This window comes from Facivitalis istanbulensis, assembly GCF_040560405.1.
Taxonomy (GTDB): Bacteria; Pseudomonadota; Alphaproteobacteria; order Sphingomonadales; family Sphingomonadaceae; genus Sphingomonas; species Sphingomonas istanbulensis.
The window spans coordinates 1-57671 of sequence record NZ_JAVSCQ010000006.1; the positions used below are offsets into that span (position 1 = coordinate 1).

Here is a 57671-nt window from a genome sequence, read left to right on the forward strand (position 1 = left end):
GCGCGTCCCGCGCGGCGGTCGATGCGGGCTATGCGCCCAACGACTATCAGGTCGGGCAGACGGGCAAGATCGTCGCGCCGGACGTCTATGTCGCGATCGGCATTTCGGGGGCGATCCAGCATCTGGCGGGGATGAAGGACTCCAAGGTCATCGTCGCGATCAACAAGGACGAGGACGCGCCGATCTTCCAGGTGGCCGATATCGGCCTGGTCGGCGACCTGTTCACCATCGTCCCCGAACTCACCAGCAAGGTCTGAGCCTCAACCCGCCCCGCATCCCCGGCGCAAAGCCGGGGGGCGGGCGATGGTGGGGCGGCTAGGACCCCGCCGTACCGCTTGCGAGCGTGAACACCACGCCGGGCGCGTCGCGCAGCGTCAGGCTCGGCATGCCGTCCTTCGCCACCGGCACGGCGAGCCGCGCGGCGGTATAGCCGGGCGGAACGGTGACGGCGCCCGCCATGTCGGGCGTCGCGGCGACCCGGTCGATCAGGAACAGGTCGCGCCCTTCCATCTGGCAGGCATTGGCGGTGCAGCGCAGCGCGTCGACATGGGGCAGGCGCACCAGCGTCGCCAGCGGCTGCCAATCCCCCTTCACCGCCCCGCGCACCACGCGGTAGCGGAGCGCGCCGAAGACCGCCGGACCCAGCCGCGCGGGATCGAGCGTCGCCACCGCGACATCGGGCGAGGACAGCCGGACATCGCGCCCACCGTCCAGTATCAGGGTCGCCGCGCCGTCCGCCGTCGCCACCTCGACCCCGTCGGTCGGCATGAAGCGCTGGCCAGGGGCCGCCCGCAGCGCGAAGGTAAGCCGGCTGTCGTCCGGCAGGCCGGTTTCGTCCCGCGTCGCCAGCGCCAGCCCCTGGGTGGCGGATCGGGGCGACAGGCTGCGGGAGGCCAGGCTGGCCGCCGGGCGTGGCGGCGCGCTGGTGACGGGGATCGACAGGCTGCGGCCATCGGTCAACTGGATGCGCGCGTTATTGCCGTCCGGCGCGGGACCATCGGCGGCGGTCGCGACCAGATGGTCGGTATCGCCGTCACGGGTCAGGGCGCCGGGGGTCAGCCGTGCCTCGCCGATCCGCAGCCCGGCGATCTCGTCCAGCCTTTGTCCGGTCAGCGTGACCGAACGGTCGCCTTGCGCCAGCGTGACCGTGTCGACACGGCTCGCGGGGGCGAATGCGCGCATCGTCACGGTCTGCGGCGTGGGGCGGCCCATCTGCTGGACGTCGAGCGTCACATCGCCGGCCCGCGCGCCCTTGAGCGGCAGGGTCAGCGTGATCGCGTCGCCGCCGCGCCGGGTGAAGGCCACGGGCTGCGCATCGCCCTGGCCGGTTCGCATCGACACCGCGGTGACGCAGGCGGCGGCGGGGCCGGTCAGCGTGACCGGATTGTCGCGCCCGACGACCAGGCTTTGCGCCGCATCGGCGGTACGCCACGCCCCGTCATCGGGGAATTGCAGGGTGAAGGCCGGGCCTTCATATGGATCGAAACCCCACAGGCCGCGCAGGCGCCCGGTCACCTTGCCCGACAGCCCGCCGGGCAGGGGCTGCGCCAGCACATAGCCGCCGCGATCGGCGCGGGCGCGAACGGGCACGTCGATCGTCTTGCCATCCGCCAGCGTCAGGCTGGCCACCATGTCACGCGCGAAATCGGTCGAATAGATCAGCGGCGCGCCCTCGACCGGCAGGACCAGCCCGGGGCGTGCGCCGCACAATGCCTGCTCTCCGGTCACGCGCAGGCGCGGCGGATTGCCCTTGTCGATCGCGGGCATGGCGGCGACCAGGACCGATTTCGGCTTGGCGAAGGAGGGCGCGGCATTGAGCAGCAGCGAAAGATGATCGCCGTCGCGCAGCGCCAGCGTCGGCAGATAGCCGAATTGCGGATTGCCGAACGCGCCGAACACGCGTGCGATATCGCGGATGACGCCGATATAGGGGCTGTAATAGCCCAGCCCTGCCTCGCGCGTGTAGCTGAGTTGCAATGCCAGGTCGGTCGGCGCGCCGATCAGCGTGTCAGTCATCGAACTGCTGTGAATATCGGCCAGCACCAGCGCGTCCCGATTTTCGAGCAGGCATGCCGCCTGCAACTCGATCACCCGGGCCAGACAATCCGGGTTGAGCTTGATCGCCAGGCTGCTGGCGAGCGCGGGGGCCAGGGTCCGCAGGAATTCGGGGTGGCTGTTCTCCTGTGCCCGGATCGCCGCGACGAACGCATTGAGCCGCGAGCGGTCGAGCGAGGCCTGGTTCAGATCCTGCACCGCGCGGACGAACTCGCCGGGCCGGTCGCGGACCGCATCGACGATCGTGCCCGACGCGCCGCCGGTCTCGGGCACCAGGAACAGCGCCATCTGCCGCGCGCCATCCGGCACGGTCAGGGTCAGGCGGCGGTCCTTGTTCTTCTGCTTCCATGTCTCGGCGGACTGGACCCAGGATTTGGGCGGCGGATTGGTCGCGCCGCTCAGAAAGGCGGAAAAGAGCAGATAATGCGCGCGCTGATCCTGGGGCAGGTCCGCCTCGATGGTCAGGCGGTCGCCGGTGGCCAGGTTGGGCACCTGCGCGATGGGCAGGGTGGCCTTGCCGCGCGTGACCAGGATGCGCAGCCCCGGCCCCGGCAGGTCGAACGGTGCCGGGTCGGCGGCGACAGGACCGGCGAAGGCCAGCGCGGCGACGGACAGCGCCAGCCGCCAGGGCCGTCGACGCAGCGCGGAGCGGTGGGCAGCAGAGGGGCAGCTGGCAAAGGAGCGGGGAGCGGGAGGCATGTCGGACTTAATGCGCGTTCCTGCGCGGCGATCAAGCATCGTGCGGCGGATCGCGCAAGGCTCCATCGCCCCCGCGATCCGCCTGCCGGGTATCAGGCGTCGGTCGCCGCCAGCTTGTCCTGGGTGCGCTGCTCGAAATCGCTCGAGTCATGGCGTTCACGCAGTTGTTCCGCCGGATCGCCGATTACGCGATTGACCATCCGCCCGCGCCGGACGGGCGCGCGTGCGCCCAGCTCATCGGCCCAGCGGCGCACATGGGTATACTCCCCGACCTGAAGGAACTCGGCCGCATCGTAGAGCTGGCCCTGCACCAACTGTCCGTACCACGGCCAGATCGCCATGTCGGCGATGCTGTAATCCTCGCCCGCGACATAGCGGTGATCGGCGAGTTGCCGGTCCAGCACGTCGAGCTGGCGCTTGGTCTCCATCGCATAGCGGTCGATCGCATATTCGATTTTCATCGGCGCATAGGCATAGAAATGGCCGAAGCCGCCGCCCAGGAAGGGCGCGCTGCCCATCTGCCAGAACAGCCAGGAGAGCACCCGCGCCCGGGCGCCGGGCTCGGTCGGCAGGAACGCCCCGAAACGCTCGGCGAGATGCATCAGGATCGCGCCCGATTCGAAGATCGCCAGCGGTTCGTCCCCGCTCCGGTCGACCAGCGCGGGGATCTTGGAATTGGGATTGATGCCGACAAAACCGCTGCCGAATTGATCGCCCTCGCTGATGCGGATCAGCCAGGCGTCATATTCGGCATCGGCGTTCCCCGCCGCCAGCAATTCCTCCAGCATGATGGTGACCTTCACGCCGTTGGGCGTGCCCATCGAATAAAGCTGCAACGGGTGACGTCCGACCGGCAAGTCCCGGTCGTGCGTCGCGCCCGCAACGGGGCGGTTGATCGCGGCGAAGCGGCCGCCGCTCTCCTTGTCCCAGGTCCAGATGGCGGGCGGGGCATAGGCGTCGTCACGCATGGGCGTCAGGCTCCAAAGGCTTCGACGCCGCAGATGGTGCGAGGCGCATGGAAAAACAACCGCCGACGCATGTCTATCGCACCGGTGGAACGGGCAGGTCGCGGCGGAGATAGAGGATCTCGTGCCGCCCCTCCCGCGGGGTCATGAAAACCGGGCGATAGTCGCGGGCCAGCGCGTGGTCGACCATGGTGTTCGTGGCCATGTTCCAGGGCGAGAGCGGATCGTCCAGCGTGACGATGGTGGGGGGATGCCGGGCGAGGATCGCGGACACCTCGGCCGTTTCATCGATGCCCAACGCCCCGCGCTCGGCGTCATAGGCCAGCGAGGAGGGAAAGGCATAGGCGGTCGGCACGCAGTCGCCCGACAGATGGTAGAGGATCGAGTCGCCGGCAAAGACATAGGGACAGCCGCCCCGATCGGCGGCGGCCATCATCCGCGCCATGCGGCGTATGCCATCGCTTTCCAACGGATCATTGGTGGCGGCGTGATAGGCGAGCAGGGCGGTGCCGATCGCGAAGACCGGGATCACCGCCTTGCGGCCCAGCATGGCAAAGGCGGGGGCGGCGGCCAGCGCGAGCGGCGCGACCAGTGGCAAGGCGTAATGGTCGAAGAACGCGCCGATCATGGCAAAGGCGATCAGGGCAAAGGCCAGCCAGATCCGGGTCAGCGTCAGGGCCGGGCTGCGCGGGCCTTTCCGCCAGGCGATCACCGCACAGACGATCAGTGGCAGCAACTGCCCGCCGATCCCGGCCAGCCGTCCGGCGATCTTGGCGGCCGGATAGCCGCGCCGCAGCGTGATCGAGGCGAAATTGGCGAACCAGAAGGCGTCGAAGGAGGCCGGGCCGTTCCACCAGAAATGGAACACAACCAAAGCGGTGGGCAAGACGCCCATCGCCATCCATAGGAGCGCCGCCGCCATGACGGTCGGCCATGGGGCGCCCGCGCGCCGCAGATACCAGAGATGCGCGAGGCCGAAAAAGGCGCCTTCGACCACCGGCGTATATTTGATCTGGATCGCGATGCCCGCCAGCAGGCACGCCAGGATACCGCTGGTCACGATCGCGCCCACCGCGCGCCGCGCCGCCAGCCGGGGCAGTTCGAGGGTCAGCACCGCGGCGGCGGTCATGGCAAGGTTGTAGAAGACGGGCGACTGGCCGCTGCCGCCGCTGAGCAGCGGCAGCCACAGGATATAGGCCGCCCCCGCCGCCAGCCCCGCTTCGCCATTTCCGGTCATCCGCCGCGCCGCCGACCAGATCAGCCATGCGGTGGCGGCGGTGCAGGCGGTCGCCACCAGTTGATAGGCGAGGATGCCGTCGCCGGGCAGCAGGCGGAAGGCGGAGAACAGCAGGAACAGTCCCGGCGGCTTGCGGTCCCACAGATCGATATAGAGGCGCGCGCCGTGCAGGATGCGGTCGCCGACCAGCAGATAATATTGCTCGTCCACATGCGCGACGACATTGCCGTAATCGCGTGCGCGCACGGCGACCGTGAAGAGCAGCAGCAGAAGGGCGACGGGCCATGCCCGGTCGGACCAGATCATGGCGTGGCGATGGTGGCGAGGCTCGGCAAGGGTCATCATCGCGAAACGTCCTGGTCGCAGGGCCCAAAGCGGCCATGGCGCGAGGCCGCCCGAGCGGCCCGTCGCATCGGCTGCGCTTCCACGGATCGGGGGCCTCCTGCAAACGAAATCTCCATGGTTCCATCATCGAGAAAAAAACTTCGCCAACCATGTCCGGTTGGTGTCGGCTGGTGTCGTCCATTCGATTGGAACCTTCCCTGCGGATCGCCGGCCGGAACCGGGGACACGGGGGATGAAGGTTCCACCCATTTGATGGAATTCGCTTTTCTAGACGGGGTGGAACGATGCTGCTCGATGCGGAAGGTGCGGCTTGGCGGAATGCCCAGGCCTGGACCGATGCGGGATTGACGGAAGTCGCACGCCGCCCGGCCATGGACTGGACGGTCGTCGTGCCGTTCTTCAACGAAGAGTCGGGGCTGGCCGAGACACTGGAAAGCTTGGCGTCGCAGACGGTGCGGTTCCGCCTGGTGCTGGTCGACAATGGCTCGATCGACGACAGCGCCCGGATCGCGCGAGCGGCCTGCGAGCGGCTGGGCCTCGACCATGTGCTGGTGCATCAGGGGATGCCGGGCAAGGTCCATGCGCTGCGCATGGGGTTGGACTATGTCCATACGCGCTATGTCGCGACCTGCGATGCCGATACCTGGTATCCGCCGCGCTATCTGGCCGAGGCGCAGGCGCTGCTGGAGCGGCCCGGCTGCGTCGTGGCCGGGGCCTATTTCATCGCGCCGGGCGACGGAGAGGATGAGCGCCGCCGCGAGTCCGCCAATATCCGTATCGCCGCCCGCCTGCTGCCGCGCCAATGCCATGCCGGGGGGGCGGGGCAGGCGTTTCGAACCGAAGCGCTCAAGGCGGCGGGCGGTTTCGATCCGCGCCACTGGAATTATGTGCTGGAGGATCATGAGGTGATCCACCGCGTGATGCGTCATGGCACGATGCGCTATGACGACGGCCTGTGGTGCGTGCCCTCGGACCGCGAGCGGGACCGCGAGTCGATCCGGTGGACGCTCACCGAGCGAATGCTCTACAGCATCACGGCGCCCTTTGCGGGGGAGTGGTTCTTCTATGATTTCCTCGCGCGGCGATTGCGCGCCCGGCATTTGACGACCGAGCGGATGCGCGAGCGCGCCTATCAGACATTGGCTGGCCAGACACTGGCGGGAGTGGTGGGTGAACCAGCTTATTCTCTGCGCTGACGATTTCGCCTTTTCGACCGAAGACAGCATGGTGATCGCCGCGTTGCTGCGATCGGCCAAGTTGAACGCCACCAGTTGCATGACCGTCCGCCCCAACTGGATGGAGGACAGCGCGATGCTGCGCGACGTGCCGGCAACGGCGCAGATCGGCTTGCATCTGGTGCTGACCGAGGAAGCGCCGATCCATCCCAATGGCTTTACCCGCGACGGGATGATGCCGGGCATCGATCCGCTGACCCGGCTGGCCGCGCGGGACCAGCTCGACGGGTTGGAGATCGCGCGCGAGGTGGAGGCGCAGTTCGACCGGTTCGAGCAGGCGATGGGCCGCCCGCCCGCCTTTGTCGACGGGCATCAGCATGCGCACGCCTTGCCCCACGTGCGCGCGATCGTGCTGGCCACCACGCGCCGCCGCGCGCCCGATGCCTGGGTCCGCACCTGCCAGGATCGGGTGAGGGCGATGCTGGGCCGGCCCTGGCGTGGCAAGGCGATCGGCAGCGCCTTTCACTCGCGGGGCCTGTCGCAGGATGCGGCGGCGTTCGGCCTGCGCTGCAATCGGGGATTCGCCGGGCATTACGGCTTTGACGGACATTTCGGCGCAGCGTTCCCGCGCTTCCTCGACCAGGCCGGACCCCGGCATCTGGTCATGTGCCATCCGGGGGCCGGACAGCGCCCGGGCGATGCGATCGCGGCGGCGCGGGTGAATGAAGCCGCCGTCTTGCGCGGTCTTTCGGTTTCGGACATGGCGGAGGTTCGCGGGTTGGCCTTCGCCGCCTGACCGAGAGGATGTTCATTGCCCGGCGCAGGTCTGGAAAGCCATTTCATCGGCGCGCGGCCTTTGCTGCGCCGATTGCTGGCGGCCCGGCTCGGTTCAGCCGAGGAGGCGGAGGACGCGCTGCAGGATCTGTGGCTGCGGGTGACGGGCCTGAACGATGCGCAGATCGAGCAGCCGGTGCCGTTCCTGTGCCGCATGGCGACCAACCTGGCGACGGATCGGCGGATCGCGGCGGCGCGGCGCGGCGCGCGCGATGGCGCGTGGGAAGAGGTGCAGCCGCAATCGCAGGAATATGCCGATCCCGAGCGCATCGTCGGCGCGCGCAGCGAACTGGTCCGCGCCCAGGCGCTGGTGGCGGCGATGCCCGATCGGATGCGCGAGGCTTTCACCCTGTTCCGCTTCGACGAACTGCCCCAGCGCGTCATCGCCGAACGGATGGGCGTGACGGTGAGCGCGGTCGAGAAGCTGTTGCGCCGCGCCTATCATTATTTGCAGGAAAATCGTCTTGTCGAGGGTGCGGATGGCATGTCTTCGCATCGTCATGACAGTGAAAGGAGCGCGGACCAGTGACGCGTCGGGAACAGGCGATCGAATGGCATATTCGGCAGCGCGACATGACCGCCGCCGAATGGGATGCCTTTGCCTCCTGGCTGGAGGCCGATCCCGCCAATGCGCGCGCCTATGATGCGGTGGCGATGGCCGATGCCGCGCTGACGCCGGGGATGGTCGCGGCGACGCCGGCCGAGGCTCCGGTGGAGCCGCTTGCCACGGACGCCGTGGTGGAGGCGGCGAACGACAATGGCGGCTGGGGCCGCTGGTGGCTGCTGTCCGGCGTTGCGGCGGCGGTCGCATTGGTGGCCGGGCCGATGCTGTGGCATCAGGGACCCGACATCCGGATCGAACAGACCGCGCCGGGCGAGCGCCGCGTGATCGCGCTCAACGACGGCACCCGGATCGAAATGGCGGGCGGGTCGCGGTTGCGCATCGATCGGTCCGACACGCGCGTCGCGACGCTGGAGGACGGACAGGCGCTGTTCCATGTTCGCCACGATCCTGCCGCGCCGTTCGAGCTGCGCTCGGGCGAGGTGACGATCCGCGACCTGGGCACGGTGTTCGACGTTCGTCGTGCGGGCCAGCGGCTCGATGTTTCGGTCGCGGAAGGATCGGTGGCGCTGATGCCGCCGGGCCAGACCGTGGCGCTGGCGGCGGGCGACGGCGCGTCGCTGGACGAGGCGTCGCACAGCCTGCGCCGGATGCGGGTCGATCCGGCGCGGGTCGGCGGATGGCGTGACGGCGCGCTGGACGTGGACGGTGAGACGGTGGCGGCGATTGCCGCGCGACTGCAATCCGCTTATGGAGTGCGGATCGCGGTGGAGGGGCCATTGCGCGCCCGCAATGTCACCGGCTTGATCCAGATGACCGGCGATGCGCAACAGGATGTGCCACGCCTTGCGAAGCTGATCGGAGCGGAGTGGCGCCAAAGCGGTGGGAATTGGGTTTTGCGGGCGCCGAGCGAGGATCGTTGATCGCGGCCTGATGGTGGCGGCCGTGTTCGTCGTGCCGGCGATCCTGTCCCCTCGTCCGGCCATGGCCCAGCCGTCGCGATCCGGGACGCCCCGGCGGATCGTGCTCGCCCCCGCGCCGCTGGATTTCGCGCTGCGCGAACTGGCGCGCCAGGCCGGGATCACCATTATCACCACCGATGAAGGCTTGCGCCGCGTGCGGACCCGCGGCCTTGTGTCGGATGGGCCGCCTGCCCGCGTGCTGGCGACGATATTGCGGGGCACCGGATACCGGGCGGTCGCGATCGATGCGACCAGCTTTCGCATCGTCGGCCAGCCGCGCCGTCCGGCTCCCAGGCCGTCGCCCTCTCTGCATTCCGCCGCTCTCCCCGCGCCGCGGATCGCCGAGGCGGGGCGCGACATCATCGTCACCGCCAGCAAGCAGGGCACCGTGCTGGCGCGCTATCCGGGCAGCATCTCGATCATCGGTCGCGGCGTCACGGTGCCCGCCGGCGGCGCGGACCTGAGCGCGGTCGCCGCGCAGACGCCGATCCTGCAAACCACCGCGCTGGGGCCGGGACGCAACAAGCTGTTCATCCGGGGCATCGCCGACAGCAGCTTCAACGGCGCGACCGAGGCGACCGCCAGCCTGTATCTGGACGAGGTGCAGATCGCCTTTGCCGGACCCGATCCGGGGCTCAAACTCTATGACATCGCGGAGGTCGAGATCGCCGAGGGGCCGCAGGGCGCACTCCACGGATCGGGCGCGATCGGCGGGATCGTCCGGCTGACGTCCAATCCCGTCTCGCTCGACCATACCGGCGGCCGGGTGGAGGCGGGTGCGGCGCTGACCGATCATGGCGGCCCTGGCGGCGACGGGGCGATCGTAGCCAATATGGTTCTCAAGCCGCAGACGCTGGGCCTGCGCGTGGTTGGCTATCATGCGGTCGAGGGCGGCTATATCGACAATCGCCGTACCGGCGCACGGCACATTAATCGCGTATTGACCAGCGGGGTGCGCGGCACGCTGCGCTGGCTGCCGGGCAATGGCTGGGTCGTCGAACTGGGCGGCGGCACACAGGCCATCAATGCCCGCGACGCGCAATATGTCATTGGCGAGAACACGCTGGAAACCCGCGCGGCCATTGCCCAGCCGTCATGGAGCGACATGCGCTTCGGCCGCCTGGTCGTGACGCGCAACTGGGATGACGGGTTGCAGTTCGTGTCGGCCACCGGGCTGGTCGGCGGCGCATCGTTCGAGCGATATGACGCGACCGTCAGGGGGCCGTATCTCTCCTATCAATTGAGCGGCACCAAGTCGCTGTTGACGCATGAGACGCGGCTGTCGCGGCGGTTGGCGCGAGGCGGCTCCTGGGTCGTCGGCGTCAATTTCGCGGCGGACCAGTCGGTCATGGGCCGGTCGCTGACCACCCGGCGGAACGAACGGCCGGTGCTGGGTGTCACCAACGTCACCCGCAGCGGCGCCTTGTTCGCAGAGGCGACGTATCCGCTGACCGAGGCGCTGTGGCTGACGCTGGGCGGGCGCGTGACCGTCGCGCGGGTCGATGGCGAACCATCGATCATCCCGCGCACGACCTATTATATCAAGGGCCGCTCGACCACCCGCGTCGACCCGACCTTCGGCGCGACCTGGCGGGTGGGACGGGGCTGGACGCTGTTCGGGCGCTATCAGTCGGGGTTCCGCACCGGCGGTCTCGCCGTGGCGACGGGGGCAGGGCGGGTCGCGAATTTCGAATCCGATTCGATCGTCATGACGGAAATCGGCCTGCGCCACACACGCAGCGGCCCGACCGGCCTGTCCGCCTCGCTAAGCCTGTCGCGCGCCAACTGGGACGCGATCCAGGCCGATCTCATCAACCGGCAGGGCCAGCCCTTCACCAGCAATATCGGCAATGCGCGGATCGACGCACTGGAGGGCTGGGCCGAATGGACGCCGCGCGCGGACTGGCATGTCACGGGCGCGCTGTTCCTGACCGACAATCGCGTCACCGGACCGATCGCCGAGCATAGCCGTGCGCGCAATCGTCGCCTGCCCGAAACGCCCAGCGTGTCGGCGCGGATCGGGGTAGAGCACGAGCGGCCTCTGGCTCGCGACTGGACGCTGTCGCTGCGTGGCGAGGTGGCGATGGTCGGCCCGTCGGTGCTGGGGGTCGGCGACCTGCTCGATGTGCGGCAGGGCGGCTATGGCGTCGGCAATATCGGCATCACGGCGCGGCATGGCCCCCATGCACTGGCGCTGACGCTCGACAATCTGCTCGACGAGCGCGGCGATCGCTTCGCCTATGGCAATCCCGTCCTGCTCAGCCGCCAGGAGGTCTCGACCCCGATCCGGCCCCGGACGATCGGGATGCGCTGGACCGCCGATTTCTGACCGCCGCGCCGCCGCGTCAGTCGCCCGTCATCGCTTCCTCGACCAGCCCCTCGAACGATGAATCATGGCCGATGAAGCGGCGATTGGTGGCCAGCCATTTCTCCGCCTGGTCGCGGCCCATCGCGCGCAGGTCCTGGAGCACCGACCAGCGCGTATCGACCTTGCTGATGCTGAACCGCCCGGCCAGTTCGGGCGGCGGCGACAGGAGGTGCAGGTTGACTCGCGCGATCGCCTGCATCCTGGGATCGGAGGAGTGTTCGGCGCGCGCGATATCCTGAATCTCGGACAGGGCGCGCAGATCGCGCCGCAGACAGGCGTTGAAGCTGATGTCGCTGACCCGGCGCATGACGTCGCTCACCCCGCTGCCGAGATCGTCGACGGTGAAGGGTGTGATCTGGACGATGATCATGTCGGTCGCGCCGACCGCATCGGTCAGCAGCGGTTCCAGCGCCGGATTGGCGGTGAAGCCGCCGTCCCAATAATATTCGCCGCCGATCTCCACCGCCGAGAACAGGTCGGGCAGGCAGGCCGAGGCCATCAGCGCGTCCAGCGTCACCGCCTCGCCGGTGAACAGGTGCGGGGAGCCCGTCGCGATATGCGTCGCGGCGACGTGCAACGGCACCCGCGTCTGATGGCGAAGCAGGTCCAGGTCGATGCTGTCCTGCACCGCGCGCCGCAGAGCCCGCATGTCGCGCACGCTGGGCAGGAAAGGGGCGACATAGCGGCTGGACAGGTTGGCGATGTCGAGCGAGCGGCGCAGCCAGGGTTCGAAGAACGGCCCGCCCCAGTGACCGAAGTCGAGCGGGGCGAGGGGCGAGGCATTGGCCACGGTGCGCCACAGTCGCTCCATCGTGTCCCGCGCGCCCTCGCAGCCATTGGCGGCATAGCCCGAGACGATCGCCGCGCCGTTCATCGCCCCGGCGCTGGCGCCGCTGACGCCGACCAGATCGACACCCTCTTCCAGCAGGCGTTCGACCACCCCCCATCCATAGGCGCCATGGGCACCGCCGCCCTGAAGCGCGAGGGCGATACGGGGACGGACATTTGGGGTTGCCATGGTGATCTCCCTGCAGACAGACCGGAATGGCCAGGATCGGCCAGCCGCCGACCATCGTCGCGATCAACCCGACCCAGGCGCGCAGCCCCGGCCCCTGGTCGAGCAAGTTGCGCGACCTGGGACGCAGCCACCACAGGATCGCGACGCTGCCCGCCACGAACATCAGCCACAGCGTCAGCAACGCGGCGCGGCGCAACGGGATCCCGATCGGCGCGACGGCGGGCATCGGAAGGGCCATGAACAGCGCGCGTCAAAAGGCGCAGATGCGGGGCACGGCGCTCGACGGCAGCAAGCGATGGCGCGATCACGCGGCGAACGACGCGCTGCTGGGGAAGCATGGGGAGAGAGCAGGGCTATGGCGAGGACGGCGTTGGCCGTCAGCGCCGCGCGTCGATCGGCGGCGAAACGCCATGCCGGCAATGGATCGGCATTCCACGCGCCGATCCATCCGGTCCCTGCTTCGCCCTTTCGCTTCTGCACCATCATCATCGGCGGCGCACCGGGCGCCGGTGATGAGCGGAGCGGATCAGCGGCTGGTGAAGGCCCCGATCCCGGCGATCGCCAGCCTGGAGGCGGGCACCGCGCCTTGCGCGAATTGCAATCGCAGATAGCGGACCGGACGCGCGCTGGTGAAGGGCAGGCGCTGGGTGGAGAGCGCATAGGCGATATTGGAGAATTCGCCCGACCCGGCCGGGGTCCAGGTCTTCCCGTCGAGGCTGGTCTCCGCGACATAGCCGCGCGGCGGGGCGGCGTCGATCATCACCTGGCGCGAGGGCGTCAGGCTGAAGCCCGCGACATCATGGACCTGCCCCATGTCGACCGTGACGCTGGCTGGCTTGTCCGGCGTCGGCGTGGGCTGGACCCAGATGGTCTTGGCGTCGTTGTCGAGCAGCTTCTCCGCACCCGGCGCGCTGGCCGCGACGATGGTCCAGCCCTTGGTGTCGAGGACGGTGGGATCGCTCGATACGATGGCGGGGACGGGGACGGGGGCGACGCTTCGGAACAGCGAAATCTCGCTGATCGCCGGACAGACCGGCGCTTCGACGATGCGCAGGCGGACCCGGCGCGCGGTGATCGGCGCGGGCAGGCGGATGATCCGCTGCGCACCGATGCATTCATGCTCGGCGAGTTGCTGCCACTGGCCATCCATCTCGGCATCGACCGCGAAGCGCGTGACGCGGACACCGAGCGGCAGATATTCGCGGATGCGGATCAGGTCGAAGCGGCGACCCGGCGGCAGGTCGAGCGTCAGGCTGGGCGTCGTCACGCCGTCGGGCGCGGACCAATAGGTGTCGCGATCGCCGTCCAGCACCTTCGCCGCGTCATATCCCTTGCCGCGCACATGGCTGGCGCTCGCCACCGCGCCCCGGGCGAGGTCGGTCGCGAAGCTGGCGCGGATCGCATCGCCGAAGCTCTTCAGGATCTTCACGTCCTGATCGGGGATGCGGCCACGCCGGTCGGGCGGCAGGTTCAGGTTCATGTTGGTGCCGCGCGCGACCGAGGTGTCGAAATAGCCGACCAGATTTTCGGGGCTGCGGACCTTGGAGTCCTCGTCGGCGTGATAGAACCAGCCGGGCCGGATCGAGGTGTTGGTCTCGGCCGGCCACCACAGGGGCCCGCCGCGCACGCCCGAATTGCCTTCCGCCTGGACATAGGGATGGTTGGGCATGGTCGGCCAGCAGGGATCGCCCGCCACGCCGTCCTCATTGCCGACCCATCGGATATCCGCGCCCAGCGGATCGAAGGTGCAGGCCATGGGCTGATGCTGGTGGACCAGCGCGATGATCGACGGCCAGTTATAATATCTGGGCGCGTCGATCTGCCGTGTCTCGCGCGCGCCGCCATAATAGCCGTCACCGCCATTCGCGCCGTCGAACCAGAATTCGAACAGCTCACCATAGCCGGTGCAGAGTTCGACCACCTGGCGACGGAAATATTCCACATAGGAGGGCCGCCCGTAATCGGCGCGGTTGCGGTCCCAGGGCGAAAGATAGATGCCGAAGGCCAATCCGCCGCGCTTGCAGGCGTCCGACATCTCGCGGACGATATCGCCCTTGCCGTCCTTATAGGGCGAATTGCGGATGCAATGCTCGGTCAGCATCGTCGGCCACAGGCAGAAGCCGTCATGATGCTTCGCCGTCAGGATGATGCCCTTCAAATTCCCCGCCTTGGCCGCCGCGACGATCTGGTCGGCGCTGAAATCGGAGGGGTTGAACATCCGCACGTCTTCGTCGCCATACCCCCATTCCTTGTCGGTGAAGGTGTTCATGGCGAAGTGGACGAAGGCATATTGTTCGCGCTGGTGCCAACGCCACTGCCGTGCGGAGGGCACCGCGCCATACGGCCTGGGCGCCGACGCGCCACGTTGCGCCAGCGCGGGGGTGGCGGTCGCGACGAGGCCGGAGGCGAGGACGGCGCGGCGGGAGAATTCGGTCATGATCTGGTCGGCTCCGGAAGGGATCAGGCGGGCATCTGGTCGAAGGACGGCGGCCGGTCCTTTGGATCGCGGCCAAAGGCGGGGTTCGGCCTGGCCCCCATGGCAAAGGTCAGCGTGCCGCCCTTCGCCAGCGTGGCATGGTCGATCCAGCTCTTGCTCCAGGGACGGCCATTCCACGTCACCGACTGGACATAGGGCGTGTCGGGACCGTTGCCGGGCGCATCGACGACCAGCTCCCGGCCCTGGCCGAGCGGCAGCGCCACCCGCTCGAACAACGGACCGCCAAAGACATACGCGCCGCTGATCGGATCGACCGGGTAGAAGCCGAGCGCGGAGAAGAGGAACCACGCGCTCATCTGGCCACAGTCATCGTTGCCGATGATGCCGTCAGGGGCGTTCCTGTACATCTCGGTCAGCAGACGGCGGACCATCCGCTGGGTCTTCCACGGCGCGCCGACATAGGCATAGAGATAGGCCGCGTGCTGGTCCGGCTCATTGCCATGGGCGTACTGGCCGACCAGCCCGGAAATGTCCGGCGGCGCGTTCTTGGGCAGGGTCGAGGGCGCGTTGAACAGGCTGTCCAGCTTCGCCTCGAACCTGGCGTCGCCGCCCATATGGCGGATCAGGCCATAGACATCATGCTGGTTCAGGAAGGTCGCCTGCCAGCCATTGGCCTCGGTATAGTCACGCCACCAGGGCTTGGGCATATGGCCGAGCTGGATGGGGTCATAATCCTTCCACCAGCTGCCGTCGTTGAAGCGCGGGCGGGCGAAGCCGATCGTCGGGTCGATGACGTTGCGCCAGTTGCCCGACCGCTTGCGCAGCCGGTCCGCCTCCGCCGTCTTGCCGACGGCTTTCGCGATGTGCGACGCGGCCCAGTCGTCATAGGCATATTCCTGCGTTCGGCTGACGCTTTCGAACCAGATGTCGGCGGGGACATAGCCCTTGGCATCGTACAGGTCGCGGCCCTTGCTATTGTCCTTGTCGGGTGCGGCGAAGTCGAAGCTGCGGCTGGCGATGCCCGGCCAGGCGGATGCGTAATCGGCGGGAATGCCCTTCACCAGCGCTTCGGCCATGATCGCCGTGCCATGCCAGCCGATCATCACGCCCGTCTCCTTGCCCTGGAGCGGCCAGACCGGCGGGCCATAGATGCTCTCGCGCGTCTGGCGGATCACATCGTCGATCAGCTTCTTCGCCTGGACCGGCTGGGTCAGGATCAGCCAGGGATGAAGCGCGCGGTACGTGTCCCAGGTCGAATAGGTGCTGTAGGCGAACTGCCCGGACGGGAGCCGGTGGACCTTGTCGTCCAGCCCGACATAGCGGCCATCCACGTCCGAAAAGAGCGTCGGCGCGATCAGCGTGTGATACTGGGCCGAGGCCATGATCGCCTGCTGGTCGGGGGTGCCGCCCTGGATGCGTAGGCCGTCCAGCGTCTCTGCCCAGCGGGTCATCGCGGCGCGGCGGGTGCGGTCGAAGTCCCAATGATACGCCTCGGCGGCGAGATTGGCCCTGGCCCCCGCCACATCGACCGCGGAGATGCCGCAGCGGATCAGCAGCGGCGCATCGCCCAGTTCGTCGAAGAACAGGGCGGCCTTGAGGCGCTTGCCCTTGACGGCCAGGCCCGTCGCGGGGGCATCGCCATCGCCGTAGAGCTGGATGCGCGTCGGCGTCTTCGACAGTTGCATGGCAAAGAAGATGCGTCGCCCATCGGCCCAGCGGAACACGCGCCGGGTGCCGGTAATCGTGCCGTCGGGTTCGATGGTCAGCGCGGCGTCGGTGATGAGCGGCTTTTCGCCGGGCTTGTCGAGGACGAGGTGGGACAGGTCGATCAGGACATGGCCCGGCCCCCTGGGATAGGTGTAGCGGTGCCAGCCGGTCCGCTCGGTCACGGTCAGCTCGGCGAGGACACCAGACTCCAGCCTGACGCGGTAATAGCCGGGCTCCGCCTGTTCGTCCGAGTAACGCTGGCGATAGCCGGCATCGGGATCGGACAGCGGCCCCGGCACCAGCTTCAGCGGCTCGCGCGTCGGCACGACCAGCACGTCGAGCATGTCGCCGATGCCGGTGCCCGACAGATGCGTATGGCTGAACCCCATGATCGATCCATCGCCATGGTGATAGCCCGAACAGGTGGCCCAGCGCTCGACATCGGTGTCGGGGCTCAACTGCACCATGCCGAAGGGCAGGACCGCGCCGGGATAGGTATGTCCGTCGCCGCCGGTGCCGACGAACAGGTTCGGGCGAACCGGCGCGGGCGCGGGGGCCGCGCTGGCGATTCCGATGGGCAGGGTCGCAAGGGCGGTTCCGGCGAGAAGCGAACGGCGGCTCAGGATCATGCGAACGTCTCCCGCAGGACTTGCGGCCGGGTGGCCGCGATATGGACGATCAGCTCGCCGAACAGGCCATTGGCCCAGGCGAACCAGTCGCGCGTGAATTTGGCGGGATCGTCGATATCGACCCCTTCGTGAATGAAGCCGGTGCCGCCATGCGACCGCCGGATCATCGCCAGGCTGTCGCGCAGCAGCGCCGGATCGGTCGAGGTCAGCGCACGGGTGATGACCGACATCGGCCAGACCTGATCGGGGCCGGTATGCGGGCCGCCGATGCCGGTGATCGCGCGCCCTTCGAAATACCAGGGATTGGCCGTGCTCCAGCACGCCGCGACGGTGCGCCGCCACAGCGGATCGGCCGCATCGACGCAACGCAGATAGGCGAGGCCCGACAGCGAGGGCACATTGGCGTCGTCCATGAAGACGGCATTGCCATAGCCATCCACCTCATAGGCCCAGACCCGCTCGCCGGTCGGCAGCGTCATCGTGCCGAACTGCTTCAGCGCGGTTTCCACCTCGGCGGCGAGCGCGGTCGCGTCCTGCGCCAGCGCGGCGTCGCCGACCGCGCTCGACAAGGCCGCGAGTTCGCGCAGCGTCGTCATCGCAAACAGGTTGGCGGGCACGAACTGGCCGTAAAGACAGGCATCGTCCGAGGGGCGGAACCCCGAATGGATCATGCCATTGGGGCGCGTGGGCAGGCCGGTGCCGCGATAGAGCGTCTCGGTCGGCTCTGGGGCGGAGCGGCGGAAGCGATAGGGGCCGGGGCCGTCCTTGCGCTGCTGTTCGCGGAACGTCCTGACGATCGCTCGTGCCGAGGCCTTCCACTCCGCGTCGAAGGGGGTGGTGTCACCCGTCTCGCGCCAATAGTCATGCGCCAGCCGGATCGCGTAGCACAGCGAGTCGATCTCCCACTTCCGCTCGGCGACGCCGGGCTTCATCTCGGTATCGTCCTTCAGCGCCCAGCCGAGATTGGTCCTGGCGTTGGGGTCCTGCATGAAGGCGTTGGCGTAAGGGTCGATCAGGATCGATCGCGCCTGCCGCCCGATCAGCCCGCGAAACAGGCGCCCCAGCGCCGGATCACGCGTCACCAGATGCAGATAGGGCCGAAGCTGCGCCGCAGAATCGCGTAGCCACAGACAGGGAATGTCGCCGGTGATGACGAACGCGTCGGGCCTGCCGTTCACCTCGCCCAGCGACAGCACCGTCGTATCGAGCGTGTTGGGATAGCAGTTCCCGAACATCCAGCGGAGTTCGGGATCGGCGATCATCCGGGCGATGCGCGTGATCTCCGCCTCGACCGCCTTCGACACGAAGCGGCGATCGGCGACGGCCGGGCGCTTGCTGATAAAGCCAGGCGCGGCGGCGAAGGCGGGGGTGGCGGCGAGTGCGGCGGCGCCCGCCATCCACTGGCGACGATTTGGGGTCATTTCGGCAGCGCCTGGGCGTTGCCGGTGACGGTGAACCGGGTCCACTGGCCCGCGCCGTCGCCCGGCTGGCCGCCGCCGATATAGAGCTTGTATGTGCCCGGCAGGATACGCCGCGTGCCGTCGCGCCAGACCTGGCTCATCAGGCGGGGGTTGATGGTGAAGCGCGCGGTGCCCGCCTGACCGGGCTTGAGCGCGATCCGGGTGAAGCCGACCAGCTGGCGTTGCAGCACGGGATCGGTCAGCACCGGCTTTTCGTCGGTCGCGGGCGGGACCAGATAGGCCTGGGCCACTTCCTCGCCCGTGCGCGCGCCGGTGTTGCGCAACTGCACGGCGACATCGACCGGCTGGCCCGCCGTCACGCTCGCCGTCACGCTGGGGGTGCCATAGTCGAACCGGGTATAGCTGAGCCCATGGCCGAAGCCCCAGGCGGGCTTGCCGGTGAAGTAGCGATAGGTCCGCTCCTTCATGCCGTAATCGGCAAAGGCGGGCAGGTCGGCGGTCGACTGATAGATGGTGACGGGCAGGCGACCCGACGGATTGACGTCGCCGGCCAGGATCTCCGCCAGCGCGGTGCCGCCCTCGGCCCCCGGATAAAAGGCCGCCAGCGTCGCGGCGGGCCTGATCTCGCCGAGTGACACCGCCGAGCCCGATAGGACGACCGCGACCACCGGCTTGCCGGTCGCCTGCAATGCGGCGATCAGCTTGCGCTGGATTTCGGGCAGCACGATGTCGGTCCGGTCGCCGCCCGCAAAGCCGGGGACCGAGACACCCAGCGCCTCGCCCTCCAGATCGGGCGACAGGCCGACGACCGCGACCAGCACGTCGGCATCGCCCGCCACCTTCAACGCCTCGGCCAGTTGCGCCTCGGCCGGGGGCAGCCATTGCAGGCGGAACCCTTCGTCGCCGCCCTTGTGGTCGATCTCGACCCGGATGCGGCGCGGGGCGGTGCCGTCGATCACCGTCTCCAGACCCTTGCTGCCGATCACGCCGTCGATGACCAGCTGGTCGTCGATCCACAGCTTGACCGGATCATGCGGAGGGCAAGCGTGCCAACAGGCGGGACCGTTGAGCTGGAGCTTGTACTGGCCCGGCCCTGGCGGGGTCAGCGTGCCGGTCCAGCGACGGCGGAACGGCGCGATCTTGGTATAGTTGAAATCGATGCGGCGATCCTGCGCGGATGCGCCCCACTGGCCATCGGCCCCCATGGTCTCGACCGCCAGACCGGGCTTGCCGTTCGCCGACAGCGCGGTTTCGGGAACATTGACGAACGCCCCCTCGGCCAGCACCGACCCTTGCGCATAGCGGACGTCCGATCCGAATGTGCGGCGAATACCGTCCAGCGGCGTCACCGGATCGATCGCCGATCCATGATAATTGCCCTCCAGCACGCCCAGATCATCGGCATTGGCGCCGAACACCGCGATCCGCTTGCCCTTGAGCGGCAGCAGGCCGCTGGGATTGTCGAGCAGGACGATGCCCTTGCGCGCCGTTTCCAGCGCCAGGGCGCGATGGGCGGGGGTGGCGAGCTGGCTGGGCCTGATCGCGTTCCAGGGCGAGTCGACCGTCAGCATCCGCCGCACCGCGAGCGCACGGGCCAGCGCGGTGTCGATCTCGCCTTCGGTGACGAGGCCGCGCGCCACCGCCTCGGGCAGCGAATGATAGGTGTTGCCGCAATTCAGGTCGGTCCCGGCGCGCAGAGCGGCCGCCGCCGCCGTCGCCGCATCGGGCCGGGCATGGTGAAAGAGCCAGATATTGCCGACCGCATCGCAATCGGACACCGTCAGCCCGTTAAAGCCCCAATCGGTGCGCAGCCGCTGCGTCAACACCATCGGATCGGCGCAGACCGGCGTGCCGTGGATCGCGTTATAGGCGCACATCACCGACAGCGCCTTGCCCTCCATCACCGTCGCGCGGAAGGCGGGGAGATAGGTCGCCTCCAGATCGCGCGGCGACACCATCACATCGAAGCTGTCCCGCCCGCCCTCCGGCCCCGAATGGACCGCCAGATGCTTGACGGTGGCGATCGCCTTGGGATGCGTCAGGTTGGGGCCTTGCAGGCCGCGCACGAAGGCGATGCCGATGCGGCTGGTGAGATAGGGGTCTTCACCATAGGTCTCCTGCCCCCGGCCCCAGCGCGGATCGCGGAAGATGTTGATATTGGGCGACCAGATGGTCAGCCCCTCGAACAGGCCGCGATCGGCGTCGATCGGCCTGGCATTGAACTTCGCGCGCGCCTCGACCGCGATGACGTCGCCGACCTTCTGGATCAGCACGGGGTCCCAGGTCGCGGCCATGCCGATCGCCTGCGGGAAGACGGTCGCGGGGCCGTTGCGCGCGATGCCGTGCAGCCCTTCGCTCCACCAGTCATAGGCGGGCAGCGCGAGCGCGGGTTCGGCCGGGGCCTCATTGACCAGCTGCGCCGCCTTTTGCGCGATGGTCAGCTTTCGCGCGGCTTCGGGAAGCGCGGGGGGCGTTGCGACCGGACCGGCGGCGGCGAGGAGGAGGAACGGGATCACTGGGCGTCCTTCGGACCGAGGGTGTAGATGGTGAGCGTCCGCGCCAGCGTGGCGGCATCGGCATCGCTGTCGATGGTGAGCGAGATGCTTTCGCCGGGCAACAGGTCAAAGCCATCATCGGACGGTTCGGCGGCGATCGTCCCGAAATTGACCTGCACCTGACGCGCCAGGTTGCGGGCCTTGAGGGTCAGGTGCTTGCCCTCCCACCGGGCGGTGATGCCGGGCGCTGGATAGGCCATGTCGCGCGGCACCTTGCGCTCGATGATCTGGCGCGCGATCGCCTTGTCGCCGTCGAACAGCTCGGCAACGGCGTAGCTGGCCTCCGGCGCGGCCCCGGCGAAGAGCGTGGCGTCCGGGATCAGCGCGACGTCGCTGGCCGAGGCGGCGGCCATGGTCACCCGGCCCGATTGCGACCCCAGCGTGCGGCCGTCCATCGCATAGCCGGTCACGCGCCATCTGAGCGGCACGGGGCGCGTCGCGTCGGAAACCAGTGCGATCCGCGTCGCGCCGGGCTTCGTTTCCGCGACGATGGTCTGGGGCGCGAAGAAGCGGCGGACCTCGTGCTGGAGCATCTTGTCATGCCCGGTCCAGTCGACACTCGACCAACTAATTGCGGGCCAGCTGTCGTTGAGCTGCCAATAGAGAGACCCCAGCGTTACCGGGCGGCAGGCGCGGTGGTGGCGGGCGGCAAGACCGATGGCGCGCGCCTGCATCGCCTGGCTCAGATAGACCAGATCGGCGAAATCGCGCGGATCGCGCAGATTTTGCTTCAGGTAGAAGGTGATGCGGTCATTGCCCTCGCCCGCCAGGAACTTCTGGTGGGCTTTCATCACCGGGCTGTCGATGCGGAAATCCGCCGGATCGGCGAAGGTCGCGATGGTCGACAGGTCGGGAAACGCCTGAAAGCCATATTCGGACATGAAGCGCGGGCAGCTGTCGGTGTAACGCTCGACCGGCTTGGAGCCCGACCAGACGTCCCAGAAATGGCGGTCCCCATCCGTGTCGGTGTCGGTCGGCCCTTCATAATCGGTCGAGGGCGATCCCGGCCAATAGGGGATGCCGGGCGAATATTTCACCACCGCCTCGCGCAGCACGCGGTCGAACAGCACCGCCATGCCGGTGCCGATCCGCTCCTGCTCGTCGGGGCCGACCGCCTTCTTGAATGCCTTGCGGTCCGACCAGTTCTCCCAGCCCGACAGCACTTCGTTATTGCCCGCCCAGATGACGAGCGAGGGATGCGCCTGGAGCCGGGCGACCTGCTCCTCCGCTTCGACCCGGACATTCTCCCGGAATGCCGCGTCGGGAGGCGTGACCGCACCGCCGAACATGAAGTCCTGCCAGACCATCAGGCCCAGCTCATCCGCGGTGTCGTAGAAGCGATCTTCGGGATAATAGCCGCCGCCCCAGATGCGGACCATGTTCATATTGGCGCGGACCGCCTTCTCCAGCAATTCGCGCTCGGTGGCGGCGGCGACGCGGGCGGGGAAGGCGTCGAAGGGGATGACGTTGCTGCCCTTGGCGAAGATGAGGTTGCCGTTGATTTTCAACCCGAAGCTGCCGCTTTCGCGGACCAGTTCGACGGTGCGCAGTCCGGTCCGCTTCTCGGCGGTGTCCGCGCCCGCCAGCGTCGCGGTGACGGTATAGAGCGGATGCGCACCATAGCCGACCGGCTGCCAACGCTGCGGTTTGGCGATCGAGACGGGGACGGTCACGTCGTTCACCCCCGGCTGGAGCGCGACGTCGCGGCGGACCCGGATGCGGCGGCCGTCGGGGCCGGTGACGGTCACATCCATCCGCCCCGTCTGCGCGCGATCAGCGACGACCGAGGCGCGGGTGAGGATGCGCGCCTCGGCGTCGGTCAGCGCGTCCTGCTCGATTCGCAGCGTGTCGATCCGGGCGGCATCCCACGCCTCCAGCCGGACCGAGCGCCAGATGCCGATATCGACGATGCGCGGTGCCCAGTCCCAGCCATATTGGTATTTGGGCTTGCGGATATAGGGCGATGTCTGAACCCCCTTGGGCTCGTCGCCATAGGGCGAGTCATATTCGCCGGGCAGCGGGTGTTTCTCGGCCCGCACCATCGGCTGGAGTGTCCTGATCGGCGAGGCGAAGGTGACGACGACCTCGTTCGCGCCAGCCCTGAGCAACGCTTTGGCGTCGCCCCGCCAGCGGCGATGCGCATTGTCGGCGGACAGCAGCGGCTGGCCGTTCACCGTGACGGTGGCGAAGGTGTCGAGCCCGTCGAACACCAGGTCCAGATGGTCGCGGCGCAGCATCTCCGGCGTGACGTCCAGCGTGGTGCGATATTGCCACTTGGTCAGGCCCGCCCATTGGATCGCGGCCTCGTTCGCGCCTTTATAGGGATCGGGGACGATCTTCGCGGCGATCAGATCCTGCTGCACGCTGCCCGGCACGGTGGCGGCGACCCATTGCGCGGCCTGCGGATGCGCGTGCGCCGTAGCCGCGTCCCTGGGATCGATCCGCACCTGCCAGCGATCGAGCGTCGCCACCATCCTGGGTGCGGCCAGCGCGGGGAGGGGCAGGGCGAGCGCGGCGAGGATCAGGCCGAGGCGATGCCGCAAGGCAAATTTGGCCGAGGACGACGTCTGGCCCGCCATGGGTGTATCCGCATGGCTGGAGCATCCCACTGCCAAAGGGGCGTTTCCCTGTCGCTTCAGGTTGTTCCTCACCAGCCCTTGCTCCCCAATCCACCGGCGTTTCAGTCGCCGGTATTCTCATGATATGCTTTGGTATCATGCCGGGGCGGGCCGAAGGCGTCCACCTTTTTTGCACGCAACGCCGGGTGTCCGGTCGATACGATCGATCGGTGACACGAAATGGCATGTCGCCTGCCGCGCGGGCGGCCTCCCGATCACGGCCGCCCCGATGATAGCGTGCGCGGCGGCAGCCATGCCGGCGTGCGGGCGTTACCCGGTGCGTGCCGCGCGTGTCGCGGTCGCGCTATCCCTGCGCTGACAGGCGCGTGTCGAGCAGATCGAGTTCGCGGCCCAGCTTGCTTGCGGTTTCCGACCCGATGGCGCGGGCGTTGAGCAGGTCGAACACCACGCGCCGCTCCGCCCGGATCGCGGCCAGCCGCATGGTCCGTTCCAGCGCCTCGATTCGCCGCGCCTCGTCCGGATCATTATCGTCCTCCAGCGTGTCGATCCGGCTGCGATAGCCATCCATCAGGCGCGCGGCGATCTCGACATATTGGTCGGCATCGTCGCGCCCCTCCGCCATTTCGTGCTGCAGTCGCTCCAGTTCGGCGATCGCGGCCTTGGCGGTGGCGACGCGGGTTCGGTCCACCTCGCTGGCGGCATCCTCGGTCGGCAGTTCCAGATCGCGCAGCAGCAGCGGCAGGGTCAGGCTGGCGATGACCAGCGAGAACAGGATCACGCCACAGGCCAGGAAGATCACGAGGTCGCGTGCCGGGAACGGCGCTCCGTCGTTCAGCGTCAACGGCAGGGTCAGCGCGCCCGCCAGCGTGATCGCGCCGCGCGCGCCCGCCACCGACATGGCGGTGATGACGCGGCGCGGCGGGCTCATATGATCGGGGTTGTTGCGTTCACGAAACAGCGTCAGTCGCAGCGCGACCCATGTCCACGCGAAGCGCAATGCCGCCAGACCGGTGACGATCGCCACGACATACAGCCCCAGCCACCAGACGCTGTCATGCCCGGTGAGCATCACCGTGTCGCGCGCGCCCGCGAACACCTGTGGCAGTTGTTCGCCGAGCAGGACGAAGATGATGCCGTTCAGCGTGAATTGCAGCATGTCCCACACCGCCTGGCGCCGGATGCGGGTGCCGGCCTTGGCGCCCGAGGACACGTTGGTGAAGGACATGGCGATGCCCGCCGCCGCCGCCGCCAGCACGCCCGAGCTTTCGACATGCTCGGCGACCATATAGGCGGCGAAGGGGATCAGCAGGCTGACCAGGATGTTCGAGCCGCTGTCATCGCCAAAGCGGCGGGCGAACATGTTCTTGGCATTGATCGTGCCCCATGTGATCGCGACGCCCAGCCCGGCGCCGGACACCGCCATCCAGACGAAGGTCAGCGAGGCGGAGGTGAGCGAGAAGGCCCCGGTCAGCGCCGCCGCCACCGCGAAGCGCAGGCACACCAGGCCCGACGCGTCGTTGAGCAGCGATTCCCCCTCCAATATGTGCATCATCCGCTTGGGGATCGGCGCCTTTTGCGCGATCGCCGACACCGCGATCGGATCGGTGGGCGAGACGACGGCGGCCAGCGCGAAGGCGACCGCATAGGGCATGGCCGGGATCATCCAGTGGATGAACAACCCCATGCCCAGCACCGTCAGGAACACCAGCCCCAATGCCAGCCCCAGCACCGCGCCCGCGTCGCGAAACAGTTCGTCCTTCGGGATGCGCCAGCCGTCGAGAAACAATAATGGCGGCACGAACAGGAGGAAGAAGATTTCGGGATCGAGTTCGACCCGGATCTGCGCGATGCCGCCGATGATCGCGCCCAGTGCGATCTGAACGAGCGGGCGGGGCAGGGCGGCGGGCAACAGGCGGGAGACCATGCCGCTGACCACGACGGCAAGCATGAGGATGAGGCTAAGCGTAATGACGTCCAATCGGGGCCCTTTCCGGTGCAGCGGTTGGAGGGGCCATGCGCGAACGGCACGACCGGCGAATTGGCGACGCCTGACCTGTGGTCGTGACGAATCGCGCAGGGCTTATGAATGACATGCGCGGCATGTTCGGTTCAACCCGTTAAACGCCCCTGGGCGATGATCGATGCGCGGCGCGGGATGTCAAGCGTATCGCGGTGCCGTGATGCGGATGACCCGGCAGGGCGGTTCTGCGACGAAGCATGGCCCTCTGAACAGGCTGGCCGCCTTTCCATGGGGCGCGATCGGAACGGCGAGCCATTCCGGGCAGGGCAAGGACGGCGCGCAAGCGATCGTGATCGGTGGGGTTATTTCTCCAACCCGGCTCGGCGGCCGCATCTGCCGCTTTGAAAAAGCGCAAAGGCAGCCTCTTGCAGAGGCACCCCCGGCGATGGGCTGTGACTGCTGGGCCGTGGCTGTCGATCCGGTTTCGACGAAGGCGAAATTCCTGCCCGTCAACACGACCAAGAATGAAGCCAGCCAAAGGCTTCACGCCGCCGCGCGGATCGTCCGATTGATCGGTGCCAGTGCGGACAGGAATTGCTCGGCGCTCGCCTGCCAGGAAAAGCCTCGACCGTAGCTGGCGCAGGTCGTGCGATCGAGCGTCAGCGCCTGTGCCACGGCCCGGTCCAGCGCTTCGTCCATCACCCCGACCTCGGGGCTCAGCACGTCGAGTGGACCCTGGACCGGCAGGGCGGCAACCGGCGTGCCACACGCCAGCGCCTCGATCATTACCAGCCCGAAGGTGTCGGTGCGGCTGGGGAAGACGAAGACATCCGCCGCGCGATAGATCGACGCCAGATCCTCGCCGAATTTTGCGCCCAGGAAATGGACGTCGGGATATTGCGCGGCCAGCGCGGCACGCGCCGGACCGTCGCCGACCACGACCTTGGTGCCGGGCGTCCGTGTCGCCAGAAACGCACTGATATTCTTCTCGACCGCGACGCGACCCGCATAAAGCTGGACCGGGCCGGGCAATCCCGTGACGAAGGGATCGCGCGGGCCGTCGGCCCGGAACAGGGTGGTGTCGACGCCGCGTCCCCAGTGGCGACTCTGGGGCAGATCGTGCGCGGCCAGCGTCGCCGCGACGCTGGGGGTCGAGGCCAGGATCGCGAAGGATGGGGCGTGGAACCAGCGAACATAGCGCCAGACAAATTCCGGGTTCACCGCCTTGATCCGCGCGGCGACATATTCGGGGAATTGGGTGTGATAGGCGGTGGTGAACGGCAGGTTCTGCGTGAGGCACCAGCGTCGCGCGCGCAGCCCCAGCGGACCTTCGGTCGCGATATGCACCGCATCGGGCAGGAACTGGCCCAGCGTCCGGCCGACCACGCCCGGGCCCGGCAGCGCCAGCCGGATTTCGGGATAAGTCGGGCAGGGAAACGAGGCATAGAGATTGGGCGACACGATGCACAGCTCATGGCCCATCGCCTGCAACTCGGCCGACACCGATTTCAGGGTGCGCACGACGCCGTTGACCTGCGGCGACCAGGCGTCGGTGACGATCGCGATACGCATCCCTGTGGTCTCGTTTACGGTCTCGCGCACGGTCAGGCGGCGATGGCGGACATGGCGGGACGGCGGCGACGCGCCTCCATCTCGTCGGCCCAGTGCAGGATCTCCATCGTGCCGTCGAAATGCTCGACCAGCGCGGTGCACCCCTCCACCCAGTCGCCGTCATTATAATAAGCGACGCCGCCGATCTCGCGTATTTCGGCGGTGTGGATATGGCCGCACACCACGCCGTCCACGCCACGCGCGCCCGCCGCATGCGCGACGACTTCCTCGAAATGCGAGATGAAGGCGACCGCGTTCTTCACCTTGGCCTTGGCATGTTTGGACAGCGACCAATAGGGGCGCTTCATCCACCGCCGGACGATATTGACCCAGCGGTTGACCTCCATCAGCGCGGTATAGGCGAAGTCGCCGACATGGGCGAGCCAGCGATGCGCCAGCGTGATCGCGTCGAACTCGTCGCCGTGCAGGATCAGCAGGCGGCGGCCATCGGCGGTTTCGTGGATCGCCTTGCGGCAGATGGCGATGCCGCCGAAATCCATGCCGGTGAACTGACGAAAAATCTCGTCATGATTGCCGGGGATGTAGATGACGCGGGTGCCGCGCCGGGCCCGCTTGAGCAGGCGCCACACAACGTCATTGTGCGCGGCGGGCCAGTAGAATTTCTTCTTGAGCCGCCAGCCGTCGATCATGTCGCCGACCAGATACATGGTCTCGCTGTCGACATGGTCCAGAAAGTCGATCAGCATCTCGGCGTTGCAGCCGCGCGTGCCGAGGTGAACATCCGATATCCAGATGGTGCGATAGCGGCGGCGTTCATTGCCCTCGGGTTCGGGCGTGACCGGGTGGCGCGGCACGAAGTCCAGGATCGACGCATCTTCATGCAGCGAACCATCGATCGGAATGCTGGTCATCGGCATCGGCGTTCCCCACGCTTGGCGTTCCACCTGTCATGCCTGTCATCTGTTACGTCCGCATCGCAGATCGGTGACAAACTCGCAGCAGTTTAATGACTCGTTAAAGTCAAAGGTCTGGCGGTGCAGGATCGATCGGCGTTTGCCCTGATGCTATTCACAGGGGATGCTTCGGTTGAAACGGTATCGCCACCGAAGCAGCCGGGCTTCGGTCGTTCCCGCAATGGCGGAGGTCGTTCCGGCGATGGTGGACGGGCGATCTGTGGCCTGTTTATCCCATGGTCGGGATGTCGATCGCGCGGCTGCCAGCACGGTTGGATGAAAGGGCCGGATGCGATTGGTATGCTCCAGAATGGTGGTCGCGCGATCGCGGTCCGTTGCCGCCCCGTGGTTTGGCGGTCGGTGAACCGGCTGAGGACATAGATCGTAGATCAGCGCACTTTTTATACGATATGCCCGAATGACCATGCTGCAACCAAATCAATATTGGTTGGCAACGGCGGACATGGCGATGAAGCCTTGATGGGACCATTGACGGGCATTCGTTCGGACAGGTTGCGCAAATGGCCGGATTCTGGTCTCCTTTCCGACATGAATGCTTTGGGTGACGAAGATGGACATGAAGGAGACCGCGCGCCGCCTGGTCGAAATCTGCGTCGATGATGCCGAGGGTGTCGATGCGGTGGCGCGCGCCGGGGCCGATCGGATCGAGCTGTGCGGCGCGCTGGCGCTGGGCGGGCTGACCCCCTCGGCGGCGCTGGTCGCCCATGCGGTGCGCTCGGGTCTTCCGGTCCATGCGATGGTGCGACCGCGCGATGGCGATTTCCGCTATGCGGCCGCCGATATCGCGCTGGCCGATGAGGAGATACGCCGCCTGATCGATCTGGGCGTGGCGGGGGTCGTGGTGGGCGCGATGGCGGACGATCACCGGCTCGACCTGGACCAGCTCGCCCGCTGGCGCGACCTGGCCAAGGATGTTGCGATCGTCTTGCACCGCGCGATCGACCTGGTCGCCGACCCGGTCGCAGCGGTCGAGGCGGTGGCCGGTCTGGGCTATGATCACATCCTCACCTCGGGTGGCGCGCCCACCGCACCGGAGGGCGTGGAGGGGATCGCCGCCATGGTTCGGGCGGCGGCGGGGCGGCTGGCGATCATCGCCGGATCGGGCGTGTCCGCCGAGAATGCGGTCGATCTGATCGCGCGGACCGGAGCCGATGCGGTCCACGCCTCGGCCAGCATCCGGCAGGCGTGGTCGGATTCGCGCATCGCCGCGATGGGGTTCGCCACCGGGCCAAGGCGCCGGACCAGCGAAGCGCGCATCGTCGCGCTGTGTCGTGCCATGGGGAAGGGTAATATCCAATGAATACCAATTATAATACCTATTGCTCGCAAGGTTCGGCTGGGATAAGCCCTATGCAGAAGCGGGGCGCGGCATGAGCGACGCCACGGCAAAGGGGGATGGCGCGGCCATGACATTCTCGGCCCAGGTCGGCGCCTTTCGGAAGGGAAATCCCGCACCGCTCTACCTCCAGCTTCAGCAGTTGCTGCGCGATGCGATCACCAGCAATGTGCTGGCCGAGGATGATGCCATTCCGGCGGAACGCGATCTGGCGATCGAATATGACGTGTCGCGGATCACGGTGCGCAAGGCGATCGGCGGTCTGGTCGAGGAGGGGCTGCTGACGCGACGGCGTGGCGCGGGCACCTTCGTTGCCGGGCGGGTCGAGAAGAGCTTTTCCAAGCTGTCGTCCTTTTCGGAGGACATGATCGCGCGCGGCCGCACGCCGAGCAGCGAGTGGGTCAGCCGCGCGCCGGGCAGCGTGACGCCCGAAGAGGCGCTGTCGCTGGGCCTGTCGCCCGGCGCGCCGGTCTATCGTTTCCAACGCGTGCGCTTTGCCGACAAAGTGCCGATGGCGGTGGAGATTTCGACGATCGCGGGCTTCGCGCTACCCTCGGTCGAGGCGGTGGATCGTTCGCTCTATGCGGCGCTGGAGCGGACCGGCAACCGGCCGATCCGCGCGCTGCAACGCCTGCGTGCGGTCCCCTTCGGTGCCGACCATGCCAGGATGCTGGACGTCGATCCGGGCCATGCGGGCCTGTTGATCGAGCGTCGTGGATTTCTACGCGATGGACGGGCGGTGGAATATACCCAGTCCTTCTATCGCGGCGATGCCTATGATTTCGTCGCGGAGTTAACCGATGTCTGATGTGATGACCGCCGGCAGGGCGGACGCCGGCACCCTGATGGGAGCAGAAGCGGGGGAGGCTCCTGCGGCCATTGCCCGCCTGCTCGCGCGCAATGCGCCGACCGTCAGGGCGCTGGCCGAGCGGCTGCGTGCCGCGCCGCCGCCGGTGATCGTCACCATCGCGCGTGGATCGTCGGATCACGCCGCGACCTATGGCAAATATATCCTGGAGACGATGACCGGCGTGCCGGTGTCGTCGGCCGCTCCGTCGGTCGCGTCGATCTTCGCGACGCCGATGAAGGTACGGGGCGCGCTGGTCATCGCCATCTCGCAGTCGGGGCGGAGCCCGGACCTGCTGGCGACCGTCGAGGCGTATCGTGCGGGCGGCGCGCATATCGTCGCGCTGGTCAATGACGAGGAATCGCCGCTGGCGACGGGCGCCGACACGTTGCTGCCGCTGTCCGCCGGACCGGAAAAGGCGGTGGCCGCGACCAAGTCGTGCCTGACCGCGCTGGCGGGTCTGGCGCAGCTCGCCGCCGCCTGGGCGGGGGACGAGGCGCTGGAGGCGGCGCTCGCCGATCTGCCGGGCCAGGTCGAACAGGCGCTGGGCCGCGACTGGTCGCCCGCGGTCGAGGGGTTGCGCGACGTCAGCCGGATGTTCGTGCTGGGCCGTGGCTATGGCTATGGCGTGGCGCAGGAAGCCGCGCTCAAGCTCAAGGAAACCTGCTCGATCCAGGCCGAGCCGTTCAGCGCCGCCGAGGTGCGCCACGGCCCGATGCGGATCGTCGAGCCGGGCTATTCGGTATTGGGCTTCGCCACGTCGGACGTGGCAGGCGAGGATGTGAAGGCGGTCGCCGACCAGTTCGCCGCGCGTGGCGCTCTGCCGTTCGTGGCCGGACAGGGCGGTGCGCTGCCCATGGTGGCCGGGCACCCCGCGCTGGAGCCGATCGCGATGCTCGCCAGCTTCTACCGCATGGCCGAGGCGCTGGCGCTCGCCCGTGGCATGGACCCTGACTCGCCGCCGCATCTTCAGAAAGTGACCCGCACGCTATGACCCGCTTCCGTTTCGTCAACGGCCATGTCGCGACCCCGGGCGGCGTCCTGCCCGGCGCGGAGATCATGGTGCAGGGGGACCGTATCGCATCGATCGGCGCGGTCGACGGGGCAACCGATACGATCGACCTGAATGGCGGCTGGGTCGTCCCCGGCTATATCGATACGCAGGTCAATGGCGGCGGCGGCGTGCTGTTCAACGATCGCCTCGACGTGGACGGCATCGCGACCATGGCGGCTGCGCATGCCGTGTACGGCACCACCGCGCTGCTGCCGACATTGGTCAGCGAGACGCCGGACAAGATCGCGCGCGCGCTCGACGCGATCGACGAGGCGATCGAAGCCAATGTGCCCGGCATCGTCGGCATCCATGTCGAAGGGCCGGTATTGAACCCCGCGCGCAAGGGCATTCACGATCCGGCGCGCTTCCGCGACCTGGACGAGGATATGATGGCGGTGCTGACCCGCCCGCGCCGGGGCAAGGTCATGGTCACCATCGCGCCCGAGCGGGTGCCGCTGGCCATGATCAAGCGCCTGGTCGATGCGGGCGTCCTGGTCAGCGCCGGGCATAGCGAAGCCAGCTATGAACAGGCGATGGCGGCGTTCGATGTCGGGCTTTGCGGCATCACCCATCTCTACAACGCGATGCCCGCGATGCAGCAGCGGGTGCCGGGGCTGGCGGGCGCGACGCTCGACGATCCGCGTCCGTACAGCGGCCTGATCATTGATGGCTTCCACGTTTCCGCGCCGATGCTGCGGCTGGCGATGAAGGCACGGCCGTTCGACCGGCTGATGCTCGTCACCGACGCGATGTCCTCGGTCGGCGCGGTCGACAAGGATTTCGTGCTGCATGGCCGCCATATCGCGGTGTCGGGCGGCAAGTGCGTCTACACTGACGGCACGCTGGCGGGCTCGGACCTCGACATGGGGTCGGCGGTCGCCAATGCGGTCGCGCAACTGCGCATCACGGTCGATCGGGCGGCGGTGCTGGCCGCGACCAATCCGGCGGCGTTCCTGGGCCTGTCGGACGAGCGGGGCGCGCTGGCCCCCGGGCTGCGCGCCGACTGGGTGGTGCTCGACGCCGCGCTCAAGCCCGTCCAGACGCGGATCGCCGCGGCGGAGCCGGTCGCGGCATGACGGTCGCGCGCCGCGACCTGTTGCTGGGCAGCGCGGCGCTGGGGCTGGCGGGCGGCCTGTCGCCCGCGCCCCTGTTCGCGGCGCGTGCGCGTCCGACGGATGGTCTGTCGATGGGAGGGGCGGGGGCGCTCCCCATGCCCGTGCCGCTCGACCATATGCCGACGCCGCTGCCGGTGCAGGACGCCGCGCGGGTCCTGATGGATCGCGGCTGGCTGTTCCATGAGGGGGATATCGAGCCCGCCCCGCTCGACACGCACAATGCGACCTATTTGTCGGTCAAGGCGGGCAATGCGCGTGGCGCGGCGGCGGTCGACTATGACGACAGCGACTGGCAGGCGGTCGACCTGCCGCACGACTGGGCTTCGTTCCAGCCCTTCGTGAAGACGGCCAATGTCGCGCAAGGCTATCGGCCGCGCGGCATCGGCTGGTACCGGCGCAGCGTCCGGCTGGACCCCGCATTGCAGGGCCGGCGGATCGAGCTGGAATTCGGCGGCATCGCGACCAACGCGACCGTCTGGGTGAATGGCAGCGTCGTCGCGCATAATTTCTCCGGCTACAACGCCGTCCGCGTCGACCTGACGCCGTTTGCGCGGTTCGGGGACGAGGTGAACGTCGTCGCGGTGCGGGTCGATGCCGAGGCGATGGAGGGATGGTGGTATGAGGGCGCGGGGCTCTATCGCCATGTCTGGCTCGCCGATTATGCGCCGGTGTCGATCGCGACCGACGGCGTGCATGGCGATCCCCGCAAAAGGGCCGATGGCTGGCATGTTCCCGTCACCGTCACGCTGACCAGCATCGCCGATGGCGACAGCACCGCTATGGTCGAGGCGCGGCTGATCGATCCGCAGGGCCAGGTGGTGGCGCAGGGCCGGGCGCAGGCACAGGTGCCGTCGCTCGACCAGGGCACCGCGCAGCTCGACCTGCCGGTCGCCGATCCGCAGCTCTGGTCGGTCGAGCGGCCGACGCTCTACACCCTCGATGTCCGCTTGCTGCGCGACGGGCAGGTGGCGGACGAGCGTCGGGTGCCGATCGGCTTCCGCACCATCCGCTTCGATGCGGACCGGGGCTTTTTCCTGAACGAGCGGCCGGTGAAGCTGAAGGGCGTCTGCCTGCATCAGGATCATGCGGGCGTCGGCACCGCGATCCCCGACGCGCTGATCGGATGGCGGCTGGAACGGTTGAAGGCGATGGGCTGCAACGCGGTCCGGTCCAGCCACAATGCGCCGACGCCCGAATTGCTCGACTGGTGCGACCGGCTGGGCCTGCTGGTGATGAACGAGAATCGGCAGTTCAACCCGGCGCCGGAATATCGCGCGCAGCTGGAATGGCTGGTCCGGCGCGATCGCAATCATCCCAGCGTCATCCTGTGGTCGGTCTTCAACGAGGAACCGATGCAGGGCACGCCGGCGGGCGTCGCGATGGTCCGGCGCATGGCACACTGGGTCCGCGCGCTGGACGACAGCCGGCCGGTGACGGCGGCGATGAACGGGGCGTTCTTCGATCCGGTCAACGTCGCGCATGTCGTCGATGTGACCGGGTTCAACTATTATCAAGGCGATTACGACCGCTATCACCAGCTGAACCCGGCCAAGCCGATCACCAGTTCGGAGGATACCAGCGCCTTCATGACGCGCGGCGCGTTCGAAACCGATCCGGTGCGCCATATCGCGTCAAGCTATGATGTCGAGGCAGCGAGTTGGGGCGACACCCATCGCGGCGCGTGGAAGAAGATCGCCGAGCGGCCTTATGTGGCGGGCGGGTTCGTCTGGACCGGCTTCGACTATCATGGCGAGCCGACGCCCTATGAATGGCCGACCATCGCCAGCTTCTTCGGCATCCTGGATCTGTGCGGCTTTCCCAAGGTGGCGTTCGACATCCACCGTGCGGCCTGGGTCGATGACCAGCCGGTGGTGGCGATCGCGCCGCACTGGAGCTGGCCGGGACGCGAGGGGCAGCCGATCAAGGTCATGGTCCTGTCCAACGCCGAGCGGGTCGTCCTGCGCCTGAACGGCAAGACGGTCGGGGAGGCTGCGGTCGACCGGCTGATGGGGCATGAATGGACATTGCCCTATGCGCCGGGGCGGATCGAGGCGATCGCCTATCGCGGTGGCCGCGAGGTCGCGCGGGCCGCGCATGAGACGGTGGGCGCGCCGGTCGCGCTGCGCCTGACGCCGGCGCGCACCGTGATGGCGGGCGATCGCGAGGATGCGCAGGCGATCACGATCGATGCGGTCGACGCCAGGGGACGGCATGTGCCCATCGCCAATCTGATGACCCGCTTCACGATCGAAGGGGGCGCGATCATCGGTGTCGGCAATGGCGATCCCAACAGCCATGAGCCGGAAAAGGGGCTTCAGCGCTCGCTGTTCAACGGCCTGGCGCAGATGATCGTGCGGCCCGATGGCGGGCGCGGGCGGATCGTGATCCGGGCCATGGCCGACGGGTTGAAGCCCGCGATGCTGAAGCTCGACCGGCTGGGCGTGCCCGCGCGTGCGCAGGTCGCGCTGGTGGCGCCCGAAACCGATATCCGTGACTGGCGGCGGTCGCCCCGGCTGGACACGCGTCCGTCGGCGGATCTGGCCCCGGCGGCGAGCGACAATAATGGCTGGGCGTTCGTCCATGCGGGCACGCCGACTCCGGCGGAGGAGGCTGGCTGGCGCATGTATCGCACCGTCCTGACCCCGCGCCGGGCCGTGGCGGCGCGCGGTGGAGAGATCGGCTTTGCGGCCATTGGCGGCGTGGCCAGCCTGTGGATCGACGGGCAACTGGTCGCCGAGAAGCGCGATCCCCGGCCCGGTCCGCTGACCGCCCCCTTCCCGGCGGGCGAGGGCAAGCGGGTGATCGCCCTGATCGTGGCGGGGCTCGGCAATAATGAAAGCGGCCTGATCGGTCGCGTGATGGTCCGCCCGCGCTGAAGGCGGGGCGGACCGTTGCGGAGAGGAATAGCAGTTTGGCGAGAGTGACGTGCGATGAGTGACCTGACCATCTTTGCCCCGCTGGCGGGGTGGGTGACGCCTTTGGCGCAGGTGCCGGACGCGGTCTTTGCCGAAAAGATGCTGGGTGACGGGATCGCGATCGATCCGGTCGGCGACATGCTGTGCGCGCCGTGCGACGCGACCGTCCTGACGGTGCACGAGGCGGGGCACGCGGTGACGCTGCGCAGCGTGCAGGGGTTCGAGCTGATCTGCCATATCGGCATCGATACCGTGTCGCTGGGCGGCAAGGGGCTGGTCCCGCAGGTGCAGGCGGGCACGAAGGTGCTGGCGGGCCAGCCGCTGATCCGCTTCGACCTCGACGCTCTGGTGCGCAATGCGCCCGCCGTCGTGACGCCGATCATCGTCGCGGATGCCAGCCTGTACGGTGTCGAGCCGATCGCGTGCGGCATGGTCGCGGTCGGCGATCCGTTGCTGCGCGTCGTGCCGCTCGCGTCTTCGACCATGGCGGTGGCGGCCTCGGGCGAGACGCTGGTTCGGGAATTGGCGGTTGGGCTGTCGCATGGCCTGCACGCACGTCCGGCCGCCCGGTTGGTCGAGGTGGTGCGGCGACATGAGGCGCAGGTGATGCTGCTCCACGGCGAGCGTCATGCGTCGGGCCTGAGCGCGGTCGGCCTGCTCGGGCTGGGGCTGGGCCATGGTGCGACCGTGCGGGTCGAGGCGAGCGGGCCGCAGGCATCCGCCGCGCTGGCCGAAATCGTCGCGCTGCTGAGCGATACGACGCCGGAGGACACGCCGGCCGACGCGCCCGAGCCCATGCGTGGCGAGGGTCCGGGCCTGGGCGGCGTGCCCGCCGCGCCGGGCCTGGCGATCGGGGCGATCCATCGGCTGAACCGTGCCGCGATCCCGGTCGAGACGGTCGCCGCCTCCGCCGATGAGGAACGCGCGAGGCTGGCCGGAGCCTTGTCACAGGTGCGTGACGCCCTGGCGCTGGCCGCCGCGGCGGGTGGCGCACGGGGCGGGGTGATGGCGGCGCATGGCGCGATGCTGGCCGATCCGACCCTGTCCGATGGCGCGATGGCCGGTGTCGCGCGCGGGCTGAGCGCGGGCGTCGCATGGCAGGAGGCCATTGCCGAACAGGTCGCCAACCTGATGTCGAGCGGGGATCGTCGCATCGCCGAGCGCGCCGACGATCTGCGCGATCTGGAGCGCCATGTGCTGGCCGCGCTGGCCGGCCTGCCGATCGAGGGGCCCAGCGTTCCCGCCGGGGCCATTCTGGTCGCCGAGGATCTGTTGCCCAGCCAGGTCGCGGCGCTCGACGCGGCCGCCGTTGCCGGGATCGCGCTGGTCAAGGGTGGGCCGACCTCGCATGCCGCGATTCTGGCGGCGGGCATGGGCGTGCCGATGGCGGTCGCGTTCGGCCAGCCGCTGGCCGCGCTCGAGGACGGGCGGGTGATCGTGCTCGACGCCGATCGCGGCCTGATCGATCCCGAGCCCGATGCGGACGCGCAAGCCGAGGTGCGGCAGACGATCGCGCGCCGCAAGGCCGAGATGGAGGCCGCCCGCGCGGCGCAGGGCCCGTGCCGCACCGCGGACGGCGTCCGGATCGAGATGTTCGCCAATCTCGGCTCGGTCGCCGATGCCGAAGCCGCTGTGGCGGAAGGCGCGGAGGGCTGCGGCCTGCTGCGCACCGAATTCCTGTTCCTGGACCGCGCGACCGCGCCGACCCGCGACGAACAGGCGCGCGATTATCAGGCGATCGCCGACGCGCTGGGCGACCGGCCGATGATCGTCCGGCTGCTCGACGTCGGCGGCGACAAGCCCGCGCCCTATATGGACTTGCCCGTCGAGGAGAATCCGGCGCTGGGGCTGCGCGGCATCCGCGTGTCGCTCGCCGATCCGCAGCTTCTGGAGGATCAGGTCGGCGCGATCCTGTCGGTGCGTCAGCCGTGCCGGATCATGGCCCCGATGGTCGCGAGCCTGTCCGAGCTGGAGGCGGTGCGCGCGGTGGTCGAACGCCATGGCCGAAAGGCCGAGGTCGGGGTGATGATCGAAACCCCGGCGGCAGCGATTTCCGCTGATATTCTCGCGCGTAAGGCCGATTTCTTCTCGATCGGTACGAACGACCTGACCCAATATACGCTGGCCATGGATCGCGGCAACGCGGCGGTGGCGGCGGGGGTCGATGGGCTCCATCCGGCGGTACTGCGCCTGATCGGCACGACCTGTGACGGCGCGGCGGAGCACGACACGCCGGTGGGGGTATGCGGCTCGCTCGCCGCCGACCGGCTGGCGGTGCCGATCCTGCTGGGCCTGGGCGTCACCGAATTGTCGGTGCCCCCGGCGCGGGTCGCCGCGATCAAGGCGCTGGTCGGCAAGCTCGACCTCGCGCGTTGTCGAGTCGTGGCCGGGCAAGCGCTTCAGCTTTCCTCGGCCGCGTCGGTGCGCGCGCATATCACCACGATGCTTCAGGAGATCGGCGCATGAGTTCGCCCATGGCCTCGCTTCAGTCGCTCGGGCGCGCGCTCATGCTGCCCATCGCGGTCCTGCCGGTGGCGGGGCTGCTGCTGCGCCTGGGCCAGCCCGACATGCTCGACATCGCCTTCATGGCCAATGCGGGCAATGCGATCTTCGACAATCTCGGCCTGCTCTTCGCCGTCGGCGTGGCGACCGCCTTTGCCCGGGACGGCAACGGCGCGGCGGCGCTGGCGGGGATCACCTGCTATCTGGTGACGATCAAGGGGGCCGAGACGCTGGTCGTCCCGCCGATGGGCACGGGCTCGGGGCTGGCCAAGGATATCGCCGCCACCGTCGATGCGGCATGGCGGACCAAGGCGGTGCATCGTTTCGACGTGCCCGTGGGCATCGTTGCCGGATTGGTCGGCGGCGGTTTCTACAACCGTTTCGCCACGATCAAAATGCCGGAATATCTGGCCTTTTTTGGCGGTCGCCGGTTCGTTCCGATCATCGCGGGTCTGGCGGGCCTGGTCCTCGCCGGGCTACTCGGGCTCGCCTTCGCGCCGGTCAATGCGGGCGTCGATGCGCTCAGCCAGGGCGTGGTGCAGGCGGGCGGCCTTGGCCTGTTCGCCTTTGGCGTCCTCAACCGGTTGCTGATCGTCACAGGGCTCCATCATATCCTGAACAATGTCGCCTATTTCGTGGTGGGCGATTATCACGGCACCACGGGCGATCTGCGCCGCTTCTTCGCGGGCGATCCGACCGCGGGCGCCTTCATGAGCGGTTTCTTCCCGGTCATGATGTTCGGCCTGCCCGCCGCGTGCCTGGCCATGTATCACGAGGCGCTGCCGGAGCGGAAAAAGGCGGTCGGCGGCATGTTGTTCAGCCTGGCGCTGATGTCGTTCCTGACCGGCGTGACCGAGCCGATCGAATTCAGCTTCATGTTCCTCGCGCCGGTCCTCTATGCGTTCCACGCGATCCTGACCGGCGCGGCCGAGGCGCTGATGAACGCGCTGGGCGTCCGGCTGGGCTATGGCTTTTCGGCGGGGCTGTTCGATTATGTGTTGAACTTCGGGCAGGCGACCCGGCCGCTGCTGCTGATCCCGGTGGGCGCGGGCTATGCGTTGATTTATTATGGCGTCTTCCGGTTCGCGATCCGTCGCTGGAACCTGCAGACCCCCGGTCGCGAAGCGGATGTGCCTGCCGAGGGCGGGACGGTCGAAGCGGGCGCGCCCGTGGTCGAGGGCGGACGCGGCGCGTCCTTCGTCGCGGCGATGGGCGGCGGGGCGAATTTGAAGGAGGTGGCGGCCTGCACCACCCGCCTGCGCCTGATCGTGGACGAGCCCGCGCGCGTGGACGAGCCCGCGCTCAAGCGGCTGGGCGCGCGTGCCATCCTGCGCCCGTCGCCCCTGGGCGTGCAGATCGTTCTGGGCCCGGTCGCCGACACGGTGGCGATGGAAATGCGCGAGGCGATCGCGGCTGGCCTGGGGCAGCCATCGGGCGATCCGGCTCCGATGCCTGCCGCCGCTGCGGCCGTCGCGCCGATGCTTGTCGATGGCCCGACGGAATTGCCCGAAGCGCTGGCCCGAGCGGTCGGCGGATCGGCCAATATCCGCCACGCCAGCCATCATGCCGGCCGGTGGCGGATCGAACTGGTCGATGCCGGATTGGTCCGTACCGACAATGTCGAGGGCGCACGTGCCATCGCGAAGGTGGGGCGCGGCATCGTCCATATTCTGGTCGACCCGGCCTGACATGGGCGCAAGCGGAATGTCCGTTTCGGGTGGGCAGCGGACGTTGCATGATGTCGGGCTGCCACTAAGTTCGCGGCATGATCTGCAACATCATCGACAGGCGAACGAGGCCGTATCGCTGGTGCGAGGTTAACGCCATCATTGAGGCGACTTCGCATGACAATGCCTGCGAGGATGCGGACCAACAACGACCAACCGATGACGATCTGACCTACGACCAGCGTGAGAATGTCACTGTCGCGGAAGCGATCGCGTGGGCCAACGAAGAGGTGTGTCCGGTGACGCTATACCTCTACGACAAGGGTACCGGGACGACCTGACCAATGCCCTTTTCGGGCGGTGAGCGGACCGGCAGCTTTAGGTTTGAAGGCGAGCGAGAGCTGCCGTCGCGCTATGCCGATGCTTCCACCCATCGCCGGAACACTCCGACCGCAGCCGACAAGTCCAGAGGTCCGCAGGCAACCTCGAAGGCGTCGCCCTCAACATGCGCAACCCACCAGCTTCCGGTCCGCTGCCACTCTTCCAAATCGCCGCTCGGCTCGCCGTACTCTACGCGCTCAAAGGCGTGTCCTTGCATCTCAGTGTCGGTTAAATCGATCTTGAGCGACCACCCCGGATTGTCGAGGTTCTCGATCTTCACCCCATACGAGTGCTCCCAGTCATGATCGCACTGGGACAGATACCACTGGCTCCGCCAGATCAAATTGTCTTCGCTCATCCTACCGGCATCGCTCGCCGCCGCAATGTCCGCAATCGGGAACTGATTGATCCGGCAGGAGCGGCTGAGGCTGGGCGATTCCGACTGGTGGTCGAGATATCGCGACGGAAAGAAGCGATCGGTCAGAAAGCCAATCGATGGCGTGGACGACAAGCGGCGATAGTGTGCGCCCGCCCTGGAAAAGAGGCTGGATATCCTGGAACTGCTCTCGGCACGGGAAGCCCCCCTGACGATGAGTGCGATCGTCGCGCCGCTCGGCCGTTCCACCGGCTTGTCCCCGTCGCGGATCGCGGCGATAGATAGCCCGATGGATCGCGGTAGCGTTGCCGGCGTAACGAACAAGTCGGACGGAACCAGTCGGGCGAAACCAATCGGCGACGGCCGACTTTGACCGGGACGGAACCGGATCACCGTCCGGTACGCTTGAACGTCCACAGGGGGACATGGGTGCTGTTGAAATATTATAAGGGATCGTTCCTCTTCACGGCGATCTGTCTGGCGCTGGCCGGGTGGCTGGGCTTTGAAAGCACGGGCACATTGGCCGGAACGCTGGGCATATTGTGGATCGTGCTGGTGCTGGGCGTGCTGGAGGTGTCGCTGTCCTTCGACAACGCCGTCGTCAATGCCACGGTGCTGCGTGACATGGACGACGTCTGGCGGCGGCGTTTCCTGACCTGGGGTATCCTGATTGCGGTCTTCGGGATGCGGATCGTCTTCCCGCTGGCCGTCGTCGCGATCGCCGCCCATATGGGGCCGATCGAGGCGATCAAACTGGCCGCGGGTGATCCTGTCCGGTACGAACAGATCATCACCTCGGCCCATGTCGGCATTTCGGGCTTTGGCGGCGCGTTTCTGGCGATGGTCGGGCTGAACTTCTTCCTCGACGAGGACAAGGACGAGCATTGGCTCGGCTGGATCGAGCGGCCGCTGGCGGCGTTGCGCGCGATCTCGGGGCTGGCGACGGGGATCGTGCTGTTGGCGCTCTACGTGATCGGTCGCTTCATTCCGGCCGCGGATGCGATGACCTTTCTGAGCGCGGGGATTTTCGGCCTGCTCACCTATATCGCGGTCCATGCGATCGGTGTCCTGCTGGAGGGGGATGGCGATGCGGCGACGGGAGCGGTGGCCCGGTCGGGCTTTGCGGCCTTCCTCTATCTGGAGGTGCTGGATGCCAGTTTCTCGTTCGATGGCGTGATCGGGGCGTTCGCGCTGTCGAACAATCTGTTCATCATCGCGCTGGGGCTGGGCATCGGTGCGATGTTCGTGCGGTCGATGACGATCATGCTGGTCGAGCGGGGGACGCTGACCCAGTATCGCTATCTGGAGCACGGCGCCTTCTACGCTATCGTTGCACTGGCGGCGATCATGCTGCTGTCGGTCCGGTTCCATATCCCGGAGACGATCACCGGCCTGATCGGCGCGACGGTGATCGGACTGTCCTTCTGGGCGTCGATCCGCAGCAACCGCACCCGTCCTGCGTAGGTCGGTGCAAGCGGAGATACGGTGCGGTCGGCCGACAGGATGACGGTCGACTGATCCCGGTCCGGGACCGATCTTCCCCGGGGGGTGGAACCAGCCCCCGGAACCCTTTGACCTCGCCATGGATTTCCTGTCGCATAAAAATTGCGCGAGGGACCATGCCATGTCGGTGTCCGCCGTCGATACATTGCGAGAGGAGAGGGACAGGGACGCATATGCCCCTCATATCCGCCTGTTCCTGAAGGGGCGCGGGCGCGAGGCGATGACGCCCGAGGACATCGCGACGCTTGAGGACAGCATCGATGTCGTGCGGGATATTCCGGCGCGGACGATCGTCAACCGGCGCGAGGAGCGGGTGCGCAGCAGCAGCCTGTTGCTGGAGGGCGTGATGTGCCGGTACATGGATGACCGGCAGGGCAATCGCCAGATCGTCGCCTTTCACGTTCCGGGAGACTTTGTCGATCTACACGGCTTTGCCATGCGGCATCTGGACCATGACGTGGCGACCTTGACCCCGGTGCGGGTCGCGCTGGTGCGGCATGGCCGGTTGGAGACGATCGTGGCGCATCGGCCGCACCTGACCCGGATGCTGTGGTTCTCGACCCTGCTCGACGCGGCGATGCACCGCGAATGGATCTTCCGGCTGGGGCGGCTCGACGCCGATGGCCGGGTGGCGCATCTGTTCTGCGAATTGCACGCCCGTCTGGGGATGGTCGACCGGGTCGAACAGGGCGTGTTCCGCTTTCCGGTCACCCAGATCGACCTGGCCGAGGCGGTCGGGATCACACCGGTGCATCTCAACCGTGTGCTGCGCGGCCTGCGCGAACGCGGGCTGATGACCTTTCGGAGCGGCGAGGTGCGGATCCTCGATCATCCGGCGCTGGTGGGACTGGCCGACTTCGACCCGGCCTATCTCTATGGCGGCGGTCCCAGCGTGGCGGGGCGCGACGCATGACGGGAAGCACGTCGCGCACGGGGCGTCGTCCCGCGCGGGTTCGGCGATAATGGCATCGGCGAGCCGGCCAAAGGGACAGGGGCCTTTACCCGTCTCGCGGGCCGCCTATGATGACGCGAAGTTCATATATTGGAGTTTTCCTTGCGTCATCTGTCCCTTGCCGCCGCTTTGGCGGCGCTGATGAGCAGCACCGCCATTGCCGCCCCGCCGCAAACGGCGCAGGCCCCGGCGACCAATCCGCTGCTCGCCCCCTGGACTGGCCCTTACGGCGGGGTGCCGCCATGGGACAAGGTGAAGCCGGACCTCTTCCCCGCCGCGTTCGAGGCGGCGCTGGCCGAGCGGAAGCAGGACTATGACCGGATCGCCAATGATCCGGCGAAGCCGACTTTCGCCAACACCTTCGTGCCGATGCAGAATGCCGGGCAGACGCTGAACCGCGTGGTGACGCTGTTCGGGGTGATGACGGGCAATATGAACACACCCGCCTATCAGGCGCTGGAGCGCGAATGGTCGCCCCGGCTGTCCAAGGCGTCGGACGACATCACGTTCAACCCGAAGCTGTTCGCGCGGATCGAGGCGATCTACAGGGCGCGGGATAGCAATGGGCTCGATCCGCAGCAAAAGCGCCTGGTTACGCGCACCTATGACAGTTTCGTGCGACAGGGTGCGAAGCTGACCCCGGCGCAGAAGCAGGAATTGTCGGCCTTCAACCAGAATCTCGCGATCAATTTCAGCGAGTTTTCGCAGCGGCTGCTGGCGGATGAAGGCACGGCGATCACCGTCACCGACGAAGCGCGGCTGGCCGGCCTGCCCGACAGCGTGAAAGCCGTCGCGAGGGCGGCCGCCGCCGAGCGCGGCCAGCAGGGCTGGGCGATCGTCAACACGCGATCGGCGGTCGACCCGGTGCTGACCTTCGCCACGGACCGTGCCCTGCGCGAACAGGTGTGGCGCGCCTTCGTCAAGCGCGGCGACAATGGCGACGTCAACGACACCAAAGCGACGATCGCCCGCATCGTCCGCCTGCGGGCCAATCGCGCGCATCTGCTGGGCTTCAGGATCCATGCCGACTGGCGGATGCAGGACACGATGGCCAAGACCCCGGCCGCCGCGATGGACCTGATGATGCGGGTCTGGCCCGCCGCCAAGGCGCGCGTGGCGGAGGAAGTCCACGCCATGCAGGCGATCGCCGATGCCGAAGCGGCGAAGGGCCAGGGACCGAAGATCACCATCGAGCCCTGGGACTATCGTTTCTATCAGGAGAAGGTCCGCAAGAGCCGCTACGACCTCGATCAGGCCGAGTTGAAGCCTTATTTCGAACTGAACAACATCATCCAGGGTTCGCTCTATGCCGCGAACCGGCTTTATGGGCTAGAGTTCAGGGAGATCACCGGCACGGTCCCGGTGTTCGAGCCGAACATGCGCGTCTGGCATGTCACGCGGAACGGCAAGGAAGTGGGTCTGTTCTACCGCGACGATTTCGCGCGGACCGGCAAGCGTTCGGGGGCCTGGGCGAACACCTATCGCGGCCAGCGCAATCTGCCGCCGGCGCAGAATGTCCTGTCGTCCAACAACAATAATTTCGCCAAGGGCGCGCCGGGCGAGCCGGTGCTCATCAGCCTGGACGATGCCGAGACGCTGTTCCACGAATTCGGCCACGCCATCCATGCGATGCTCCAGAACGTCACCTATCCTGGGCTGGCGGGGACGCCGCGCGACTTCGTGGAATATCCCAGTCAGGTGAACGAACATTGGCTGCTGACCCGCGATGTGCTGGACAAATACGCCCGGCACTACAAGACCGGCCAGCCGATGCCGCAGGCGCTGCTCGACAAGATCAAGGCGTCGGAGACCTTCAACCAGGGCTTTGCGACGACCGAATATCTGTCGTCGGCGATTCTGGACATGAAGCTGCACACCATCCCTGACGGGATCGTCGATCCGGCAGCGTTCGAGGCGGCGACGCTGAAGGAGATCGGGATGCCGAAGGAACTGGTGATGCGGCACCGCTTGCCGCAGTTCAACCACCTCTTCTCCTCGGACAGCTATTCGGCGGGTTATTACAGCTATCTCTGGTCGGAGACGATGGACGCTGACACCTTCGCCGCGTTCGAGGAAACGGGCAGCCCGTGGGACAAGGCGACGGCGGATCGCTTCGCGCGCATCCTGTTGTCGACGGGAAACGAGACGGACCGGGCCGAGGCGTATCGCGCGTTCCGGGGCCGTGATCCGGATGTGAACGCGCTGCTCAGGCAGCGCGGCTTTCCGACGAAGTGAGTATCCCTGTCCTCCCCATCGACGGATGGGGAGGATGGTCGGGATATGGTGCCGTGCGCGGCATCACTAACCTCATCGTTCAAAGCGGCTACCGGCATCTTTGCGGGCAACTCGTGACGTTTGATCCCGGTCAGCGCGGCAGGATGATGGTCGCGGCCAATCCGCCTTCGGGCCGGTTGGCTAGCCCGATATCGCCGCCCGCCTCACGCACGATCGACCGGGCAAGCGCGAGGCCCAACCCGATCCCGCCCGTGTCGCGATTGCGCGAGCTTTCCAGCCGGGTGAAGGGGTCGAACACCGTGTCGATCTGGTCGGGCGGGATGCCCGGTCCCCGGTCGGCGACGATGATCGCGACATGATCGGGCTGTTCGTCGATCCGGACATCGGCGCTTTGACCATATTTGACCGCATTCTCGATCAAGTTGCGCACCGCGCGCCGCATCAGCGACGGGCGCAGCTTGATGCGCAGCCGGTCGCCCTCCGCAAAGGTTACGTCCTGGCCCAGATCGTGGAAATCGGCGACCACCGCGTCGACCAGCGCGTTCAGGTCGACATCGGTCTCCGCCTCGCTGGGTCGCCCGACCCGGGCCAGCGACAATATGTCCTCCAGCGTCTTGTTCATCTCGGCGATGGTGTCGGCCATGCGCAGCCGGTTCTGCTCCTCCTCGACCGACTCGATCCGCACGCGCAACGCGGCGAGCGGGGTGCGCAGGTCATGGCCGATCGCGCCGAGCATCCGGTCCTTTTCGTCCAGCATCGCACCGATGCGCAGGCGCAGCGCGTTGAACGCGGCGATCAGCGCGGACACGTCGAGCGGCCCCTGCTCGGGAATGGGCTGCCCCGTCACGCGCGGGTCGAACCGTTCGGCGGCGCGGGTCAGGTCGCGCAAGGGGCGGGAGATGCGCCGCCCGATCCACAGCACCGGCAGCAGGATCACGCCGTAGAGGATGACGGTCTGTACGATCAGCCGCCAGACCAGGAACAGCCCGTCGCGCGGCCAGATGGCGCGCGTGACCAGCCAGTCGCCGCTCTTGCGCTCCGCCGCGATCAGCAATTCGTCGGTCGGGTGCCGGTGCGGACCATAGCGGCGGCGCGGCCAGTCGAAATCGTCGGGGTTGAACGGACGGATGCCGGTGACGACGCGGCGGACCGGATGGCCGAACTCGGCGAGTCCTTCCTCGATCAGCATTTCCACCGCCGCGACGCGCGGCAGGCCGGGCGTCACCGGATTGGTCGGCGCCAGGCGTACCCGGCCGCGATTGCGCGGCAATGGCTTGCCATTGGCCGAGCGCTCGATCGCGTCGTTCAGCCGTGCGATGGCGGGCCCCGAAATCTGTTCGAGGAGCAGGCTGCGCCGCTCCCGCAGCAACAGGGTGAAGCTGATCGCCTGCGCCACGAACAGGGCGATGGCGAGGAGCAGCGCCATCTGCGCCGACAGCCGCCGGGGCCACAGGACCATCGTCACGCGTTCATCGCCATGAATGGTCGCTCACAGGCGCGTGACTTCGGCGGCGAGCGTGTAGCCGCCGCCCCAGACGGTCTTGATGATCTCGGGCGATTTGGGATCCGCCTCGATCTTGCGGCGCAGGCGACTGACCTGGTTGTCGATCGCCCGGTCGAAGGCGGCGGCCTCGCGCCCCTGGGTCAGGTCGAGCAGCTGGTCGCGGGTCAGCACCTGGCGCGGGCGGCTGACCAATGCGAGCAGCAGATTATATTCGCCGGTCGACAGCATCACCGACACGCCCTCGCGATCGATCAGCGACCGCTCGCCCGATTTCAGCACCCAGCCCGCAAAGGCGTAGGAGCCGCTGTCAGGGGCATGGACGCGCGCGCCCGTCGCCTGCGTCCGGCGCAGCACGACCTTGGCCCGGGTCGCCAGTTCGCGCGGCGAAAAGGGCTTCACGACATAATCGTCCGCGCCCATTTCCAGCCCGACGATGCGATCGGTTTCCTCCGCCCTGGCGGTCAGCAGGATGATCGGCACCTCGCTGGTCGCCGCGATATGGCGACACAGGCTGAGGCCGTCCTCGCCCGGCATCATGATGTCCAGGATGACCAGGTCGATGGCATAGGCGGCGAGCCGCGTCCGCGCGGACGCGGCATCACCCGCCTGGGTCACGCGAAACCCTTGTTTGGTGAGATAGACGGCCAGCGGCTCGCGGATCGAACGTTCGTCATCGACGAGCAGCAGATGCGGCGTTTCGGACATGGGACAGGGGTCTAGCATGACGGATCGGGCTCGCAAGCGGAGCGATCGGGGCAAGACATGTTCGCTCCGCTCGCGCGGGTCATTCGCCCTTCGGGGTGGGCTGGGCGTCCGGGGCAGGGCCGCTCATGCGACGATGATGGGCATGGGGGCCGAACCGCGGCGCGGCGGCGCGTTCCGCCGCGTCGATCTTGCCGTCGTGATTGCTGTCCAGCCGGTCGAACATCGCCGCGGCGCGCGCGCGGAAGGCATCGGCGGTCACGGGCTGTGGCGCGCGCCGGTCGGGCCGGTCGCCGCCCGGATGGCGACGCTGCCATTCGGCACGCCGCTGGGCGTGATAGGCGCGCATTTCCTCGGGCGTGACGGTGCCGTCATGATTGGCATCCATCGCGGCAAAGCGCTGGTCGGCGGCGGCCAGCGCCGCCGTGCGGGTGATGTTGCCGTCGGCATCGGGCCGAATGCCCATCAGGCCGCGATCCATCCCGCCCGTGGCGGGCGGAACGGCGGCGGTCTGCGCCTGCGCGCCCGTGGCGGCGATCGCGGCGAGGAGGGAAAGGCCGATCAGGGACTTTCGCATGAGAGGGTGGATCCTTGTCGAGCGGAAGGGACCATTCCCGTCCGATCATGCGGCCTTATCCCTCTTCGGTGTCGCCCGATCATGTCGCGCGGCCCGCGCAATTGTCGCAAATTATGCGACTGGCGGGGGGCTCAAGCCACCAGCCGCTCGTCGAACATGCCGTACAGGATGGTCGAGGCATAGAGCGCGATCGCGCGCGGGCGCTCCATGGTGCTGGCCCATTTGCGCATGTCGAAGGCGGCGTTCTGGATCGCCATCAGCGCCTGCGCCGCGATCAGCGCGTCGACGGGACGCATCGACCCTTCCGCCACGCCGTCCATGATGACCCCGGCATAGCGCCGGGCGATGCCGTTGGAGCGTTCGACCATCGCCCGGCGCTCCTCGCGCGGCAGGCTGGACAGCGCGGTGGTGCGCAGCAACGGCCCGCGCTCGGCGAACTGGATGTCGAGCAGCGTCGCGATCGCGCTCGACAGCCGGTGCCAATGGCTGCCCCCCATCGCATCGGCGAGCTGCTGGGCGCGGGTGATCGTGTCGAAGCTGCGGCGATAGCAGGCGGCGACCAGATCGTCCTTGGCGTCGAGATGGTGGTAGAAGCTGCCCTTGGTCACGTTCAGTTCGGATGCGATCCGCTGCACGCTCGCGCCGCGATAGCCGAGCTGGTTGATGAGCCGCGTCGCCGCCAGCAGGAAGGCCTCGCGCCCCGGCTCGGCCTGGGTGCCACGCGTCAGTTCCTCCAGCGGCAACAGGCTGGGGGACCAGCGCGCCTGCGGCCCCGCTACGCCATGGGTCAGCACATCGACCAGCCGCGCCTCGACCCGGTCATATTGGTCGGGGGCATAGCGGACGAGCCAGATGGGCAGCCAGAACGTATTCTCCAGCAGCACATGCGCGCGTGCGCCATACAGGTCGGTATGCGCGCGGCTGGCGGGTGGGCCCCACAGGCTGCGCGTGGTGCGGAACACCTTCTGCCATCCCGCCATCAACCGGCCGCGGATCGGCTCCTCGGTGGCACGCAGATCCGACAGCACGGCGAAGGGCGCTTCCTCGCCGCGCTCGATCCGGGCCAGCCGCGCCATGTTGATCGCCACATACCGTGCGACCCGGGCCTGTGGCGTGGGTTCGCGCGCGGCCTCCTCCAGCATTTCGAGCAGCTTTTCCAGCGTATGCTCGAACGCGGCGGCGGCCAGGTCCTCCTTGCGACGGAAATAATAGGTGACGCTGGTGGTGTTCAGCCCGACGCGACGCGCGACATCGGCAAAGGTCATGCCCTTGGCCGATTGCTCGTTGATCGCCTGGGCGGCGGCGGCCAGGATCGCATCACGCTTTTGCCGATAGCGTTCGGTACTCGATCCGTCCTGTGCGGGCATCGCCGCCATCGCCTTCTTGTCCTTCGGTCCGGTGCTTGCATTCTGCATGACGGCACGATCTTAGAAGGAAAAGTTTTGTAATCCAGAAGGAATGTCTCTGGAGAACGGTCTTGGTGGCGGGCATTCCCGAAGCCGGGGTATGGCCGGATCGGCGCCACCTGCCTCAATCGCGCAGTCGGATCAACCCTTCCTGCGTGACGCTGGCGACCAGCCGCCCGTCGGCGGCGAAGATCCGCCCCCGGTTGAATCCGCGTGCATGACCCGCCCAGGGGCTGTCGGTCGTGTAGAGCAGCCATTCATCGGCGCGGAACGGCTCGTGCAGCCACAGCGCGTGGTCCAGGCTGGCCGTCTGCATGTTGCCGGTGAGCCAGCTCACCTCATGGGGCAGGGTGGACGTGCCCAGCAGCACATGGTCGCTGGCATAGGCCAGGATCGCGCGGTGCAGGGTGGGATCGTCGCCGATCGGCGCGACCAGGCGGAACCAGGTGGCCTGGCTGGGTTCGCGCCGCTCGGGCGTCAGCCAGACGCGGGGATCGACCGGACGCAACTCGATCGGCCGTGGGCGCCCCAGAAAGCCGCGCACGGCCTCGGGGATCTGATCGCCCGACGCGGCGAGCAACGCCGCTTCGGACATCAGCGTGTCGGGGGCGGGGACATCGGGCATCGCGTCCTGATGATGCAGCCCGTCCTCCGCCATCTGGAACGAACAGGCCATGTTCAGGATCGGCTTGCCCTTCTGCATCGCGATCACACGCCGCGTGGCGAAGCTGCGCCCTTCGAAATCGCGTTCGACGCGGTAGATGATCGGATAGCGCTCATCGCCGGGCCGCATGAAATAGGCATGGAGCGAGTGCGCGATCCGCTCGGCCTCGGTCGATTTCTGCGCGGCCTGCAGCGCCTGTGCAATCACCTGGCCGCCAAAGACCCGGCCTTCGCCGCCCGGCCGTCGCGCGCCGCGATAGAGGTCCGTGTCGATCTCCTCGACGTCCAGCAGGGCGACGAGGCCTTGGGCCAGCGTCCGGGCGGGAGAGGGCGGGGGTGTGTCCATCGGCTTTTGATGGAATTCCTTGACGTAAACGTCAATGGTGTGCGCCTGTCCACGCGGCAAATGGATCGGATAATTGGCTTTCACGCGTTGGGAGGCATGGCTAAATCGAGGCCGACAGGATGTGAGGAGCGAAGCGATGGACGTGGTGAACGAAGACGGCGCGTCGGAACGCGCGGAACTGCATTTCCTTGCGGCCCTGACCGATGAACTGATGCGTCACCTGATGGACGCGGGCGTGCTGACGCGCGGGCAACTCCAGTCGATCGAGAATGCGGTGGCCGAGCGCACCGGTAGCATTCCCCGCGCCTGGTAGGGCGTTCCGCACACCCGCCTGTTCGCGGCATGATCGCCGGGAAACGGACCGGGTTGGCGCGGGTCGATGCATTGGATGAAAGAATCGTCATCTTTTCGGGACGTCATGGCGGCTGTTCGACGTGCGGAAAGCCGCTAACGTAGCGGCATGACCGATGTGCATGATGACGGAGCCGTCAGTGCTCCCCTGGCAGGCGATTCGATTTTGGGAACCCCGGTGGGCGTCGGGCCGGGCGATGCGGTGCGCATCGCAATGCGTCGCGACCGGCTGCTCGCCGGGCTGACGCTGACGGTGGGCGCGGGGTTCATCCTGGCCTTGCCTTTCGCGTTGCGCCAGGGGGCCGAATTCTTCCTGCCGCTGACCGCCGCGCTCGTCATCGCCATCGCGCTGGTGCCGATTCTCGAATGGCTGGAGCGACGTGGCGTGCCCTCGGCGCTCGCGGCATTGACGTGCGTCCTGTTGTTCCTGATCGTCGCCAATATCGCGTTGGCGGCGATCATCGTCCCCGCCACCGACTTCTTCCGGTTGTTGCCCAGCCGGATCGGGCGCATCCAGGCCAATCTGGCGCCGCTGCTCGATCTCTATTCCAGCCTCGAGCATTATGTGAACAAGGCGCTGCGGCAGGTCGCGTCGACCCCGATCCGCCAGTTGCAGACTGCGGCCATCTCGCCGCCCAGCTCGATCCTGGAACTGGCCGCGACCTCAGCCCCCGCCCTGATCGTCCAGTTCGTGTTCGGCGTCCTCGTCGTCTTCTTCGTCCTGTCGGGCTGGACGCGGATGCGGCAGGAAACGATCCGCGGGCGGACCAGCTTCGACGGGGCGATGGCGACCGCGCGGGTGATCCAGGAGGTGGTCGACGACGTCTCCGCCTATCTGGGCACCATCACCATCATCAACCTGACGCTGGGCGGCGCGGTGGCGGGGGCGCTGTCGCTGTTCGGCATGCCCTATCCGTTGATGTGGGGCGGCATCGTCGCGCTGCTCAATTACATTCCCTATTTCGGCCCGGTGATCGGCGCGCTGCTGCTGGCGATCGGCGGGCTGATGACGTTCAGCGACATCTGGGTCGCGCTGGCACCCCCCGCGATCATGTACGGCATGCATCTGATCGAGGCCAATCTCATCACCCCGCTGGTCGTCGGCCACCGCCTGACCATCAGCCCGGTGCTGATCCTGATCTCGCTCAGCTTCTGGGGATGGGTGTGGGGCACGACCGGCGCGCTGCTGGCCGTTCCGCTGCTCATCATCCTCCAGACCGTGCTGAAGGCGGCGGGCAAGCCGGACATTGCGGGCTTCCTGTTCGAGCATGGAACGCTCACCCATCTGGACCGTCCGATCGATCCGGCGGACGTCCGGGAAGAAAGTTGAAAAGAAGCGTTGACAGGTTCGGGAGGCTCGCCTAGTTGGCGCGCCTCGACGCTTTCAGCGGGTGTAGCTCAGTTGGTTAGAGCGCCGGCCTGTCACGCCGGAGGTCGCGGGTTCGAGCCCCGTCACTCGCGCCATCCTCTTTGGAGAATGGCTGAAAATATCGAAATCCCGAATGGGCCGATGCCGATTTGTCCGGTGTCACATGGCTTTCCACGCGGGTGTAGCTCAGTTGGTTAGAGCGCCGGCCTGTCACGCCGGAGGTCGCGGGTTCGAGCCCCGTCACTCGCGCCATCCTTCGGGATGGCGTTTTCGATTCTGCCTTATGCGCTTGCCATGATGATGGCAGACCCCGCCGCTGACGCACGCCGCCCGGTCTGACACGTCTCAGTCCCTTCCCTTGGGGCGAGGCAGAATGCCATGGGGGCGACACACCAGCCTAACGCCTTCCCCCTTCCATCCAGCGCAGCAGCGGCTTCATCGGCGCGATCCATATGATCCCCGCCACGCCATAGAAAAGCAGTTGCAGCGCGCCGTGCCATTGTCCGACCCTGTTCGACAGGGTGGCGACCAGCGCGGCCCACAGGATGATGATCGCGACGATCAGCAGCGTCCCGGCTGGCTTGCGCCAACTGGGGGTCATGGGATGATCCATTCCGTTTCGGTTGCGATCGCGTGCAGCGGCACGTCCCAAGGGTCGGGGGTGAGCGCCTCAACCTCCTGAATGCCCCACGCGATGCCGACGCGCCAGGCGTCGGGATGCGCCGCAAAGGCGCGGTCATAATGGCCCGCGCCCTGGCCCAGCCGGTTGCCGCGCCGGTCGAAGCCGACCAGCGGCGTCAGGATGATGTCGGGCGTGCGCTCAGGAGCATCCGGCGCAGGCTGGTGCAGCCCAAAGGCGCCGACGCTCAGATCCTGCCCATCCTCCCATGCCAGGAAACGCAGCGGGCTGGCCCGATCGACGACATGGGGCAGCGCCAGCGCCGCACCCGCATGCAGCGCCGCCTCGACCCACAGCATGGGATCGGCCTCCGCGCCCAGCGGGCGATAGGCGGCCACGGTCAGGCCGGGCAGCAGCCGGTCGAGAAAGGGGCGCGCCACTGGCAGCAGACCGGGGCCATGGGCATCGCGGACGGCCCGCAATCGGGCGCGCAGGCCGCGTTTGTCGATCATGGCGCAACTCCATGGAAAAGGGGCCCATGGAAGGGGAAAGGGCGGGTGGCGGGACCGCCGTGGCCGTGTGCCGTAATATCCACTGACGCCCAATACGTCAGGTGGGGACCATGTGCGTCGGGCCAGGGCCCGGGCAGGGACAGCCCCCTTGGATGAAGAATAGCCTCAGGGATTATTGTAGCTCGTACCGGGCAGAACCCGCCGCTGCGCAATGTAGGCGCAGCGTTCGCGTTACTCAAGACGTCAGAGGGCCCCATCGGCCGCGCCATCGGGGTCCAGCGCATCGGCCAGCCCTTCCAGCCGCTCGGCGATGCGTGCCAGCGCGGCCTCGCTGACCGCCGCGCCCGCCGGTGGCCGTCGCTCGGCCTCTTCCAGCGCGTCGGCGAGCATCAGCGCGACGAACAGCAGCGCCCGCTCGCCATTATGCCCGCCCGAGGCGCGCAGCGCGGCGGCCCAGCGTTGGTCGAGCATCTGGCCCAGCATCCGCACGCGCGCCTCGCCGCCGTCCTGGCAATAGACGGTGTGCGGGCGATCGCCGACCAGGATCGTGACCTCGGCCATCAGGCGGCGCTCCCCCGGGTGATGACCTCGTCGAGCGCGGTGACCGCTTCGGCCATGCGCACCTTGAGCGCCGCGTGGCGGCGGGCAAGCGCCTCTTCCTTGGCCGCGCGCGCTCGGATCGCCTGTTCGATGCGGGCGATGGCGCGGTCGATCCGCTCGACAGAGGAGAGGACGTCGTCGGCAATAAGGTCTGGCATGAAAGCGGCTTAGCAGGATGGCTCCCCGCGGCAACCCGCAATTGGACGATGGGATACGGTAGGGCGGTTGACAGCGAACCCATCGGCTCCGAAAGGCTTGCGCGAAAGATGGATTCACGCGAGGCCCCCGGGCAGCGCGCGACATTCGTCCGATAGGGGAGCCGGTGCCGGATGGGCAGCGGCCGACAGAAACTACAGGAGATTGCTGGCATGACGGTCAAGGTTGCAATCAATGGCTTCGGCCGCATCGGTCGCCTGGTCGCCCGCGCCATTCTGGAACGCGGCGGCGATGCACTGGAACTGGTCGCGATCAACGATCTCGCCGATGCCAAGTCGAACGCCTGGCTGTTCAGCCGCGACAGCGTGCATGGCCGCTATCCGGGCGAGGTGACCGCCGAGGGCAACGACATCGTGATCGACGGCAAGCATATCCGCGTCACGGCCGAGCGCGATCCGGCCAACCTGCCGCACAAGGAACTGGGCGTCGACCTGGTGCTGGAATGCACCGGCTTCTTTACCGACAAGGCGTCGTGCGAAAAGCATATCGCGGCCGGTGCCAAGAAGGTGCTGATCTCGGCCCCGGGCAAGAATGTCGACCTGACCGTCGTCTATGGCGTCAACCATGACAAGCTGACCGCCGAGCACACCATCGTGTCCAACGCGTCCTGCACCACCAACTGCCTGGCACCGGTGGCCAAGGTGCTGAACGACGCGATCGGGATCGAGCGCGGCCTGATGACCACGGTCCACGCCTATACCAACGACCAGAAGATCCTCGACCAGATCCACCCCGACCTGCGCCGCGCCCGCGCCGCCGCCATGTCGATGATCCCGACCACCACCGGCGCCGCCCGCGCGGTGGGTGAGGTTCTGCCCGAGCTGAAGGGCAAGCTGGACGGCTCGGCCATCCGGGTGCCGGTGCCCGACGTCAGCCTGATCGACCTGACCTTCACCCCGAAGCGCGACGTCACGAAGGACGAGGTCAATGCGATCCTGAAGGCGGCGGCCGAGGAAGGCCCGCTCAAGGGCGTGCTGGTCTATTCGGACGAGCCGCTGGTGTCGGTCGACCTGATGCACTCGCCGCAATCGTCGACCGTCGACAGCCTGGAGACGGCGGTGATGGACGGCAAGCTGGTGCGCGTCGTGTCGTGGTACGACAATGAATGGGGCTTCTCGAACCGCATGGTCGATACCGCGACGGCGATGGCGAAGTTTCTCTAATGACCCATGGGCGGGCGGTGACCGGGCGTCTGGCCGGCATCGCCCGCCATGCCGTGCCGAAGGGGCCGATGGAGGTGCTGGACGCCGCCATCGTCACCCTGGACGGTGGCGTGGACGGCGATACGCGCGGCCGGTTGAAGCCGGGCGGCCGCGGCAGGCGACAGGTGACGCTGATCGAGCGTCGCGACTGGGACGCGGCGCTGGCGGAGATCGGGCACGCAATCCCCTGGCAGGAACGGCGCGCGAACCTGCTGGTCGAGGATTTCGACCTTCCCCAAATGCCGGGCACCCGGCTGCGCATCGGCCCCGTCCTTCTGGAAATCACCGTGGAATGCGATCCGTGCCACCGCATGGACGCGATCGCCGACGGATTGCAGGCGGCCCTGAAACCCGATTGGCGCGGCGGCGCGTGCAGCCGGGTGATCGAGGGCGGCACGATCCGCGTCGGCGATATCATCAGGATCGAGGAATCATGACCAAAGCCTTCAAGACGCTCGACGATATGGGCGATGTCCAGGGCAAGCGCGTGCTGGTGCGCGAGGATCTGAACGTGCCGATGGCCGATGGCCGCGTCACTGACGACACGCGGCTGCGCGCGACGATCGCCACCGTGACCGAACTGGCCGACAAGGGCGCGATCGTCCTGATCCTCGCCCATTTCGGCCGCCCCAAGGGGCAGCCTGACCCGGATCTGTCGTTGGCGATGCTGACCCGGCCTTATAGCGATGTGCTCGGCCGTCCGGTCCGGTTCATCGACGATGTGGCGGGCGAGGCGGCGGAAGCGGCGGTCGCGGCGCTGAACCCCGGCGATATCGCGATCCTCGAAAACACCCGCTTTCATGCGGGCGAGGAAAAGAACGATCCCGCATTGGCGACGGCGATCGCCCGGCTCGGCGACTTTTACGTGAACGACGCCTTTTCGGCGGCGCACCGCGCGCATGTTTCGACCGAAGGGCTGGCGCATCGGCTTCCGGCCTTTGCCGGGCGGGCGATGGAAGCCGAACTCGATGCGCTGGAAAAGGCGCTTGGCAACCCCCAGCATCCGGTCGCGGCGGTGGTCGGCGGGGCCAAGGTCTCGACCAAGCTTGCCGTGCTCAAGCATCTGGTCGGCAAGGTCGATCACCTCATCATCGGCGGTGGCATGGCCAACACCTTCCTCGCCGCGCGCGGGGTCGATGTCGGCAAGTCGCTGTGCGAGCATGACCTGACCGGCACCGCCGAGGAGATCCTCGACGCGGCCGACAAGGCGGGGTGCACCGTGCATCTCCCCTATGACGTGGTGGTCGCCCGGGAGTTCAAGCCGAACCCGGAGACGCGGACGGTCAACGTCCATGAAGTCGCCCCCGATGAGATGATCCTCGACCTTGGCCCCAGCGCGGTCGAGGCGCTGGGCGATGTGCTCAAGAATTGCCGCACCCTGGTCTGGAACGGTCCGCTCGGCGCGTTCGAGACCCCGCCCTTCGACAAGGCGACGGTCGCGCTCGCCAAGACGGCGGCGGCGCTGACCCAGGACGGAAGCCTTGTTTCGGTCGCGGGGGGCGGCGACACGGTGGCCGCGCTCAACCAGGCGGGCGTGGCGGCGCAGTTCAGCTTCGTCTCGACCGCGGGCGGCGCCTTCCTGGAATGGATGGAAGGTCAGGACCTGCCGGGCGTCGCCGCGCTGAGCGCATGACCCCGCAACCATCCAGCCCCGGCCGTTGCCGGGGCGGATGGGGAGGATGGAATTACGACCCCGTCGCCGCTGGCAGCGGGGTTTCGTTTAACAGCGGCACCAGCAGGCTGTTGAGATCCTCCAGGTCGAACGCCGCTGCCTTGGCATAGCGAACCCGCCCGGCGCGATCGATGATGTAATTGGTCGGCACCGCGCCCAGCGTCACATAAGGCCCCTTGATCCGTCGCGCCGACGGGATCGCCATCGCCGCGAACAGCGGCTTCAGCCGATAGACGGGGAGCGAATCCTCGGTCGCGACGGCAAAGACCTTCAGCCCGTGCCGCGCCTGCAATCGGTAATAATGGTCGAGCAGCGGCAATTCGGCGCGGCAGGGCGCGCACCAAGTCGCCCAGAAATTCAGAACGACTACCTGACCACGCAGCTCGGACAGCCGCACATGGCCGCCGTCCATCAGCGTCAGGTCGAAGTCCGGCGCCATCTCGCCGACCTTCGGCATGGACCTGGCCATCGATCCGCAAGGTGTTGCTGCGATTGCCATCGCCGCGCAGGCCAGCGCCAGTCTCACCGCTCTCATTCGATGTCTCCCCCCATCTTCCCACGGTCATGCGCGATGCGGCGAAGGGCCGTCAAGGCGCGCCGAGGCGACTTGAAACGCGGTGGCGACCTTGCTACGTTGAACACGTTAAACGAAGGGATCGGCAATGCTTGGCGTTCGCCTCGATACCGAATTGGAAACGCGGCTGGCCGCCGTCGCGCGGACGCAGGGGCGCAGCAAGAGCGACATCGCGCGCGAGGCGGTGCGGCGCTATGTCGACCTGCATGACGAAGCCTATCGCCGGGAGGCGCGCCGCCAGTCGACCCGCGCGTCGAAGCGCGACTCGGAGGAGGACTTCGCCTTCTGGAACGCGCTGGCCGGCGGACAGGGCGCATGACGATTTCCCATGCCGCCATCGTGCTGGCGACGACGGGGGAGGGGGGCGATCATCGCCCGTTCCTGGTCGTCCAGTCCGATCTGTATAACGAGACGCACAGCA

At 67.7% G+C, this 57671-nt stretch carries 47 protein-coding genes and 2 tRNA genes (1 of these 49 running past the window's edge); 26 read left to right on the forward strand and 23 right to left on the reverse strand.

Annotation, left to right across the window (positions count from 1 at the left end):
• Positions 1 to 257, forward strand: a 257-nt coding sequence (locus tag RN629_RS05685) for an electron transfer flavoprotein subunit alpha/FixB family protein (protein ID WP_407034310.1), incomplete at its 5' end; no start/stop codon positions are given.
• A gap of 58 nt (positions 258 to 315) precedes the next feature.
• Here RN629_RS05685 and RN629_RS05690 read toward each other — a convergent pair.
• The 3 genes from RN629_RS05690 to RN629_RS05700 form a co-directional block, all read right to left on the reverse strand.
• Positions 316 to 2754: a hypothetical protein gene (locus RN629_RS05690; protein WP_407034311.1), complete on the reverse strand. Its 2439-nt coding sequence runs from the start codon at positions 2752 to 2754 to the stop codon at positions 316 to 318.
• Positions 2755 to 2846: 92 nt separating this feature from the next.
• Positions 2847 to 3722 carry a glutathione-dependent disulfide-bond oxidoreductase gene (yghU, locus tag RN629_RS05695; RefSeq protein ID WP_407034312.1) on the reverse strand — a complete coding sequence of 292 codons (876 nt, stop codon included), beginning with the start codon at positions 3720 to 3722 and terminating at the stop codon, positions 2847 to 2849.
• Positions 3723 to 3795: 73 nt separating this feature from the next.
• Positions 3796 to 5301, reverse strand: coding sequence for a hypothetical protein (locus RN629_RS05700; RefSeq protein WP_407034313.1), 1506 nt, complete (start codon positions 5299 to 5301; stop codon positions 3796 to 3798).
• A 284-nt stretch (positions 5302 to 5585) separates the two neighbouring features.
• On the opposite strand from RN629_RS05700, the gene RN629_RS05705 reads away from it, so the two are divergent.
• The 5 genes from RN629_RS05705 to RN629_RS05725 are packed head-to-tail and all read left to right on the forward strand — an operon-like array spanning position 5586 to position 11163.
• Positions 5586 to 6497, forward strand: coding sequence for a glycosyltransferase family 2 protein (locus tag RN629_RS05705; RefSeq protein ID WP_407034314.1), 912 nt, complete (start codon positions 5586 to 5588; stop codon positions 6495 to 6497).
• Positions 6472 to 7272 carry a ChbG/HpnK family deacetylase gene (locus RN629_RS05710; RefSeq protein WP_407034315.1) on the forward strand — a complete coding sequence of 267 codons (801 nt, stop codon included), beginning with the start codon at positions 6472 to 6474 and terminating at the stop codon, positions 7270 to 7272. The genes RN629_RS05705 and RN629_RS05710 overlap by 26 nt, the downstream gene beginning before the upstream one ends.
• A 15-nt stretch (positions 7273 to 7287) precedes the next feature.
• Complete coding sequence (locus RN629_RS05715; RefSeq protein ID WP_407034316.1) at positions 7288 to 7839, forward strand: RNA polymerase sigma factor; 552 nt, start codon at positions 7288 to 7290, stop codon at positions 7837 to 7839.
• The gene (locus RN629_RS05720; RefSeq protein ID WP_407034317.1) at positions 7836 to 8795 is read left to right on the forward strand and encodes a FecR family protein; all 960 of its coding nucleotides are present in this window, start codon (positions 7836 to 7838) and stop codon (positions 8793 to 8795) included. Before RN629_RS05715 ends, RN629_RS05720 begins: the two co-directional genes overlap by 4 nt.
• A gap of 10 nt (positions 8796 to 8805) precedes the next feature.
• Complete coding sequence (locus tag RN629_RS05725) at positions 8806 to 11163, forward strand: TonB-dependent receptor domain-containing protein (protein ID WP_407034318.1); 2358 nt, start codon at positions 8806 to 8808, stop codon at positions 11161 to 11163.
• A 16-nt stretch (positions 11164 to 11179) separates the two neighbouring features.
• Here the strand turns inward: RN629_RS05725 and RN629_RS05730 are convergent, their stop codons facing one another.
• The 9 genes from RN629_RS05730 to RN629_RS05770 form a co-directional block, all read right to left on the reverse strand.
• Positions 11180 to 12220, reverse strand: a complete 1041-nt coding sequence (locus tag RN629_RS05730; protein WP_407034319.1) for a patatin-like phospholipase family protein — start codon at positions 12218 to 12220, stop codon at positions 11180 to 11182.
• Positions 12221 to 12746: 526 nt separating this feature from the next.
• On the reverse strand, positions 12747 to 14657 hold the full coding sequence (locus tag RN629_RS05735; RefSeq protein ID WP_407034320.1) for an alpha-L-fucosidase: 1911 nt from the start codon (positions 14655 to 14657) through the stop codon (positions 12747 to 12749).
• Between the two features lie 23 nt (positions 14658 to 14680).
• A complete protein-coding gene (locus RN629_RS05740; RefSeq protein WP_407034321.1) occupies positions 14681 to 16993 on the reverse strand; it encodes a GH92 family glycosyl hydrolase in 2313 nt (770 codons plus the stop codon).
• On the reverse strand, positions 16990 to 18414 hold the full coding sequence (locus RN629_RS05745) for a glycoside hydrolase family 125 protein (protein WP_407034322.1): 1425 nt from the start codon (positions 18412 to 18414) through the stop codon (positions 16990 to 16992). Before RN629_RS05745 ends, RN629_RS05740 begins: the two co-directional genes overlap by 4 nt.
• A complete protein-coding gene (locus RN629_RS05750; protein WP_407034323.1) occupies positions 18411 to 20930 on the reverse strand; it encodes a glycoside hydrolase family 3 C-terminal domain-containing protein in 2520 nt (839 codons plus the stop codon). Before RN629_RS05750 ends, RN629_RS05745 begins: the two co-directional genes overlap by 4 nt.
• Positions 20927 to 23548: a beta-mannosidase gene (locus RN629_RS05755; RefSeq protein ID WP_407034324.1), complete on the reverse strand. Its 2622-nt coding sequence runs from the start codon at positions 23546 to 23548 to the stop codon at positions 20927 to 20929. Before RN629_RS05755 ends, RN629_RS05750 begins: the two co-directional genes overlap by 4 nt.
• Before the next feature lie 343 nt (positions 23549 to 23891).
• Positions 23892 to 25526 (reverse strand): Na+/H+ antiporter, encoded by a 1635-nt coding sequence (locus RN629_RS05760; protein WP_455189832.1) that lies wholly within the window; start codon positions 25524 to 25526, stop codon positions 23892 to 23894.
• A 525-nt stretch (positions 25527 to 26051) separates the two neighbouring features.
• The gene (locus RN629_RS05765; RefSeq protein ID WP_407034326.1) at positions 26052 to 27080 is read right to left on the reverse strand and encodes a glycosyltransferase family 4 protein; all 1029 of its coding nucleotides are present in this window, start codon (positions 27078 to 27080) and stop codon (positions 26052 to 26054) included.
• A gap of 32 nt (positions 27081 to 27112) precedes the next feature.
• A complete protein-coding gene (locus RN629_RS05770; RefSeq protein WP_407034327.1) occupies positions 27113 to 27997 on the reverse strand; it encodes a UDP-2,3-diacylglucosamine diphosphatase in 885 nt (294 codons plus the stop codon).
• 607 nt (positions 27998 to 28604) lie between these two features.
• Between RN629_RS05770 and RN629_RS05775 the strand changes: the two genes are divergently transcribed.
• From RN629_RS05775 to RN629_RS05810, 8 genes are all read left to right on the forward strand, one after another.
• A complete protein-coding gene (locus tag RN629_RS05775; RefSeq protein WP_407034412.1) occupies positions 28605 to 29354 on the forward strand; it encodes a copper homeostasis protein CutC in 750 nt (249 codons plus the stop codon).
• 106 nt (positions 29355 to 29460) lie between these two features.
• Positions 29461 to 30198: a GntR family transcriptional regulator gene (locus RN629_RS05780; protein ID WP_407034328.1), complete on the forward strand. Its 738-nt coding sequence runs from the start codon at positions 29461 to 29463 to the stop codon at positions 30196 to 30198.
• On the forward strand, positions 30191 to 31231 hold the full coding sequence (locus tag RN629_RS05785) for an SIS domain-containing protein (protein WP_407034329.1): 1041 nt from the start codon (positions 30191 to 30193) through the stop codon (positions 31229 to 31231). Before RN629_RS05780 ends, RN629_RS05785 begins: the two co-directional genes overlap by 8 nt.
• On the forward strand, positions 31228 to 32367 hold the full coding sequence (gene nagA, locus RN629_RS05790; protein ID WP_407034330.1) for an N-acetylglucosamine-6-phosphate deacetylase: 1140 nt from the start codon (positions 31228 to 31230) through the stop codon (positions 32365 to 32367). The genes RN629_RS05785 and nagA overlap by 4 nt, the downstream gene beginning before the upstream one ends.
• Positions 32364 to 35282, forward strand: coding sequence for a beta-galactosidase GalA (galA, locus tag RN629_RS05795; protein ID WP_407034331.1), 2919 nt, complete (start codon positions 32364 to 32366; stop codon positions 35280 to 35282). Before nagA ends, galA begins: the two co-directional genes overlap by 4 nt.
• 54 nt (positions 35283 to 35336) lie before the next feature.
• Positions 35337 to 37787: a phosphoenolpyruvate--protein phosphotransferase gene (gene ptsP, locus RN629_RS05800; RefSeq protein WP_407034332.1), complete on the forward strand. Its 2451-nt coding sequence runs from the start codon at positions 35337 to 35339 to the stop codon at positions 37785 to 37787.
• The gene (gene nagE, locus RN629_RS05805; RefSeq protein WP_407034333.1) at positions 37784 to 39511 is read left to right on the forward strand and encodes an N-acetylglucosamine-specific PTS transporter subunit IIBC; all 1728 of its coding nucleotides are present in this window, start codon (positions 37784 to 37786) and stop codon (positions 39509 to 39511) included. The genes ptsP and nagE overlap by 4 nt, the downstream gene beginning before the upstream one ends.
• A gap of 77 nt (positions 39512 to 39588) precedes the next feature.
• A complete protein-coding gene (locus RN629_RS05810; protein ID WP_407034334.1) occupies positions 39589 to 39831 on the forward strand; it encodes a hypothetical protein in 243 nt (80 codons plus the stop codon).
• Between the two features lie 71 nt (positions 39832 to 39902).
• Here the strand turns inward: RN629_RS05810 and RN629_RS05815 are convergent, their stop codons facing one another.
• Complete coding sequence (locus RN629_RS05815; protein WP_407034335.1) at positions 39903 to 40640, reverse strand: immunity 53 family protein; 738 nt, start codon at positions 40638 to 40640, stop codon at positions 39903 to 39905.
• A 39-nt stretch (positions 40641 to 40679) separates the two neighbouring features.
• On the opposite strand from RN629_RS05815, the gene RN629_RS05820 reads away from it, so the two are divergent.
• The 3 genes from RN629_RS05820 to RN629_RS05830 all read left to right on the forward strand — a co-directional run bounded on the left by RN629_RS05820 (position 40680) and on the right by RN629_RS05830 (position 44937).
• Complete coding sequence (locus RN629_RS05820; RefSeq protein WP_407034413.1) at positions 40680 to 41711, forward strand: DUF475 domain-containing protein; 1032 nt, start codon at positions 40680 to 40682, stop codon at positions 41709 to 41711.
• Between the two features lie 160 nt (positions 41712 to 41871).
• Positions 41872 to 42663: a Crp/Fnr family transcriptional regulator gene (locus RN629_RS05825; protein ID WP_407034336.1), complete on the forward strand. Its 792-nt coding sequence runs from the start codon at positions 41872 to 41874 to the stop codon at positions 42661 to 42663.
• A 141-nt stretch (positions 42664 to 42804) separates the two neighbouring features.
• Positions 42805 to 44937 carry a M3 family metallopeptidase gene (locus RN629_RS05830; protein ID WP_407034337.1) on the forward strand — a complete coding sequence of 711 codons (2133 nt, stop codon included), beginning with the start codon at positions 42805 to 42807 and terminating at the stop codon, positions 44935 to 44937.
• A 130-nt stretch (positions 44938 to 45067) separates the two neighbouring features.
• On the opposite strand, the gene RN629_RS05835 is transcribed toward RN629_RS05830, so the two are convergent.
• From RN629_RS05835 to RN629_RS05855, 5 genes are all read right to left on the reverse strand, one after another.
• Positions 45068 to 46396 (reverse strand): sensor histidine kinase, encoded by a 1329-nt coding sequence (locus tag RN629_RS05835; RefSeq protein WP_407034414.1) that lies wholly within the window; start codon positions 46394 to 46396, stop codon positions 45068 to 45070.
• A gap of 30 nt (positions 46397 to 46426) precedes the next feature.
• A complete protein-coding gene (locus tag RN629_RS05840) occupies positions 46427 to 47146 on the reverse strand; it encodes a response regulator (protein WP_407034338.1) in 720 nt (239 codons plus the stop codon).
• A 79-nt stretch (positions 47147 to 47225) separates the two neighbouring features.
• Positions 47226 to 47720: an EF-hand domain-containing protein gene (locus tag RN629_RS05845; RefSeq protein WP_407034339.1), complete on the reverse strand. Its 495-nt coding sequence runs from the start codon at positions 47718 to 47720 to the stop codon at positions 47226 to 47228.
• A 131-nt stretch (positions 47721 to 47851) separates the two neighbouring features.
• Positions 47852 to 49096: a TetR/AcrR family transcriptional regulator gene (locus RN629_RS05850; RefSeq protein ID WP_407034415.1), complete on the reverse strand. Its 1245-nt coding sequence runs from the start codon at positions 49094 to 49096 to the stop codon at positions 47852 to 47854.
• Positions 49097 to 49250: 154 nt separating this feature from the next.
• The gene (locus RN629_RS05855) at positions 49251 to 50135 is read right to left on the reverse strand and encodes an acyl-CoA thioesterase (RefSeq protein WP_407034340.1); all 885 of its coding nucleotides are present in this window, start codon (positions 50133 to 50135) and stop codon (positions 49251 to 49253) included.
• A 136-nt stretch (positions 50136 to 50271) separates the two neighbouring features.
• Between RN629_RS05855 and RN629_RS05860 the strand changes: the two genes are divergently transcribed.
• From RN629_RS05860 to RN629_RS05875, 4 genes are all read left to right on the forward strand, one after another.
• A complete protein-coding gene (locus RN629_RS05860) occupies positions 50272 to 50448 on the forward strand; it encodes a hypothetical protein (RefSeq protein WP_407034341.1) in 177 nt (58 codons plus the stop codon).
• Positions 50449 to 50595: 147 nt separating this feature from the next.
• Positions 50596 to 51816 carry an AI-2E family transporter gene (locus tag RN629_RS05865; RefSeq protein ID WP_407034342.1) on the forward strand — a complete coding sequence of 407 codons (1221 nt, stop codon included), beginning with the start codon at positions 50596 to 50598 and terminating at the stop codon, positions 51814 to 51816.
• 57 nt (positions 51817 to 51873) lie between these two features.
• A tRNA-Asp gene (locus tag RN629_RS05870) sits at positions 51874 to 51950 on the forward strand.
• Between the two features lie 80 nt (positions 51951 to 52030).
• A tRNA-Asp gene (locus RN629_RS05875) sits at positions 52031 to 52107 on the forward strand.
• 145 nt (positions 52108 to 52252) lie between these two features.
• Here the strand turns inward: RN629_RS05875 and RN629_RS05880 are convergent.
• The 4 genes from RN629_RS05880 to RN629_RS05895 form a co-directional block, all read right to left on the reverse strand.
• Entirely contained in the window at positions 52253 to 52456 is a 204-nt protein-coding gene (locus tag RN629_RS05880) for a DUF2842 domain-containing protein (RefSeq protein WP_407034343.1), read from the reverse strand.
• The gene (locus RN629_RS05885; RefSeq protein WP_407034344.1) at positions 52453 to 52986 is read right to left on the reverse strand and encodes a 5-formyltetrahydrofolate cyclo-ligase; all 534 of its coding nucleotides are present in this window, start codon (positions 52984 to 52986) and stop codon (positions 52453 to 52455) included. Before RN629_RS05885 ends, RN629_RS05880 begins: the two co-directional genes overlap by 4 nt.
• 243 nt (positions 52987 to 53229) lie before the next feature.
• On the reverse strand, positions 53230 to 53547 hold the full coding sequence (locus RN629_RS05890; RefSeq protein WP_407034345.1) for a cell division protein ZapA: 318 nt from the start codon (positions 53545 to 53547) through the stop codon (positions 53230 to 53232).
• Positions 53547 to 53744, reverse strand: coding sequence for a hypothetical protein (locus RN629_RS05895; protein ID WP_407034346.1), 198 nt, complete (start codon positions 53742 to 53744; stop codon positions 53547 to 53549). Before RN629_RS05895 ends, RN629_RS05890 begins: the two co-directional genes overlap by 1 nt.
• Before the next feature lie 210 nt (positions 53745 to 53954).
• Between RN629_RS05895 and gap the strand changes: the two genes are divergently transcribed.
• Genes gap through RN629_RS05910 form a run of 3 tightly spaced genes read left to right on the forward strand, consistent with a single transcriptional unit; the run spans position 53955 to position 56637 of the window.
• Positions 53955 to 54965, forward strand: a complete 1011-nt coding sequence (gap, locus tag RN629_RS05900) for a type I glyceraldehyde-3-phosphate dehydrogenase (protein WP_407034347.1) — start codon at positions 53955 to 53957, stop codon at positions 54963 to 54965.
• Positions 54965 to 55441 carry an MOSC domain-containing protein gene (locus RN629_RS05905; protein ID WP_407034348.1) on the forward strand — a complete coding sequence of 159 codons (477 nt, stop codon included), beginning with the start codon at positions 54965 to 54967 and terminating at the stop codon, positions 55439 to 55441. Before gap ends, RN629_RS05905 begins: the two co-directional genes overlap by 1 nt.
• Entirely contained in the window at positions 55438 to 56637 is a 1200-nt protein-coding gene (locus RN629_RS05910; RefSeq protein WP_407034349.1) for a phosphoglycerate kinase, read from the forward strand. The genes RN629_RS05905 and RN629_RS05910 overlap by 4 nt, the downstream gene beginning before the upstream one ends.
• A gap of 52 nt (positions 56638 to 56689) precedes the next feature.
• Here the strand turns inward: RN629_RS05910 and RN629_RS05915 are convergent, their stop codons facing one another.
• Positions 56690 to 57175, reverse strand: a complete 486-nt coding sequence (locus tag RN629_RS05915) for a TlpA family protein disulfide reductase (protein WP_407034416.1) — start codon at positions 57173 to 57175, stop codon at positions 56690 to 56692.
• 163 nt (positions 57176 to 57338) lie between these two features.
• Between RN629_RS05915 and RN629_RS05920 the strand changes: the two genes are divergently transcribed.
• Entirely contained in the window at positions 57339 to 57569 is a 231-nt protein-coding gene (locus tag RN629_RS05920; protein ID WP_407034350.1) for a ribbon-helix-helix protein, CopG family, read from the forward strand.
• Positions 57566 to 57671, forward strand: the beginning of a protein-coding gene (locus tag RN629_RS05925) for a type II toxin-antitoxin system PemK/MazF family toxin (RefSeq protein ID WP_407034351.1). It continues 221 nt past the right edge of the window; the window shows 106 of its 327 coding nt (coding positions 1–106); the start codon lies at positions 57566 to 57568; its stop codon lies off the right edge, out of view. The genes RN629_RS05920 and RN629_RS05925 overlap by 4 nt, the downstream gene beginning before the upstream one ends.

What these genes read in the sequence shown, in the direction of transcription:
- RN629_RS05690 (WP_407034311.1), bottom strand. Translation starts at nt 2,754, where the DNA reads ATGCCTCCCGCTCCCCGCTCCTTTGCCAGCTGCCCCTCTGCTGCCCAC.
- yghU (WP_407034312.1), bottom strand. Translation starts at nt 3,722, where the DNA reads ATGCGTGACGACGCCTATGCCCCGCCCGCCATCTGGACCTGGGACAAG.
- RN629_RS05700 (WP_407034313.1), bottom strand. Translation starts at nt 5,301, where the DNA reads ATGATGACCCTTGCCGAGCCTCGCCACCATCGCCACGCCATGATCTGG.
- RN629_RS05705 (WP_407034314.1), top strand. Translation starts at nt 5,586, where the DNA reads ATGCTGCTCGATGCGGAAGGTGCGGCTTGGCGGAATGCCCAGGCCTGG.
- RN629_RS05725 (WP_407034318.1), top strand. Translation starts at nt 8,806, where the DNA reads ATGGTGGCGGCCGTGTTCGTCGTGCCGGCGATCCTGTCCCCTCGTCCG.
- RN629_RS05730 (WP_407034319.1), bottom strand. Translation starts at nt 12,220, where the DNA reads ATGGCAACCCCAAATGTCCGTCCCCGTATCGCCCTCGCGCTTCAGGGC.
- RN629_RS05735 (WP_407034320.1), bottom strand. Translation starts at nt 14,657, where the DNA reads ATGACCGAATTCTCCCGCCGCGCCGTCCTCGCCTCCGGCCTCGTCGCG.
- RN629_RS05740 (WP_407034321.1), bottom strand. Translation starts at nt 16,993, where the DNA reads ATGATCCTGAGCCGCCGTTCGCTTCTCGCCGGAACCGCCCTTGCGACC.
- RN629_RS05745 (WP_407034322.1), bottom strand. Translation starts at nt 18,414, where the DNA reads ATGACCCCAAATCGTCGCCAGTGGATGGCGGGCGCCGCCGCACTCGCC.
- RN629_RS05755 (WP_407034324.1), bottom strand. Translation starts at nt 23,548, where the DNA reads ATGGCGGGCCAGACGTCGTCCTCGGCCAAATTTGCCTTGCGGCATCGC.
- RN629_RS05765 (WP_407034326.1), bottom strand. Translation starts at nt 27,080, where the DNA reads ATGCGTATCGCGATCGTCACCGACGCCTGGTCGCCGCAGGTCAACGGC.
- RN629_RS05770 (WP_407034327.1), bottom strand. Translation starts at nt 27,997, where the DNA reads ATGCCGATGACCAGCATTCCGATCGATGGTTCGCTGCATGAAGATGCG.
- RN629_RS05775 (WP_407034412.1), top strand. Translation starts at nt 28,605, where the DNA reads ATGGACATGAAGGAGACCGCGCGCCGCCTGGTCGAAATCTGCGTCGAT.
- RN629_RS05780 (WP_407034328.1), top strand. Translation starts at nt 29,461, where the DNA reads ATGACATTCTCGGCCCAGGTCGGCGCCTTTCGGAAGGGAAATCCCGCA.
- RN629_RS05785 (WP_407034329.1), top strand. Translation starts at nt 30,191, where the DNA reads ATGTCTGATGTGATGACCGCCGGCAGGGCGGACGCCGGCACCCTGATG.
- nagA (WP_407034330.1), top strand. Translation starts at nt 31,228, where the DNA reads ATGACCCGCTTCCGTTTCGTCAACGGCCATGTCGCGACCCCGGGCGGC.
- galA (WP_407034331.1), top strand. Translation starts at nt 32,364, where the DNA reads ATGACGGTCGCGCGCCGCGACCTGTTGCTGGGCAGCGCGGCGCTGGGG.
- ptsP (WP_407034332.1), top strand. Translation starts at nt 35,337, where the DNA reads ATGAGTGACCTGACCATCTTTGCCCCGCTGGCGGGGTGGGTGACGCCT.
- nagE (WP_407034333.1), top strand. Translation starts at nt 37,784, where the DNA reads ATGAGTTCGCCCATGGCCTCGCTTCAGTCGCTCGGGCGCGCGCTCATG.
- RN629_RS05810 (WP_407034334.1), top strand. Translation starts at nt 39,589, where the DNA reads ATGATCTGCAACATCATCGACAGGCGAACGAGGCCGTATCGCTGGTGC.
- RN629_RS05825 (WP_407034336.1), top strand. Translation starts at nt 41,872, where the DNA reads ATGTCGGTGTCCGCCGTCGATACATTGCGAGAGGAGAGGGACAGGGAC.
- RN629_RS05835 (WP_407034414.1), bottom strand. Translation starts at nt 46,396, where the DNA reads ATGGTCCTGTGGCCCCGGCGGCTGTCGGCGCAGATGGCGCTGCTCCTC.
- RN629_RS05840 (WP_407034338.1), bottom strand. Translation starts at nt 47,146, where the DNA reads ATGTCCGAAACGCCGCATCTGCTGCTCGTCGATGACGAACGTTCGATC.
- RN629_RS05845 (WP_407034339.1), bottom strand. Translation starts at nt 47,720, where the DNA reads ATGCGAAAGTCCCTGATCGGCCTTTCCCTCCTCGCCGCGATCGCCGCC.
- RN629_RS05850 (WP_407034415.1), bottom strand. Translation starts at nt 49,096, where the DNA reads ATGGCGGCGATGCCCGCACAGGACGGATCGAGTACCGAACGCTATCGG.
- RN629_RS05855 (WP_407034340.1), bottom strand. Translation starts at nt 50,135, where the DNA reads ATGGACACACCCCCGCCCTCTCCCGCCCGGACGCTGGCCCAAGGCCTC.
- RN629_RS05860 (WP_407034341.1), top strand. Translation starts at nt 50,272, where the DNA reads ATGGACGTGGTGAACGAAGACGGCGCGTCGGAACGCGCGGAACTGCAT.
- RN629_RS05865 (WP_407034342.1), top strand. Translation starts at nt 50,596, where the DNA reads ATGACCGATGTGCATGATGACGGAGCCGTCAGTGCTCCCCTGGCAGGC.
- RN629_RS05880 (WP_407034343.1), bottom strand. Translation starts at nt 52,456, where the DNA reads ATGACCCCCAGTTGGCGCAAGCCAGCCGGGACGCTGCTGATCGTCGCG.
- RN629_RS05885 (WP_407034344.1), bottom strand. Translation starts at nt 52,986, where the DNA reads ATGATCGACAAACGCGGCCTGCGCGCCCGATTGCGGGCCGTCCGCGAT.
- RN629_RS05890 (WP_407034345.1), bottom strand. Translation starts at nt 53,547, where the DNA reads ATGGCCGAGGTCACGATCCTGGTCGGCGATCGCCCGCACACCGTCTAT.
- RN629_RS05895 (WP_407034346.1), bottom strand. Translation starts at nt 53,744, where the DNA reads ATGCCAGACCTTATTGCCGACGACGTCCTCTCCTCTGTCGAGCGGATC.
- gap (WP_407034347.1), top strand. Translation starts at nt 53,955, where the DNA reads ATGACGGTCAAGGTTGCAATCAATGGCTTCGGCCGCATCGGTCGCCTG.
- RN629_RS05905 (WP_407034348.1), top strand. Translation starts at nt 54,965, where the DNA reads ATGACCCATGGGCGGGCGGTGACCGGGCGTCTGGCCGGCATCGCCCGC.
- RN629_RS05910 (WP_407034349.1), top strand. Translation starts at nt 55,438, where the DNA reads ATGACCAAAGCCTTCAAGACGCTCGACGATATGGGCGATGTCCAGGGC.
- RN629_RS05915 (WP_407034416.1), bottom strand. Translation starts at nt 57,175, where the DNA reads ATGGCAATCGCAGCAACACCTTGCGGATCGATGGCCAGGTCCATGCCG.
- RN629_RS05920 (WP_407034350.1), top strand. Translation starts at nt 57,339, where the DNA reads ATGCTTGGCGTTCGCCTCGATACCGAATTGGAAACGCGGCTGGCCGCC.